The sequence below is a fragment of the Gloeocapsopsis crepidinum LEGE 06123 genome (assembly GCF_015207655.1).
GTDB classification, from domain to species: Bacteria; Cyanobacteriota; Cyanobacteriia; order Cyanobacteriales; family Chroococcidiopsidaceae; genus Gloeocapsopsis; species Gloeocapsopsis crepidinum.
The window spans coordinates 1-57671 of record NZ_JADEWN010000012.1; the positions used below are offsets into that span (position 1 = coordinate 1).

At 42.3% G+C, this 57671-nt stretch carries 59 protein-coding genes and 1 riboswitch (1 of these 60 running past the window's edge); of the genes, 35 read left to right on the forward strand and 24 right to left on the reverse strand.

Annotated features, from left to right (window positions below; genetic code table 11):
- Positions 1–166 precede the first annotated feature (166 nt).
- Both lnt and gyrA read right to left on the reverse strand, forming a co-directional pair.
- Positions 167–1684 carry an apolipoprotein N-acyltransferase gene (gene lnt / locus IQ230_RS06870; RefSeq protein WP_228054658.1) on the reverse strand — a complete coding sequence of 506 codons (1518 nt, stop codon included), beginning with the start codon at positions 1682–1684 and terminating at the stop codon, positions 167–169.
- Positions 1685–1792: 108 nt separating this feature from the next.
- Complete coding sequence (gene gyrA, locus IQ230_RS06875; protein ID WP_193931303.1) at positions 1793–4378, reverse strand: DNA topoisomerase (ATP-hydrolyzing) subunit A; 2586 nt, start codon at positions 4376–4378, stop codon at positions 1793–1795.
- A gap of 391 nt (positions 4379–4769) precedes the next feature.
- On the opposite strand from gyrA, the gene IQ230_RS06880 reads away from it, so the two are divergent.
- From IQ230_RS06880 to IQ230_RS06905, 6 genes are all read left to right on the forward strand, one after another.
- Complete coding sequence (locus IQ230_RS06880) at positions 4770–4958, forward strand: hypothetical protein (protein ID WP_193931304.1); 189 nt, start codon at positions 4770–4772, stop codon at positions 4956–4958.
- Between the two features lie 44 nt (positions 4959–5002).
- Positions 5003–5926 carry a histone deacetylase family protein gene (locus tag IQ230_RS06885; protein WP_193931305.1) on the forward strand — a complete coding sequence of 308 codons (924 nt, stop codon included), beginning with the start codon at positions 5003–5005 and terminating at the stop codon, positions 5924–5926.
- A 234-nt stretch (positions 5927–6160) separates the two neighbouring features.
- Positions 6161–6325 carry a hypothetical protein gene (locus tag IQ230_RS06890; protein WP_193931306.1) on the forward strand — a complete coding sequence of 55 codons (165 nt, stop codon included), beginning with the start codon at positions 6161–6163 and terminating at the stop codon, positions 6323–6325.
- Between the two features lie 87 nt (positions 6326–6412).
- A complete protein-coding gene (locus IQ230_RS06895) occupies positions 6413–6805 on the forward strand; it encodes a hypothetical protein (protein WP_193931307.1) in 393 nt (130 codons plus the stop codon).
- A gap of 71 nt (positions 6806–6876) precedes the next feature.
- Entirely contained in the window at positions 6877–8229 is a 1353-nt protein-coding gene (locus tag IQ230_RS06900; RefSeq protein WP_193931308.1) for a UDP-N-acetylmuramoyl-tripeptide--D-alanyl-D-alanine ligase, read from the forward strand.
- Between the two features lie 31 nt (positions 8230–8260).
- Positions 8261–8815 carry a GNAT family N-acetyltransferase gene (locus IQ230_RS06905; RefSeq protein WP_407646626.1) on the forward strand — a complete coding sequence of 185 codons (555 nt, stop codon included), beginning with the start codon at positions 8261–8263 and terminating at the stop codon, positions 8813–8815.
- On the opposite strand, the gene mutL is transcribed toward IQ230_RS06905, so the two are convergent.
- A complete protein-coding gene (gene mutL, locus IQ230_RS06910) occupies positions 8812–10524 on the reverse strand; it encodes a DNA mismatch repair endonuclease MutL (RefSeq protein WP_193931309.1) in 1713 nt (570 codons plus the stop codon). The genes IQ230_RS06905 and mutL overlap by 4 nt on opposite strands.
- Positions 10525–11078: 554 nt before the next feature.
- On the opposite strand from mutL, the gene IQ230_RS06915 reads away from it, so the two are divergent.
- The gene (locus tag IQ230_RS06915; RefSeq protein ID WP_193931310.1) at positions 11079–11525 is read left to right on the forward strand and encodes a rhodanese-like domain-containing protein; all 447 of its coding nucleotides are present in this window, start codon (positions 11079–11081) and stop codon (positions 11523–11525) included.
- Positions 11526–11677: 152 nt separating this feature from the next.
- Here IQ230_RS06915 and IQ230_RS06920 read toward each other — a convergent pair whose 3' ends face one another.
- From IQ230_RS06920 to IQ230_RS06930, 3 genes are all read right to left on the reverse strand, one after another.
- On the reverse strand, positions 11678–13174 hold the full coding sequence (locus IQ230_RS06920) for a thioredoxin-like domain-containing protein (RefSeq protein WP_193931311.1): 1497 nt from the start codon (positions 13172–13174) through the stop codon (positions 11678–11680).
- A 183-nt stretch (positions 13175–13357) separates the two neighbouring features.
- Entirely contained in the window at positions 13358–13741 is a 384-nt protein-coding gene (locus tag IQ230_RS06925) for a hypothetical protein (RefSeq protein ID WP_193931312.1), read from the reverse strand.
- A gap of 317 nt (positions 13742–14058) precedes the next feature.
- Positions 14059–15645 carry a hypothetical protein gene (locus IQ230_RS06930; RefSeq protein WP_193931313.1) on the reverse strand — a complete coding sequence of 529 codons (1587 nt, stop codon included), beginning with the start codon at positions 15643–15645 and terminating at the stop codon, positions 14059–14061.
- Positions 15646–16207: 562 nt separating this feature from the next.
- Here IQ230_RS06930 and psaA point away from each other — a divergent pair.
- From psaA to IQ230_RS06950, 4 genes are all read left to right on the forward strand, one after another.
- Complete coding sequence (psaA, locus tag IQ230_RS06935) at positions 16208–18466, forward strand: photosystem I core protein PsaA (protein ID WP_099701754.1); 2259 nt, start codon at positions 16208–16210, stop codon at positions 18464–18466.
- Positions 18467–18542: 76 nt separating this feature from the next.
- Entirely contained in the window at positions 18543–20756 is a 2214-nt protein-coding gene (psaB, locus tag IQ230_RS06940; protein ID WP_193931314.1) for a photosystem I core protein PsaB, read from the forward strand.
- Positions 20757–20944: 188 nt separating this feature from the next.
- On the forward strand, positions 20945–22690 hold the full coding sequence (locus IQ230_RS06945) for an ABC transporter ATP-binding protein (protein ID WP_193931315.1): 1746 nt from the start codon (positions 20945–20947) through the stop codon (positions 22688–22690).
- A gap of 41 nt (positions 22691–22731) precedes the next feature.
- A riboswitch (cobalamin riboswitch) is annotated at positions 22732–22910 on the forward strand.
- 98 nt (positions 22911–23008) lie between these two features.
- The gene (locus IQ230_RS06950) at positions 23009–23659 is read left to right on the forward strand and encodes a HupE/UreJ family protein (protein WP_193931316.1); all 651 of its coding nucleotides are present in this window, start codon (positions 23009–23011) and stop codon (positions 23657–23659) included.
- Here IQ230_RS06950 and IQ230_RS27330 read toward each other — a convergent pair.
- The 9 genes from IQ230_RS27330 to IQ230_RS06990 all read right to left on the reverse strand — a co-directional run bounded on the left by IQ230_RS27330 (position 23648) and on the right by IQ230_RS06990 (position 31544).
- Complete coding sequence (locus tag IQ230_RS27330; RefSeq protein ID WP_265576198.1) at positions 23648–23782, reverse strand: hypothetical protein; 135 nt, start codon at positions 23780–23782, stop codon at positions 23648–23650. The genes IQ230_RS06950 and IQ230_RS27330 overlap by 12 nt on opposite strands.
- 311 nt (positions 23783–24093) lie before the next feature.
- Positions 24094–24915 carry a DUF4351 domain-containing protein gene (locus IQ230_RS06955; protein ID WP_193931317.1) on the reverse strand — a complete coding sequence of 274 codons (822 nt, stop codon included), beginning with the start codon at positions 24913–24915 and terminating at the stop codon, positions 24094–24096.
- Between the two features lie 192 nt (positions 24916–25107).
- The gene (locus tag IQ230_RS06960; RefSeq protein ID WP_193931318.1) at positions 25108–26079 is read right to left on the reverse strand and encodes a helix-turn-helix transcriptional regulator; all 972 of its coding nucleotides are present in this window, start codon (positions 26077–26079) and stop codon (positions 25108–25110) included.
- Positions 26080–26173: 94 nt separating this feature from the next.
- Positions 26174–26758, reverse strand: coding sequence for a hypothetical protein (locus IQ230_RS06965; protein ID WP_193931319.1), 585 nt, complete (start codon positions 26756–26758; stop codon positions 26174–26176).
- On the reverse strand, positions 26730–27971 hold the full coding sequence (locus tag IQ230_RS06970) for an urease accessory protein UreH domain-containing protein (protein ID WP_193931320.1): 1242 nt from the start codon (positions 27969–27971) through the stop codon (positions 26730–26732). Before IQ230_RS06970 ends, IQ230_RS06965 begins: the two co-directional genes overlap by 29 nt.
- A gap of 4 nt (positions 27972–27975) precedes the next feature.
- Entirely contained in the window at positions 27976–28464 is a 489-nt protein-coding gene (locus tag IQ230_RS06975; protein WP_193931321.1) for a hypothetical protein, read from the reverse strand.
- A gap of 196 nt (positions 28465–28660) precedes the next feature.
- Positions 28661–30004: a UDP-N-acetylmuramoyl-L-alanine--D-glutamate ligase gene (murD, locus tag IQ230_RS06980; protein WP_193931322.1), complete on the reverse strand. Its 1344-nt coding sequence runs from the start codon at positions 30002–30004 to the stop codon at positions 28661–28663.
- Positions 30005–30058: 54 nt separating this feature from the next.
- Positions 30059–30676: a TenA family protein gene (locus tag IQ230_RS06985; protein WP_193931323.1), complete on the reverse strand. Its 618-nt coding sequence runs from the start codon at positions 30674–30676 to the stop codon at positions 30059–30061.
- 106 nt (positions 30677–30782) lie between these two features.
- The gene (locus IQ230_RS06990) at positions 30783–31544 is read right to left on the reverse strand and encodes a pentapeptide repeat-containing protein (RefSeq protein WP_193931324.1); all 762 of its coding nucleotides are present in this window, start codon (positions 31542–31544) and stop codon (positions 30783–30785) included.
- A 419-nt stretch (positions 31545–31963) separates the two neighbouring features.
- Between IQ230_RS06990 and hemC the strand changes: the two genes are divergently transcribed.
- From hemC to IQ230_RS07005, 3 genes are all read left to right on the forward strand, one after another.
- Positions 31964–32944 (forward strand): hydroxymethylbilane synthase, encoded by a 981-nt coding sequence (gene hemC, locus IQ230_RS06995; protein ID WP_193931325.1) that lies wholly within the window; start codon positions 31964–31966, stop codon positions 32942–32944.
- 216 nt (positions 32945–33160) lie between these two features.
- Positions 33161–34609, forward strand: coding sequence for a glycogen synthase GlgA (glgA, locus tag IQ230_RS07000; RefSeq protein WP_193931326.1), 1449 nt, complete (start codon positions 33161–33163; stop codon positions 34607–34609).
- A gap of 11 nt (positions 34610–34620) precedes the next feature.
- Positions 34621–34800, forward strand: coding sequence for a hypothetical protein (locus IQ230_RS07005; RefSeq protein WP_193931327.1), 180 nt, complete (start codon positions 34621–34623; stop codon positions 34798–34800).
- 25 nt (positions 34801–34825) lie between these two features.
- Here IQ230_RS07005 and IQ230_RS07010 read toward each other — a convergent pair whose 3' ends face one another.
- The 6 genes from IQ230_RS07010 to IQ230_RS07035 all read right to left on the reverse strand — a co-directional run bounded on the left by IQ230_RS07010 (position 34826) and on the right by IQ230_RS07035 (position 39041).
- Positions 34826–36184 carry a TrpB-like pyridoxal phosphate-dependent enzyme gene (locus IQ230_RS07010; RefSeq protein WP_193931328.1) on the reverse strand — a complete coding sequence of 453 codons (1359 nt, stop codon included), beginning with the start codon at positions 36182–36184 and terminating at the stop codon, positions 34826–34828.
- A 137-nt stretch (positions 36185–36321) separates the two neighbouring features.
- Entirely contained in the window at positions 36322–36636 is a 315-nt protein-coding gene (locus tag IQ230_RS07015; protein ID WP_193931329.1) for a HigA family addiction module antitoxin, read from the reverse strand.
- Between the two features lie 63 nt (positions 36637–36699).
- A complete protein-coding gene (locus IQ230_RS07020; protein ID WP_407646623.1) occupies positions 36700–36954 on the reverse strand; it encodes a type II toxin-antitoxin system RelE/ParE family toxin in 255 nt (84 codons plus the stop codon).
- Between the two features lie 58 nt (positions 36955–37012).
- The gene (locus tag IQ230_RS07025; RefSeq protein ID WP_193931330.1) at positions 37013–37555 is read right to left on the reverse strand and encodes an MOSC domain-containing protein; all 543 of its coding nucleotides are present in this window, start codon (positions 37553–37555) and stop codon (positions 37013–37015) included.
- Between the two features lie 106 nt (positions 37556–37661).
- Positions 37662–38222 (reverse strand): Uma2 family endonuclease, encoded by a 561-nt coding sequence (locus IQ230_RS07030; RefSeq protein ID WP_193931331.1) that lies wholly within the window; start codon positions 38220–38222, stop codon positions 37662–37664.
- A gap of 30 nt (positions 38223–38252) precedes the next feature.
- Positions 38253–39041 (reverse strand): SAM hydrolase/SAM-dependent halogenase family protein, encoded by a 789-nt coding sequence (locus tag IQ230_RS07035; RefSeq protein WP_193931332.1) that lies wholly within the window; start codon positions 39039–39041, stop codon positions 38253–38255.
- Between the two features lie 473 nt (positions 39042–39514).
- On the opposite strand from IQ230_RS07035, the gene IQ230_RS07040 reads away from it, so the two are divergent.
- The 7 genes from IQ230_RS07040 (at position 39515) to IQ230_RS07070 (ending at position 45546) form a co-directional block, all read left to right on the forward strand.
- Positions 39515–39736: a Calvin cycle protein CP12 gene (locus IQ230_RS07040; RefSeq protein WP_193931333.1), complete on the forward strand. Its 222-nt coding sequence runs from the start codon at positions 39515–39517 to the stop codon at positions 39734–39736.
- A gap of 201 nt (positions 39737–39937) precedes the next feature.
- Positions 39938–40534, forward strand: a complete 597-nt coding sequence (locus IQ230_RS07045; protein WP_193931334.1) for a DUF3177 family protein — start codon at positions 39938–39940, stop codon at positions 40532–40534.
- A 189-nt stretch (positions 40535–40723) separates the two neighbouring features.
- Positions 40724–41023: a DUF7734 family protein gene (locus IQ230_RS07050; RefSeq protein ID WP_193931376.1), complete on the forward strand. Its 300-nt coding sequence runs from the start codon at positions 40724–40726 to the stop codon at positions 41021–41023.
- Between the two features lie 620 nt (positions 41024–41643).
- Complete coding sequence (gene glmM, locus IQ230_RS07055) at positions 41644–43110, forward strand: phosphoglucosamine mutase (RefSeq protein WP_193931335.1); 1467 nt, start codon at positions 41644–41646, stop codon at positions 43108–43110.
- 129 nt (positions 43111–43239) lie between these two features.
- A complete protein-coding gene (locus IQ230_RS07060; protein ID WP_193931336.1) occupies positions 43240–43878 on the forward strand; it encodes a peroxiredoxin in 639 nt (212 codons plus the stop codon).
- A 310-nt stretch (positions 43879–44188) separates the two neighbouring features.
- On the forward strand, positions 44189–45163 hold the full coding sequence (locus tag IQ230_RS07065) for a cysteine synthase A (protein ID WP_193931337.1): 975 nt from the start codon (positions 44189–44191) through the stop codon (positions 45161–45163).
- 65 nt (positions 45164–45228) lie between these two features.
- Positions 45229–45546: a (2Fe-2S) ferredoxin domain-containing protein gene (locus tag IQ230_RS07070; protein ID WP_193931338.1), complete on the forward strand. Its 318-nt coding sequence runs from the start codon at positions 45229–45231 to the stop codon at positions 45544–45546.
- On the opposite strand, the gene ygfZ is transcribed toward IQ230_RS07070, so the two are convergent.
- Both ygfZ and IQ230_RS07080 read right to left on the reverse strand, forming a co-directional pair.
- On the reverse strand, positions 45531–46595 hold the full coding sequence (ygfZ, locus tag IQ230_RS07075; protein WP_193931339.1) for a CAF17-like 4Fe-4S cluster assembly/insertion protein YgfZ: 1065 nt from the start codon (positions 46593–46595) through the stop codon (positions 45531–45533). The two genes, IQ230_RS07070 and ygfZ, sit on opposite strands and share 16 nt — an antisense overlap.
- Before the next feature lie 28 nt (positions 46596–46623).
- The gene (locus tag IQ230_RS07080) at positions 46624–47127 is read right to left on the reverse strand and encodes a hypothetical protein (protein ID WP_193931340.1); all 504 of its coding nucleotides are present in this window, start codon (positions 47125–47127) and stop codon (positions 46624–46626) included.
- A 542-nt stretch (positions 47128–47669) separates the two neighbouring features.
- On the opposite strand from IQ230_RS07080, the gene IQ230_RS07085 reads away from it, so the two are divergent.
- Entirely contained in the window at positions 47670–49976 is a 2307-nt protein-coding gene (locus IQ230_RS07085; protein ID WP_193931341.1) for an NACHT domain-containing protein, read from the forward strand.
- A gap of 64 nt (positions 49977–50040) precedes the next feature.
- Here the strand turns inward: IQ230_RS07085 and ndhN are convergent, their stop codons facing one another.
- The gene (gene ndhN, locus IQ230_RS07090; protein ID WP_099701394.1) at positions 50041–50529 is read right to left on the reverse strand and encodes an NAD(P)H-quinone oxidoreductase subunit N; all 489 of its coding nucleotides are present in this window, start codon (positions 50527–50529) and stop codon (positions 50041–50043) included.
- A gap of 865 nt (positions 50530–51394) precedes the next feature.
- Here ndhN and rplC point away from each other — a divergent pair.
- From rplC to rplE, 13 genes are all read left to right on the forward strand, one after another.
- Positions 51395–52033 carry a 50S ribosomal protein L3 gene (gene rplC, locus IQ230_RS07095; protein WP_193931342.1) on the forward strand — a complete coding sequence of 213 codons (639 nt, stop codon included), beginning with the start codon at positions 51395–51397 and terminating at the stop codon, positions 52031–52033.
- Between the two features lie 83 nt (positions 52034–52116).
- A complete protein-coding gene (gene rplD / locus IQ230_RS07100; RefSeq protein WP_099701396.1) occupies positions 52117–52749 on the forward strand; it encodes a 50S ribosomal protein L4 in 633 nt (210 codons plus the stop codon).
- On the forward strand, positions 52742–53056 hold the full coding sequence (locus IQ230_RS07105; protein ID WP_193931343.1) for a 50S ribosomal protein L23: 315 nt from the start codon (positions 52742–52744) through the stop codon (positions 53054–53056). Before rplD ends, IQ230_RS07105 begins: the two co-directional genes overlap by 8 nt.
- Positions 53057–53125: 69 nt before the next feature.
- Positions 53126–53989 carry a 50S ribosomal protein L2 gene (gene rplB, locus IQ230_RS07110; protein ID WP_193931344.1) on the forward strand — a complete coding sequence of 288 codons (864 nt, stop codon included), beginning with the start codon at positions 53126–53128 and terminating at the stop codon, positions 53987–53989.
- 29 nt (positions 53990–54018) lie between these two features.
- Positions 54019–54297, forward strand: a complete 279-nt coding sequence (gene rpsS, locus IQ230_RS07115; protein ID WP_099701399.1) for a 30S ribosomal protein S19 — start codon at positions 54019–54021, stop codon at positions 54295–54297.
- Between the two features lie 43 nt (positions 54298–54340).
- Positions 54341–54709, forward strand: a complete 369-nt coding sequence (gene rplV / locus IQ230_RS07120) for a 50S ribosomal protein L22 (protein WP_099701400.1) — start codon at positions 54341–54343, stop codon at positions 54707–54709.
- Positions 54710–54727: 18 nt separating this feature from the next.
- Positions 54728–55480, forward strand: coding sequence for a 30S ribosomal protein S3 (gene rpsC / locus IQ230_RS07125; protein WP_099701401.1), 753 nt, complete (start codon positions 54728–54730; stop codon positions 55478–55480).
- A gap of 43 nt (positions 55481–55523) precedes the next feature.
- The gene (gene rplP, locus IQ230_RS07130) at positions 55524–55943 is read left to right on the forward strand and encodes a 50S ribosomal protein L16 (protein ID WP_193931345.1); all 420 of its coding nucleotides are present in this window, start codon (positions 55524–55526) and stop codon (positions 55941–55943) included.
- 3 nt (positions 55944–55946) lie between these two features.
- Positions 55947–56174, forward strand: a complete 228-nt coding sequence (gene rpmC, locus IQ230_RS07135; RefSeq protein ID WP_193931346.1) for a 50S ribosomal protein L29 — start codon at positions 55947–55949, stop codon at positions 56172–56174.
- 6 nt (positions 56175–56180) lie between these two features.
- The gene (gene rpsQ / locus IQ230_RS07140; protein WP_099701404.1) at positions 56181–56432 is read left to right on the forward strand and encodes a 30S ribosomal protein S17; all 252 of its coding nucleotides are present in this window, start codon (positions 56181–56183) and stop codon (positions 56430–56432) included.
- Between the two features lie 18 nt (positions 56433–56450).
- On the forward strand, positions 56451–56819 hold the full coding sequence (gene rplN, locus IQ230_RS07145) for a 50S ribosomal protein L14 (RefSeq protein WP_099701405.1): 369 nt from the start codon (positions 56451–56453) through the stop codon (positions 56817–56819).
- Positions 56819–57175, forward strand: coding sequence for a 50S ribosomal protein L24 (gene rplX, locus IQ230_RS07150; protein ID WP_228054655.1), 357 nt, complete (start codon positions 56819–56821; stop codon positions 57173–57175). The genes rplN and rplX overlap by 1 nt, the downstream gene beginning before the upstream one ends.
- Positions 57176–57220: 45 nt before the next feature.
- Positions 57221–57671, forward strand: partial view of a 50S ribosomal protein L5 gene (gene rplE / locus IQ230_RS07155; protein ID WP_193931347.1) — the 5' portion only. 95 nt of this gene lie beyond the right edge of the window; only the first 451 of its 546 coding nucleotides appear in the window; it begins with the start codon at positions 57221–57223; the stop codon falls past the right edge of the window.

Sequence of the window (57671 nt, forward strand, 5' to 3'; positions counted from 1 at the left end):
CCCCAACTACTGCATTCAGGGTTGATCTTCTCATTGCCACTGCACTCGATTTAATTAATCCCGTGCATTTGAAAAACTGGTTTACTCACTGTTGCTACTGTGCCTCATAAAACTGCAATAGGCTGTAAGATGTGGGGTAGATAACTTGCTCGCCTATACTTAACGACTATCTTGCATTTGAATTAGGGTAACTTACATATACTTCAGCCAATTTAAATACTACAGCTAATCCTAATAGTAAAGGTGTCAGCCAATCTCCCCAACGAACGTATAAAGTTTGTGTAGTACGCCGATAGATTGTTTCTGCGTGTAATTCGTAAGTGTTTATGTCAGATATCCACAATGTTCTACCGTGCGGATCGACAATACCTGAGTAACCTGTGTTTGTTGCGCGTACTGCCCAACGCTCTGTTTCTATTGCTCGCATGGTATCTTGAGCATGGTGTTGTGCTGGCATTGAAGGGCTGTAATGTGCGTTGTTTGCAGCACTGAGGATAAATTGTCCGCCTGCTGCTGCTTGATAGCGTACTTGTTCAGGGAACGCAGAACTATAACAAATTACGGCGATCGCACGTCCAAAAGGTGTGTCAAAGATTTGATCTGGCAAACCTGGTACTTGTCTAGCTTCTAGGGGAGACAACCGTTGAATAAATCCTCCTAAAACTTGCTCAAATGGAATGTATTCCCCAATCGGTACTAATTTGACTTTATCGTAACGACTGAATTCGCCTTTTTCAGTAAGAGTAAATATGCTGTTGGTGTAACTTTGTCCTTGTTCGCCAAATGCACCAATCCAAGCGGTTACGCCTTTTTCTCGTACAGCCGAGTAGAAAGAGGTACGCAGCACTTCACTCCACATAAAAGGTAAAGCCCCTTCAGGTGTCAGAACTGCCTCAACTCCTTGATCGACTAGCGTAAGATAGCCTTCAGTGTAACCTGCGATCGCTCGTCGCAGTCCTTCAGGATAAAGTTTGATCGTATTAGGAATATTACCTTGAATAATTCCTACTCTCAAAGCAGTCTCTGGTTGTTGTACCAAAGGGCGATTATATAAACCAAACCCAACAAGATGTAACGTCACAAAAAGTATGCAGCCACTGGCAAATACTCTTATTGCAGCCCTCTGATCCTTGATCCCCGACCCCCAACCTCCGATCCCTGATCCCTCATATTTCATCCATGCTTCGGCTAATAAGGCGTTGACTGCAACGATTGCGGCTGTGACGGTGAGGGAACCAGAAAGTTGTCCTAGATGGAGAATGACTAAGTTATGAGGGCTTTGAGTGTAGGACAGTGAAGTCCAGTATAAAGGTCCTAAACTCCATAAACTTTCTAAACCACACCACAATGCAACGCCAATAAGAATGCGGGCGATGCCTGACCTTTGACTGAAAACAGTCATTCCGACTGCCCAACTTGTCACTAAGACTGCACCCCAAAGTGTAATCGCAGCCCAGCAAAATAGTGCGATCGCAATACTTGCAAGCCACGGTACTCCCATCCACATCATGGGGTGAACGCCAGCGATCCAAGCTAAAGCGATACCGTGATAACCAATTCCCCACAGTAATGCTGATAGTAATTTCGTTTTTCGTGGTGCAGGAGAGGCGACTAATACCCATAAAGGAACTAACGCGATCCATGCTAAAAACCACGCTTCGACAGGGGCGACAGTTAACCCCATCAGAATACCGCTAGCTAAAGCAAGAAAACCAAAGGCGGGTAATCCCCATCTTTGGTGTTGTTTACTTAATCTCGTTTTCACAATCGGCATTTTGCTAGTTTTTAGCCCTTAGTTATCCGACTCAGTTGCCTCACTAACATCAGGAGGAACTAAAGCAACAGCGGCGATCGCATCGTCTTCGTCTAAACGTTGAACGCGCACACCAGTGGCGGAACGCGATTGTGGAGATATTGCTTTTACAGCTTGACGAATGATAATTCCGCGAGTTGTCACAATCATCAGTTCGTCAACTTCGTTTACGATCCGCAATGCAGCAAGTTGATCTTTAAAGCCTTTGCGTGATTTAAACTTAGTCGCAATCTTGCCTTTTGTTGCCCGATTGTACAGTTTAAACTGCGTGACTGGTACGCGTTTACCGTAACCGCCAGTTGTAATGATTAATACCCACGGTCCTTGCGTGCTATTTTCAAGTAATTCGGCATTTTCTTCTGTTTCATCCTCAATCTCGATATCTTCTTCAGTATCCGCAGTAACGCTGTCATTGATGTTTGCCAATACCGAACTAGGAAGAATATCCATACCGATAAGTTCGTCTCCCTCGCGCAGTTTCATCGCTTTTACGCCACGAGTTGCTCTACCAAGAGGACGTAATTGCTCGCGATCAGTTCTAAAATGGATTGCCATACCATAGCGAGAACCGATAATGATACTATCTTCTGCCCGCGCCCGTCTTACCCAACGTAGCTGATCGCCTTCTTCTAAGGAAATTGCAATTAGACCATTTGCCCGAATGTTACTAAAGGCACTGAGTTCAGTTTTTTTGATGTAACCACCCCGCGTCAGCATGACAAGATATTCATCACTACTAAATTCACTGACTGGAACAACCGAAGTAATTTTTTCTCCCTTGGGAATCGGTAGCATTTGCACAATTGGCGTACCGCGACTTGTGCGCGAACCAATAGGAATTTGGTAAGCTTTGAGGCAATAAACAACACCGCGATCGCTAAAGAATAAAACACTATCGTGGTCGCAACATGTTAAGAAATGCTCAATGCCGTCATCTTCTTTCATGCGGGTTGCGGCTTTGCCACGAGTTGCCCGACTTTGTGCCTCGAAGGCATTCACTGGCATTCTCTTGATGTAACCTTGCTCAGTAACAAGAATCAAAGCTTTCTCGTTTGCAATTAAGTCAGTATCGCCAATCTCACCTTCATCAGGTTCAATGACTGTACGGCGCGGCGTTGCATGAGCTGCTTTAATGTGAGTAACTTCGTTTTCAATAATTTCTAAAACACGTTCGCGGCGTGCCAAAATATCGCGCAAATCAGCGATCTGTATTTGTAATTCCTCGTGTTCTTGGCGAATTTTCTCAGCTTCTAATGCTGTGAGGCGTCGCAATTGCATTTGTAAGATTGCATCTGCTTGTGCATCAGATAAACCATACCTTTCGATAAGTTCGTGGCGTGCAGTTGGTGCATCTGCCGCATGGCGAATTAATTCAATAATTCCATCCAAGTTGGCAAGAGCAATTAATAAACCTTGCAGTAAATGATCGCGTTCTTCGGCTTTGCGCAGTTCGTAGCGCGTTCTGCGACTAATTGCTTCAATGCGAAAGTCTAAGAAGACATTGAGAAATTGCTTGATAGTGAGTAATTGCGGTTCGCCATTCACTAGAGCCAGCATATTAGCTCCAAAGTTGGCTTGTAAAGGCGTTTGCTTATACAAGTTATTAAGGACAACACGGGGGTAAGCTGTACCTTTCAACTCAATAACAACTCGCATACCATCGCGATCGCTTTCGTCTCGGATATCAGCGATACCTTCTAACCGCTTTTCGTTAACCATTTCCGCAATGCGTTCGATCAGGGCGGCTTTATTGGTTTGATATGGCAGTTCAGTAATGATAATTGCTTCGCGATCGGGTCGTCCGCGTTGTTCAATTGTTTCTAGATTAGCAACACCGCGCATGGTAATTGAACCGCGCCCTGTCGTATAAGCTTCGCGAATTCCACTTGTGCCTAATACCTGTCCTCCTGTAGGAAAATCAGGTCCAGGAATGTATTGCATTAACTGGTTATCAGTAATTTCTGGATTGTGAATCAGTGCAACTAATCCATCAATTAATTCACCCAAGTTATGTGGAGGAATGTTTGTCGCCATCCCCACCGCAATCCCTGAAGCACCATTGAGTAAAAGTTGTGGAACTCGTGCCGGTAGAACAATCGGTTCTTGTTGCGAACCATCAAAGTTATCGGTAAAGTCTACGGTTTCTGATTCAATATCTCGAAGGAGAGCATCACCTGTAAAGGCTTGCAAACGACATTCTGTGTATCGCATTGCTGCTGGTGGATCGTTGTCTACGGAACCAAAGTTTCCGTGTCCATTGATCAATGGCAATCGCATTGAGAAATCCTGTGCCATCCGTACCAGCGCGTCATACACCGATCCATCACCGTGAGGATGGTATTTACCTAGAACTTCCCCGACAACACGGGCACATTTCCGAAACGGGCGATCTGCGGTTAAACCCAATTCATGCATTGCATAAAGAATGCGGCGATGCACAGGTTTCAGACCATCCCTGGCATCCGGCAGCGCCCGACCTACAATGACGCTCATAGCGTACTCTAAATAGGATCGGGACATCTCATTACGCAGATCAGTTGGGATAATCCTATCCTGACTTGTCATATGGTGAAAAACTCCAAAAATCTTAGATTTTTAGTCGTTAAAGTGGAAAAACGCCAAATTACTCCACTTTCCTGCTAAATATTCGTTAAATAATGATACAATTCTAGCATATTTTCTCCATGACTGGAGGAAGCACAAAGCTATGCAGCTTGGCAAATGAATTCGCTGCTAGATAAACAAAGTCCACAGATTTAGAGTCGTGGAGTGTTGAGTTATAAAACTTTTTTTTAATTCAAAACTCTTGAAACTTCGTTTGGGTAGTTCTGAAGAAAGTCGAAGGGCATCTGTGACTCATGCAGAAGATTTAGAGCATAAGAATTTAAGTCTCAAGGTAGTGTGTAGACTTGAAAAAAGCAGTTTAAGCTGTGGCAAGTTAACTTAGAAAGCTCCTATGACAGAAAACGAACGCCCAGAAGATCTACTATCACCAGAAGTGCTAGATAAGATCAAGCACCCACCAGCAATTGATGATGTCATGCAACAATTGCCAACAGAAGAAGTCACTGGTAATCCAGCAATGACACCACCAATGCATGATACGCCGATGGATGATAGAAGCGACTTGAAACGAGATGAGTAAGGCTACAATTTAGATTCAGTAGTCCATGCTGTTTTGTTTGTAATATGCTGCCAGTGATCTATTCGGATGAGTTTTTGGAACACAAAACTGGACGGTTTCACCCAGAAACACCTAAGCGATTAAGCGCGATCGCAACAGCACTACAACAATCAGAGTTTGCCCACCATCTAGAGTGGCGATCGCCTACGCCGGTAAATGAATCTCCAGCATTAGCATTTGTAGAACGTATTCATACACCAAAGTACATCGAACTTGTTCGCTATATAGCAAACACTGGTGGCGGTTATTTAGAAGCAGATACACTCGTTTCGCCACGCAGCTATGACGTTGCCTTGTTAGCAGTCAGTGCGTGGCTAGATGGTGTCACAAGTGTTTTAGCGACTCATAATCCAGCTTTTGTTCTCACACGTCCTCCAGGACATCATGCTGAAAGCGATCGTGGTATGGGTTTTTGTCTTTTTTCCAACGCGGCGATCGCTGCACACTATGCTTTAGATCAACCTGATATTAACCGAGTTGCTATTCTTGATTGGGACGTACATCATGGTAACGGCACTCAAGCGATCGTCGAAAATCATCCTCAGATAGCTTTTTGCTCACTTCATCAGTCTCCTTGCTACCCTGGAACTGGACAAGCATCTGAGCAAGGTAAATATAATAATGTTCTCAATTTACCTGTGTCTCCTGGTAGTACAATGGCAGTCTATCAACCTTTGTTTGAAGAGAAAGTTGTTCCTTTCTTGTCCAACTTTCAACCAGACTTATTAATTGTTAGTGCAGGATATGACGCCAATGCGGCTGATCCTTTAGCAGAAATCGCACTACAGCCTCACGATTACGGCAAGTTTACTGAATATTGTCTACAGCTGACTCCCAAAGTCGTTTTTGGCTTGGAGGGTGGCTACGACTTCGCAGCACTTTCTCAATCAGTTGTCGCTACGTTGGAAAAATGCTTGATTAGTGTTTAACTCGATTTGTAGCAAGACTATGCACGGCTTTCAAATATAAACGGTAATTCGATATACATTTGAGGTGAACTTATCGAAAAAAACATTTTCTTTGAAAAGAAAAGCTTTTAGCCGTATAATTACAGGTGTAACAAATTGTTAAGTAGGTAGATATAGTAATTTCTCTGTGGAATTTAACCGCAATAGCGTGGAGAAATAAGAAAGATCTACCCTCTAAAGTTGAGTGTAAGAATAATGGCAACGTATATTTTGTTCGAGAATGCCCTAGAAATGCTAAAAAACGCATACCTTGCATCTACGCTTGGATTAATTGCAGTTTCTGGGATTGGTTTAGTAGCGATCGCGCTTGTAGAGAAAGACACACCAGCTTCTAAAACACAGCAACATCATCACGTCTAAACATTTCATCCATCCTAGGGTACATTTTCCTCCTTCTTTGGATATACTTATCTGAACTAGATTTCTGCCATAGAAGGAACCTTGGGTATGACCTGCGTAGAGTTGGAAAGAGAAATTGCCAAAATAGTCATGGCGATGATGACTCGGAACATCCAAATTGGACATGATTTAATCAGTCATCTCAACTCCCAACTTTCTACAGAAGCAGCAGCAGGAGTCATAATTATCTGCATTGAACGTGTACTATGGTTTGATCCAAGTTCGGTAATTTGGACAATAGATTATCTTTTACCTGTTGGCATCCGACAAGAAATTCAGAAAACCTTTCTTGTCCATTTCTATAAGCACTTAATTTTTCAAGGTTTTCTTCCTGGTAAAGACTTCAGTATTGATGCAAACAGTCATTTACTATTGAACTCGCAAGCCAAATCTGCAATCTTTAGTAACTCAAAACTGGAAAACAACACCAAAAGTGCTTAGTGACAGAATCGCTGTAAAGTGAGAAATAGGGAAATCTCCCAGAATTTTGATCTCTTCGCTCCTCTTAACCTATGCCTTGTTGTGGCACGTTAAATCAACTTATCCGAGTTTTAGCTGCTAAATCAGTTTTATCCGATACTGAGTTAACTTTCCAGTTTACGGGTGTTAATACAGATACTCGCATTATCAAACCAGGTGATATTTTTGTTGCACTACGAGGGGAAAAGTTTGACGGTCACGCATTTGTAACAGCAGCTTTAGACAAAGGTGCGATCGCCGCTATTGTTGATTCTAAATTTCAAGCGCCAAACGAATCACTACCACTACTGCAAGTAGAAGATACTTTGGAAGCTTATCAAAAAATTGCGCATTGGTGGCGCCAGCAATTTTCAATTCCCGTCATTGCAATTACAGGTTCTGTCGGCAAAACGACAACCAAAGAGTTGATTGCTGCAGTTTTAGCAACTCAAGGTCATGTTCTCAAAACACAGGCAAACTATAACAATGAAATTGGCGTCCCTAAAACCTTACTGGAATTGAGTTCTGAACACAACTACGCAGTTATTGAAATGGCAATGCGTGCGAAAGGAGAAATTGCCTTACTAACACAAATAGCTTGTCCGACAATCGGCGTGATTACAAATGTAGGAACTGCACATATCGAAAGATTAGGTTCTGAACAAGCGATCGCTGAAGCTAAATGTGAATTATTAGCTGAAATGTCAAATTCAGCGATGGCGATCCTCAATCATGACAATTCTCGTCTTATAACAACTGCTGCGACGGTTTGGCAAGGTCAAACTCTTACCTATGGTTTAGGGGGCGGAGATATACGCGGTGAGGTAATTGATCGTCAAATATTAGTAGATGGCAGGTATTTGGCTTTACCACTACCAGGACGACACAACGCTGCTAATTTTCTAGCTGCTTTAGCTGTTGCCAAGGTTTTACAAATTGATTGGTCAAACTTAACTAATTTAGTTGTCGATATGCCAAGTGGGCGATCGCAGCGCCATGAATTACCCAATGATGTGGTAATCTTAGATGAAAGTTATAATGCTGCACCAGAAGCTATGAAAGCAGCACTGTATCTATTAGCGGAAACACCAGGAAAGCGACGGATTGCGGTGTTGGGTGCAATGAAAGAATTGGGAGAGCGATCGCTGCAATTGCACCAAGAAGTAGGTGATTTAGTACGTCAACTTAATATTGATTCACTCATAGTTTTAGTTGACAGTGGTGATGCAGAGGCGATCGCAACAAGTGCAGCAGGTGTTTCTACTGAACGTTTTTCTAGCCACGAAGATATCGTAAAACACTTGAGAGAGGTTGTCAAAGAAGGCGATCGTATTCTTATTAAAGCTGCACATTCGGTAGGACTCGATCGTGTCGTTAACGATTTTCGTAACAAGTCAAATTTGTAAGTGATAAGATATCCATTTTTCTACTTAATTAATAGAAATCTGTAATTTATCCCCTGGTAAATCAATTCTTATTCAACAAACTGCTGCCTTATTATTTGATAGTTTTAAGGAACATTGGGGGACTGCGTGGGCAAACTTGGATATTGCTTTACAAGAAGTGCAAGAATCTCTAGAACCAGATAGAATTAGTCGTATTGCAGTTGATGACAATGGCACAGTTTTAGGATGGATTGGTGGAATTAGTCAATACAACGGTAATGTATGGGAACTTCATCCTTTAGTTGTCCATAGCAATTTTCGTCGTCAAGGAATCGGAAGGGCGCTTGTTTTAGATTTAGAGGATAGAGTGAGAGAACGTGGTGGAATTACATTGTGGGTGGGGACAGATGACGAAGATCATATGACATCTCTTTCAGGCGTTAGTCTGTATCCTAATGTATGGGAACATATCGCTAAAATCAGAAACTTACGCAATCATCCTTACGAGTTTTATCAAAAGTTAGGTTTTGTCATTGTTGGCGTAATGCCTGATGCAAATGGCGTGGGAAAGCCTGATATTTATATGGCAAAAAGTTTAAGAAACTAAATACCGTGACTTTTACCAATGACCCAGTGACGACGGAAAAAACGAGATAAAGCTGACTCTTCTAAAGATAAATAAATAGGGCGTCCATGCGGACAAGTACGCGGATTACGGGTACGTTGCCATTGATTTAAAAGCGTTTGCATTTCTTCTAAATTCAATTCTGTACCATTACGAATGGCACTACGACAGGCGACAGCTACTTGTGCAGTTTGTAAGTCTCCACCCAAGCTAAGTTCTAATAATGCCTCGGCACAATCTTTTCGCGTTTGTAACATTGCTGGAATATTGCGGATCGCCCACATTTGTTCGCCAAAAGTCTCTATTTCTATACCGATACGTTCAAGTTGCGATCGCTGTGTCGGTGAAAGATTATTTAAAATAACTGGTGGTTCTAAAGGAACAAGTTGCCAGTTATCAACTAATTGTTCGTACAAAACGCGTTCGTGCGCAATGTGTTGTTCGACTAACCATAATCCTCCTGGGTGTTCTGCCACGATATAAGTATTGTTAACTTGAGCAACAGCTTTAAGGATGTAAGTAGTAGGATTGCTGTTCTGAACGTCCTCAACATCCGATTGTATTTGACGATTGAAACTGTAACTGCTGGTAGATTCTGCAGCTTTAATCAGTTTACCAACTCTAGAATTATGTAAAGATTCAGGAATCGTTGCAGGATTAATGCGTAATGCTTGTTCAATGGCTTGCGCAACTTTTTCTTGCCAATAATCAAGATGATGTAAATAAATTTCTGCTTTTGCAGGGTGACGATTCCAATTAATTTGATTAGGAGAAACTTGTAAATGTAAAAAACATACTGGATAGCGATCGCGTGGTAGGGTTCGTGCAGTAGCAGTCAGTATTGTTTGCTCAATCTCTGGTAATTTTACTCTGCGTCCATTTACTGCAACTTTGATCCAGTCAGGGCGATGACGATGACAGCGGTCTGGTAAACCTAAAACTAAGTTCAGAAAAGCATGTGTAGCAATCTCATCTTTACAGTTGAATAAATTATCAGGATGAGGAACTTCAATTTTTAGTTCTTGCAAGTCGCTTAAATGCACTTGGCGGAGAATTTGTGGTAAGACATATTGAGATGATTTTCCAGCACTGAGAGTAAACCATTCGCGGTCATCGTGCCAAACTTGCCAAGTAACCTGGGGATGACACAACGCAATTTGCTGAATTGTCGTTTGTACTGCTTTCAACTGCTGTGCGATCGCGGGTAATCCTTCGCGGTAGTTTGGTAAATTACCAAATAGATCTGATACAGTCACAACTGTTCCAGGGGCGATCGCTGCTGTTGTCACTTCTACAATTTCTCCTCCTGTCGCATAAACAACACGCCATCCCTCAGATGTTAGGGCAGGGCGACTTAAGATTTCTAACTGTGCTAGTTGTGTCAAACTATGTAATGCTTCACCGCGAAATCCTAAGCTGCTAATTTTCCATAAGTCATCAGAATTACGAATTTTACTAGTACTATGTGCGATCGCTGCTTGCTGCAAATCGGTTAATTTCATCCCGCAGCCATTATCTGACACTCGTACCCGCCACTGTTGTGTCCACAAAGCGACGACAATTCGTGTTGCACCTGCATCAAGAGAGTTTTCTACTAATTCTCGTACAACAGCTGCTATTGAGTCTATTACCTCACCAGCAGCAATTAAATTAATAACTTCTTCAGGTAGAGTGTGAATACTGGATAGCATAGAATCCAGTTTTTTATGAGTTAACAAGAGTATTTAATTAAATGTTAGATGTTTTCTTTTAACGTCAGCCATGAATTTTTAAATACTGAAATTAGCCTGTTCTAATTTACTGAATAAACTGATTTCATTTGTAATACAATCTGAGCTAGAGTTGAATAGACGGAGCTAACTTTGCTTAGAGAGTATCTCATTTTTATTACTGTTTTCTTTTACAGTAACAACAAATCAAGTAAAACTTATGCGCTCAGTCAAATCAAGCAATGCACAAAATCAATAGTCAATTAAGTATTTACATAAAAATTAACATACATAGCCTCGAATAATTCATAAGTATCCGCTTTTCATTCTTCTCTCTATGCCTCTGTGGTAGCCTGCGGCAAGCTACTACGCGTCTATGTTTCAAAAAAATTTATAGCCCGAATGCGATCGCCATAGGTTTTAAAAATTCCAACTATTCCTAAAGAAAGATATTATAAACGTTCATTCTAAAGAAGGATCGTATAGGTTGTATTACTTGATAAATTGCGAAAGAGCAGATAAGAGAGGATTAATGTATGAATAACCCTTTAGGCGGTATCATTCCAGACCAACCACCTATTGATCCCCAGTCTAACGTGCACGAACTTAAATCGCGTTTAGAATGGGGCGAGCCAGCATTCACGATTTTAGATATACGCGATCGCAACACATACAACGACGGTCACATTATGGGCGCTATGTCCATGCCAATGGAAGAGTTAGTGGATCGCGCTCAAAGTTCACTAGCTAAAAGTCGTGATGTTTATATCTACGGTGAAACTGACGAACAAACTACCCAAGCTGCACAACAGCTTCGTTCATCCGGATTTGAACACATATCAGAACTGAAAGGCGGACTTCCAGCATGGAAGGCAGTAGGTGGTCCCACAGAAGGTATTTTGGAATCCAGAACTCCAGCAGGCGCAGATGACTATAATGTTGTTTCTCGCATGCAAAACCAAGCAGAAACTCAACAAAAGTAAGTCTTTGTGAATGTAAACTTATTCTGCAGAACTGACACTTATCATAATAGCCACATTAACTAATTCTTTGGATTAGAAACACTCCTATCTCAGTAAGTATGTTTGAGGTAGGAGATTTAGTTTTTAATTTTCAATTATTGGTTTTTTAAAATTCAAGGGAAACAAAAATCTGGAGCGCATAATTGTGGGAAATTTACAATATTAACTTCCCATGTATTAATGTCTGCACGCCGGATGATGTGATTATTAGTATCAGCAATGAAGAGGAATGAATCGATACCGCTTAACCCAGAAGGTTCTGAAAACTTAAAACTCTTTGTTTCATCTTCGCGATCGCCTGTACCACCTCCTAATACAGTTTCACAAATACCTGTACAAGTATCGACTCGCTTGATTTTATTGTTATAAGTATCTGCTATCCAAAGATAATCTTGAAAGTAATCTACTCGTAAACAGTGTTGTAAGCGTACTTCTGCACCGCTACCATCAACATCACCAAAACCAAATAGCTCGCCGCTACCGCAGATTGTTCTTACTTGTTGTTCTGCTAAATTGATACCACGAATAGAACTAACTTCACTATCTGCAATGAATAACTCTTTTCCATCAGTCGTAATTCCGCTAGGTTGAGCAAAAGCCGATTTAGTAAGACACCCATTAATACAAGCTTCTGCACCTCTACCAGCATAAGTTGCGATCGTCAATATTTCTAGTTGTAATTCCCAAATTTGGTGTGCACCTGCCATTGCAATAAATAAAGAGTTACCTCTTAGTTGCACATCCCAAGGGGAGTTTAACTCCGTTGTTAATCCAGCACCTCCAAAAGGTTGACTATTCTGGTTTTGTTTGCCTGTACCAGCAATTGTTTTGACGACTTGACGTTGCAAATCAATCTGGCGTATCGCATGATTTTCGGTATCAGCTAAATACAGTAACTGTTTTTTTGCGTCAAATGCCATTCCTTGAGGACTGGAAAACTGTGCTTCGCCAAAACAACCATCCATTAATCCTGATTGACCTGTTCCAATCAAATGCTGAACTTCTCCATCTAAAGAACTAATAACAAGCCGATGATGACCCGAATCAGTAATAAATAAGCCTACTGTTGTGGCTAAAACCTTTCCAGGAAAAGCTAAGGGAGTTATCAGTGGTTGGCGTTGTTTCTCTAGCAGCAAACTGAGATTTTGAGCAGAAAATGTCCCCTTTCCTTGATGTTTATGAATCAACTGCTCTACTATTTGCTCTAAATCATCGCGATGACCTTCACCAGAAACATAGCTAACAATGTAACCTTCAGGATCGATTACTATTAAGGTTGGCCAAGCCCGTACAGCATATTGTTCCCAAACTCCAAAGCCACTATCGATAAGTACTGGATGCTCAATGTCATAGCGTAAGATTGCTTGACGAATATTCTCGACTTCCTTCTCGTTGTCAAACTTAGCCGAATGAATTCCAATAACCGTTAGCTGATCTTGAAATTTTTGTTCTAAGTATTTTAAATCTGGTAAAACATGTAAGCAATTAATACAGCAGTATGTCCAAAAGTCTAAAATAACAACTTGACCGCGTAGTTGCTGTAGTGATAAAGGACGATCTATATTTAGCCAAGCTTGATTAGAGGGAAGTTCCGGCGCTCTCACTCGCATACTTAAAGGTGCTTTTTGGGTTTATCTTAAGTTATATTGCTAACTGCAAATCGCTATTTCATATAAATAACCTGGAATTGACTGTACAAAATACACAGTATCAACTCCAGGTTACACTAGCCCTCAAAGTAGATATTGCTTTCACAAAATACAGAAGCGCTAGAAAGCTTTTACCTATCTTGCTTAGTTTCTCTCAGCTTTGCTTTGAGCTTCTTCCATAGCAGCTTTCTTATCTGCCTCATTTGGGTTAAATGTAACACCTGTTTGACGTGCTTTAAGTTCCAAGGTTTCAGGAATGTTTTCTCCAAGCTTTTTCAGATTCTTTAAACCTGTATCACCAATAGGACGTTCTGCGCTATCACCAAAATCTTCAGCTTTTTCTTTAATGCGCTTTACTGTATCACGTGTAACAGGATTCTCGTCTACTGACCCAGCAGATGCAGCCTGTGCTTGTGAAAATACACTTTCATTGAAGGCTGGAGCAACCAAAAATGTAATTGCTACCAATACAACTGTGATAACACGACGTAATCCGCTGCTCTTCACCCAATCTATCATTGATTTCATTTCTCTCTCCATTAGTTTTGGATTCTAACTTTCTAACTCTTTACTTTTTTTGAGATAACATCTTCTCCCTAGGGTTAGAAAGTTTTGATCTTCAAACTCATGGTTTTCAGGAATTACGCAGTTGAATGTCTTGCGCCTCCTTAGACCCGTGAACAAGCGTTTTTCTTTATTTTCTCTTCAGAATTGGGAAGTCAGGCGAAAGGTGCGGGGTTCCCCTAGTTATAGGAACTAGCGTAGATTGAGAGGGCAAAAGGGGTTTACTCTAAACTGTAAAAAGCTGCTTGCTCAACCTCGACAGCTTTCAAGTTAGAACTAACTTAAGGCAGAACATTCTCTTGTAGACCTAACTTGAGTTCAAGTTCATCGTCTGCTGCATCTTCTTCCTGTGCTGATTCGACTGTTTCTGGCTGTGGTACAGGTAAATCAATCACTTCCGATTGTGGTGGTTCAGACGATGGCAGAATCACTGAACGACGGCGAAAACGATTAAAAAAACCCTCTGGCTGCTTTTCCAAGGGTTTTATACCTTCTAGTGCTGGTGTTGGCGCTGACGGTGATATATCTGACGGAACTGCTTCAGGTGATGACGTTAATGGTTCAACATCAGAAGAATTTTGCGGTTCTGGAGGTTCAACAGGAATAGTTTGTTTCGGTGCAGGAATTAGAAGTTCTTCAGGAACTGCTTCTGTGTCTGGAATCTCACTTTCTTCAGGTACTTCTGGTATTAAAGGTGTCACGCTTGGTGCAGGTTCAACTTCACGACGCCGAAAGCGATTAAACAAGTTATTTGGTTTAGTTTGTTCAGGTTTCTCTAAATCAGTTTCGAGTTCTTGTTCAGGTTGATTAACTTCTATTTTGTCTAATAGAGGTTGTTCTGGTTTAATTTCTTCTACAGAAGGTAGTTCAGGAACTGGACTAGGTGATGGTGTGGGAGTTGGTTCAATGATTGGAGATTTATAGACATAATTCTGTTCTACAATACCTCGTGCTTCAGCTACCGACAGTTGTCCTGTTACAAGTTTTCCTAAGCTATCTTTTGCAGGCGGCTCATAAGTGATTAACCGAATTGTGTTATTGAAAACGTTGGCTAAAGAGTTGCCTTGTTCGTCAATAAACTCTAACTGAACCCAATTTTTACCAGGTTGGAAACCTCGTAAATAAAGTGGTTGCCAACGCTCAAGAATAAAGCTATCACCGTTAATTGTACAGCGGATACGCCAATCAGTAATGTCATTTTGTTGATGTTCTTGAGCAACTAAGTGTAGGGGTGCATTAGTCAAGTAGAAATCGAGAAGAACGGGTTCAGCACTGAATGTTCCTTGAGGAGCGTTATAGGTTAATAGTGGTTTATTAGATGCAGGACTATTGTTATTATCTTTCGCGAAGATATGAAAAGTTGTTTGGGTATAAGCACCTTCATTTTTAAAGCTTTCATCCCAAGGGTAAGTGGCAAAAACTCGCAAAGTATGCGTTCCAGGAGTTAAATCAGAAAAAACCAACGGTTCAGTTAGATTGTAAACATTTGTATAAGGTTGGTTGTCTAAAATAACGTTGAGATGAGGACCTAAATCGAGTTCCTGGTTTTTGAAAATAGGGAAATCTTGAACCTGTAAGCGGATATTAACTGTAGTATCTTGAAAAACTTCGTCTGGCTGTGGACTCAATATTGTTACTTGCGGACGATGAATTTCTAAGCTCTGGTGTAGTTGCTGAATTACTTCTGGTGGAGAGACTTCAGCAATCTTAGTAGGACGTGGTACAGAATTGAGTTGTGTATCATTGCGATTACGTGTTTCTTCAACTGAGCGATCGCTACAACCAATCAAGCCAGCGATAATAAGCCCTGTGACTAAAAATGAAACAATCGCTTTGATAAATTTTCGCCACCAATTTATGCCAAACACCTAATCGAACTCCTCGTAAGTTAAGTATTAAAAATAAAATCTTTCTGCGCTTAGTGCTTAAATACCATCTCCATTTGATTTTAAGTGCTAGTGACTACTATGCCAGTACACAGAAGCGTACGATCAAATAGGTAGCAAATATCTATCAAATAGAGAAAAATAAATACTACTCAAAACTTGATGAGCAAAAGCTCTGAGCTTAATGAATTCATATTTATTTTTGCTACTTATCACTATTAATCTGACGCTAGTCTAAATGATAAATTTTACGAATCTTTGAGGTTTGTAAATTATATGAAGATACTCTTGACTTTTTTTCCATTGGTTTGAACTTACATAGTAGAACGGACTTACTCTCTAGACTTTTTGAATTATTGTTAAAAAACTTCCAACACTCTGGTAATCATGACCCTATAATTCATCAGAAAGCACTTTCCACGGGCGACCTTCATGACTGGTTCAGCCTAGCTCCCTAAATTTTAGGAAGATTGGGCGACTCAGTCAGAAGACAGCTAGTGGTGTTCCACAAGTTCTGTTTCCTTGTCTAGAGAGGAGAGTCTAAATGACGATGAGTCCTCCGGAGCGAGAGGAAAAAAAGGCAAGGGTTATCGTCGATAACGACCCGGTACCAACCTCATTTGAAAGATGGGGGCAACCAGGTCATTTTGACCGCACCTTAGCTAAAGGTCCCAAAACCACTACTTGGATTTGGAACCTACACGCCCTCGCCCATGATTTTGATACTCATACCAGCGACCTAGAAGACATCTCGCGCAAAATCTTTGCAGCGCACTTCGGTCAGTTGGCTGTGATCTTCCTCTGGTTGAGCGGCATGGAGTTTCATGGCGCTCGCTTTTCAAACTACGAAGCTTGGCTGAGCGATCCAATTGGTATTAAGCCAAGTGCGCAAGTTGTTTGGCCAATTGTTGGTCAAGACATTCTTAATGCTGATGTTGGTGGTGGTTTCCACGGCATTCAAATTACCTCTGGCTTATTCCAAGTTTGGCGTGCTGCTGGTTTTACAAACTCCTTCCAGTTGTACGTAACTGCAATTGGTGGTCTAGTGGCAGCAGCTTTAATGCTCTTTGCTGGCTGGTTCCACTACCATAAGCGCGCTCCTAAACTGGAATGGTTCCAGAACACAGAGTCGATGCTGAACCACCATTTGGCAGGGTTACTGGGCTTAGGTTGTTTATCTTGGGCTGGACACCAGATCCACGTAGCTTTACCAGTTAATAAGCTATTGGATGCTGGAGTAGCACCAAAGGATATTCCCCTACCTCATGAATTTATTCTGAATAGTAGCTTGATGGCAGAGTTGTATCCTAGTTTTGCCAAAGGATTAACACCCTTCTGGACGTTAAATTGGGGACAATATGCTGACTTCCTCACTTTCAAGGGTGGTTTAAACCCAGTAACAGGTGGTTTGTGGTTGACCGATACAGCGCACCATCACTTAGCTTTGGCTGTGCTGTTCATCGTTGCAGGTCATATGTACCGCACAAACTGGGGCATTGGTCACAGCATTAAAGAGATTCTAGAGAACCATAAAGGTCCGTTCACAGGTGACGGGCATAAAGGTCTCTACGAAAACATGACCACATCCTGGCATGCGCAGCTAGGAACAAACCTGGCGATGCTCGGTTCGCTGACAATTATCGTGGCGCATCATATGTACGCGATGCCTCCGTATCCGTACTTAGCAACTGACTACGCCACTGCGCTATCAATCTTCACTCACCATATGTGGATTGGCGGCTTCTTGATTGTTGGTGGAGCAGCCCACGCTACGATTTTCATGGTGCGTGACTACGATCCAGCAGTAAATCAAAACAACGTACTGGATCGGGTGATTCGTCACCGCGATGCGATTATTTCCCACCTGAACTGGGTATGTATGTTCCTGGGCTTCCACAGCTTTGGTCTATATATCCATAACGATACAATGCAAGCTCTGGGTCGTCCGCAAGACATGTTCTCGGACACAGCCATTCAGTTGCAACCCGTGTTTGCACAATTTGTTCAAAATATCCACACCTTAGCACCTGGTTCTACAGCACCTAATGCTCTCGAACCTGTGAGCTATGCTTTCGGTGGTGGTGTGGTTGCTGTAGGTGGCAAAATTGCCATGATGCCGATCGCATTGGGTACGGCGGACTTTATGATCCACCACATCCATGCCTTCCAAATTCACGTTACAGTATTGATCCTACTGAAGGGCTTCCTATTTGCTCGCAACTCGCGTTTGATTCCAGATAAAGCGAACCTAGGTTTCCGCTTCCCCTGCGACGGTCCAGGTCGCGGTGGTACCTGTCAAGTATCAGGTTGGGATCACGTATTCTTAGGATTGTTCTGGATGTTCAACACCATTGCGATCGCGGTTTACCACTTTAGTTGGAAGATGCAATCGGATGTGTGGGGAACCATTGACTCAGACGGTACGATAGCGCATATCACTGGTGGTAACTTTGCCATGAGTGCAAATACCATCAACGGTTGGTTGCGTGACTATCAATGGGCACAAGCAGCTCAAGTGATTCAGTCTTATGGTTCGGCACTCTCTGCATATGGTTTGCTGTTCCTGGGCGCTCACTTTGTTTGGGCTTTTAGCTTGATGTTCCTCTTCAGTGGACGCGGCTATTGGCAAGAACTCATCGAGTCCATCGTTTGGGCACACAATAAACTAAAGGTTGCACCAACAATTCAACCCCGCGCACTAAGTATTATTCAAGGTCGTGCGGTTGGAGTAGCTCACTACTTGTTAGGAGCAATTGTGACAATCTGGGCGTTCTTCGAGGCGCGCATAATTTCAGTAGGTTAGCATTTAGCCATCAGTGACTCAGCGTTTAGAGCGATGTGTTAGCTGATGGCTTAAGGTCAGAGGATTCACTAAACCTATGGCAACGAAATTTCCAAAATTTAGCCAGGATCTCGCGCAGGACCCAACAACACGGCGTCTGTGGTACGGGATTGCTACAGCGCATGATTTTGAGACCCACGACGGAATGACCGAAGAGAATCTGTATCAGAAACTCTTTGCAACTCACTTCGGTCATGTGGCAATCATTTTCTTGTGGACCTCCAGCCTCCTGTTCCACGTAGCCTGGCAAGGTAACTTTGAACAGTGGATCAAAGATCCACTCAATATCCGTCCGATTGCCCACGCAATTTGGGACCCTCACTTTGGTAAAGCTGCAGTTGATGCATTTACCCAAGCAGGTGCAACATACCCCGTTAACATTGCTTACTCTGGTGTTTATCACTGGTGGTACACGATCGGGATGCGGACAAACAACGATCTTTACAGCGGTGCAGTCTTTCTGCTGATTCTCGCTGGAGTGTTTTTGTTCGCAGGTTGGTTACACTTGCAACCAAAGTTCCGTCCTAGCTTGTCTTGGTTTAAGAGTGCGGAGCCTCGCCTCAACCACCACTTAGCAGGTTTGTTTGGCGTTAGCTCGCTTGCTTGGACTGGTCACTTGGTTCACGTTGCTATCCCCGAATCGCGCGGACAGCACGTTGGTTGGGATAACTTCTTAACAACACTTCCTCATCCTGAGGGCTTAAGACCATTCTTTACTGGTAACTGGGGTGTTTACGCTGCTAATGCTGACACTGCCAACCACGTTTTCGGTACATCACAAGGTGCAGGAACGGCAATTCTGACCTTCTTAGGTGGATTCCATCCCCAAACTCAGTCGCTGTGGCTGACTGATATGGCACATCACCATTTAGCGATCGCTGTGATTTTCATCATTGCGGGTCACATGTACCGGACAAACTTTGGAATTGGTCACAGCATCAAAGAGATGCTCAACGCCAAGAACTTCTTTGGTACTAAAACCGAAGGTCAGTTCAACCTGCCACACCAAGGGTTGTACGACACAATTAACAACTCACTACACTTCCAGTTGTCCTTAGCACTTGCTGCATTGGGAACCATCACTTCTTTGGTAGCCCAGCATATGTATGCAATGCCCCCATATGCTTTTATGGGTCAGGACTTCACTACGCAAGCTGCGCTGTATACTCATCACCAGTACATTGCTGTATTTCTGATGGTAGGCGCGTTTGCTCACGCAGGTATTTTCTGGGTAAGAGACTACGATGCTGAGCAAAACAAAGGCAACGTACTTGATCGCGTACTACAGCACAAAGAAGCGATTATCTCGCACTTAAGCTGGGTATCGCTCTTCCTAGGTTTCCATACCTTAGGTTTGTACGTTCATAACGACGTTGTTGTTGCTTTTGGTACTCCTGAGAAGCAGATTTTGATTGAGCCAGTATTTGCTCAATTCATTCAAGCTTCCCACGGTAAAGTACTCTACGGCTTGAACACCTTACTATCTAATCCAGATAGTGTTGCTTCCACAGCTGGTGCAGCTTGGCTACCAGGTTGGTTAGATGCTATTAACAACACGACCAACTCGCTATTCTTAACGATTGGTCCTGGTGACTTCTTAGTACACCATGCCTTTGCACTAGGTATTCACACCACAGTTCTTGTTTTGGTTAAAGGTGCTTTAGATGCTCGTGGTTCTAAACTCATGCCAGACAAGAAAGACTTTGGTTATGCGTTTCCTTGCGATGGTCCAGGTCGTGGCGGTACTTGCGACATCTCAGCTTGGGATGCCTTCTATCTCGCCTTATTCTGGGCTTTAAATACAGTAGGATGGGTTACGTTCTACTGGCACTGGAAACACCTGGGTATCTGGCAAGGCAACGTAGCACAGTTTAATGAGTCTTCTACGTATCTCATGGGCTGGCTGCGAGATTATCTCTGGTTGTACTCAGCACAGTTGATTAACGGTTACAACCCATACGGTATGAACAACCTAGCCGTTTGGTCTTGGATGTTCTTGTTCGGACACCTCGTTTGGGCAACCGGCTTCATGTTCTTGATCTCTTGGAGAGGCTACTGGCAAGAGTTGATTGAAACTCTTGTTTGGGCACACGAACGGACTCCACTCGCAAGCTTGGTTCGTTGGAAAGACAAGCCAGTTGCTATGTCCATCGTCCAAGGTCGTTTAGTGGGTTTAGCTCACTTCACCGTTGGTTATGTCTTAACATACGCAGCGTTTGTTATTGCCTCAACGGCTGGTAAGTTTGGTTAACTAGCTTTCTAGAAGATTAACCACATTCCCTCACGATTACAGTGGGGGATTTTTTTTGGCAGAATACGAGTGCGAAATCTGGAGGAGTCAGCAAAATAGCTCCTGTGCAGCTTGTTACCAGCAGTAGTTCTGATCCCTTCGCTGTGTTTATGCTAGTTCTAGAATGAAAAAGTTATTTATATGCTTTAATGGCAAAATCTAGGCTCGCTCAACTTGGTTCTTATCTACGTCCCCATTGGCGAACGTGTACAGTGGGGATTTTGGCTTTATTAGTTGTTAATGCTTTAGGCGTTTATATCCCGCTACTGATTCGTAACATTATTGACACGCTTCAAGTTACATTCAGTTTCGGGCAAGTTATCCAGTATGTCGTACTTATTGTTGTTCTGAGTTCCGTCATGTGGGTAATCCGCATGGTGTCACGGGTTGCCCTATTTGGTGTCGGTCGTCAAGTTGAGTTTGACCTCAAACAGAAAATCTTTGAACACTTATTAAAACTTGAACCATCATATTTTGCGGCAAATACTGCGGGCGATCTCATTAACCGAGCAACAAGTGATGTTGATAATATCCGACGGTTATTAGGATTTGCTGTTCTAAGCATAGCTAATACAATATTTGCTTACGCTTTAACACTTCCAGTTATGCTGGCGCTTAGCGTGCAACTAACGCTAGCAGCGATCGTCGTCTACCCAATCATGATGTTTCTGGTGCAGTTGTTTAGCGATCGCCTCCGCAAAGAACAACAACAGGTACAAGAAGAACTCTCAACTGTTAGCGAACTGATTCAAGAAGACATGAGTGGCATTGCCCTGATCAAAATTTACGCTCAGGAGCAAAACGAACGCCGTGCTTTTCGTCACAAAAATCAGCAGTTACTCAACGCAAATCTAAAATTAGCAAAGACACGCAATACTCTGTTCCCACTCGTAAGTGGACTTGCCTACGTTAGCTTACTCATCCTCTTGTGGTTAGGTTCAGGACAGCTAATTGCTGGTACTCTCTCTGTGGGTGATTTTATTGCTCTGATACTATACGTCGAGCGACTTGTTTTTCCAACTGCCCTATTAGGATTTACAATTACAGCTTATCAACGTGGCGAAGTCAGTATTGATCGCATTGAGTCCATTTTGACCGTATCACCAAAAATTCAAGACACCAATGAGGCGATCTCAATACCTCAACAAGTCCGAGGTGAACTAGTTGCCAGAAACTTAAGCTTTACCTATCCTGGTTCGACAACACCAGCATTAAAAGAAGTGAGCTTTAAGATTGCACCAGGAGAAACTGTGGCGGTTGTAGGACCAATTGGTGCAGGAAAATCAACGCTAGCAAATGCTTTGCCACGACTACTTGACATTGAACGAGGACAACTCTTTTTGGATGGCAACGATATTACTCAAATCAAACTACAGGATTTGCGCAGTGCGATCGCTTATGTCCCTCAAGATAGTTTTTTATTCAGCACCACGATCAAAAATAATATCCGCTACGGCGATCCTTTAAGCGAACAAACTGAAGTCGAACATAGTGCAAAACAAGCTCAAATTCATCCAGAAATTCTCAACTTTCCTCAACAGTATAAAACCATAGTTGGCGAACGCGGGATTACACTTTCTGGCGGACAACGACAACGTACTGCTTTAGCAAGGGCTTTATTAGTCGATGCACCTGTATTGATCCTCGACGATGCTTTATCTAGCGTAGACAACCAAACTGCAACCGAAATTCTCAACAACCTCTCACACGGAACACAACGCAAAACGGTTGTCTTTATCTCACACCAAATGTCCGCTGCAGCAACTGCCGATCGCATCTTTGTCATGGATCAGGGTCGAATTGTGCAAACAGGGACACACGCTGAACTTTTGCAACAGCCAGGACTATACCGTACACTGTGGAATCAGCATCAGATGAAAGAATTACTGCAATAAAGCTTCTCAAAACTAAATCAGTTGCGGCTGCTTAACAGTGATACAATTATCTTCCCATCGGTTCGGTTAAAAACCAGAGGTAACGGGGAAAGTCCGGTGTAAATCCGGTGCTGTCCCGCAACTGTGAAAGAAGTTATGAGTGAGTCAATCTAACTTCATAACTGAGAACCCAAAACTCAAAATCTAAAGTCAGAATGCCCGCCGAAGGGAGTCTACACCAAGCTGCGATCGCCCAGAAAACAGAACATTTTGTTTTGAGTTTATTTCTGAAGAAATCAGCTAGGCATTAATCACGGATTTATCTGCGAGGTACAGAGTATGTCCAGTCAGAATTTTGCGCCATTTCGGCAACTGAATCCTTTTATTTTGAGTGCTAGTCTAGGAATTCTATTTTTAAGCACAGCACAACAGGCTCTAGCACACCATGCATTAGGAAGTGAAACTCCGACTAATTTTTTTGAGGGATTTATCTCAGGGTTAGCGCATCCAGTCATTGGTTTAGACCATTTGGCGTTTGTTGTTGCCATTGGTTTAATCGCCGCAGGACAAATAAACGGTACTATCATTCCAGCAGGATTTGTTTTAGCCGCACTTGTAGGAACCGGAATTCATGTACTCAACTTCGATCTACCAGCAGCAGAAATTGCAATCGCCCTATCAGTAGTTACCTTTGGCGTCATGCTAGCAATTCCGCGTAAACCTAATTGGATTGTCTTGACTTGTTTGGGTGCGATCGCTGGTTTATTTCACGGCTATGCTTACGGAGAAGCAATTATCGGTGCAGGAATGATACCTTTAGTTGCTTACTTACTAGGATTTAGCTTAATTCAGTATGGTGTAGCAATGTTAGCGCGTGCTGTAGGTAATCTGATCATTCATAAAATACCAAATCGACAAATCATGCGACTTTGTGGCTTAGCGATCGCTGCGATTGGTATTGTTTTTATGACTAATTTGTTATTTGGGTAAAATGCTTGATGCGGTGGGATTGAGTATCTTATCAACTGTTTGAGCGATCGCCAGCTGCATCAAGGTTGATAATGGCAAAACCAGCAGTTTAAAGTGTAAAAAACCATATCGCACGCTAACCATAGCTCACACCAATAGATAATTCTTCTCAAGAAGCCTGAAAAACAAAATACAGGCTGAGAAAACTTACCACCATACAGTAGAGCGGCAATTTTTATCCCTAGAGCGTCGATTTACAGTATCCTACACAAATGCAAGTGCGAACGAATTCACTACTAAACAAACAAAGTCCTCAGTGGACTTATACCAAATCAAAAATTAATTGCTACAAATGCACCCCACCACCTACAGCACTTCCCCTTACCAAGCTGACAGGTGTAGGTATTTTCTGGCTAAAAGAAAGATAAATTGAAATTTTGAGTTTTTGCTAAATTTTAATTTTTGGGTTGATTTAACCATGCTTCTAAATCAGCTAAACTTGTCAAATCAAACAAAGCTTCTCCCAAAGTTTCTAATTGATTGGTAGATAAACTTCGTATACGTTCTGTCAAAGATGAATCGATATCACCAAAACGACGATTTACGAGACGCAAAGTGTACGTGAAGGCTTCCCTTTGTTCTCCCTTCTGCAAAATATCTTGATAAATCACTGATTCCTGCATAGTCTCCTCGCTCAATAACTGACGAATCAAACCTTTCTCAAATCGCAACCCAGCTAAAATCTCTGTATAAGCAGCAATATTCTGCCTTGTCTCTCTATCGGCAATTTTAGCAAGACTTTGAGCCACCTGAGATAATAACCCTGGGGGTGAATCTGTTTGTGTCAATGGTGCTAACGCTAATAATGCCGGATTCTCTAAAAATAATGTTGCCTCTTGCTCCCACATTCTGACAACACGATAGCGATGATTTGTCATCTCATTGACATAAGTTTCGGTAAAAGCAATGTCTTGAGTTGTCTGTTGCAAGAAAATCACTACCTGGGTAATGGGAAGATCGTATTTTCTGACTAATCTGACAAAATAATCCAACATTCGTAAGGGAATGGGAGTTAAGGATTTTTGTGTTGTTTGAAATTCCAAATGCAAAATCCGATTTTCTGTTTGTAAGAAGGTTACAGAATCGGCGCGAATTGGTTCGATGCTTAATTCTGTTTTTAAAACTTTGATTGTTTGCGGTTCCTCAGTTAACAGCCACCGCGCAAAATCTGTGGGATATTTTTCGGCTAAGATTTTGCCAACGTTGTCAAAAGCCACTCATTCTACTGAAATTGTTTCCGTTGTTAGTTTATCAGTATTGAGGAATGGCAATCTATTTACTCAACCATCTTCCGATTCCTCTTCATCGTTTATGCTTTCCCCCTAGTCCTGTTGACCATTTCTATAGTACCCATCCCTGTAAAAAACCTACACCTGTCAGCGGTGGAGGGGTTCAAAATCCTATTGTACTTAACCTAAAATCTGTTTTTTGCCAGCCCGACAATCTTTCGGTGTGATCCCAAACTTGCGCTTAAATGCCGCTGTAAAGTGTCCTAAATGCGAATATCCTACTGCATGGGCAACTTCTGATATCCGTGTTTCCTTGCAACGTAACATGATCTGTGCCTGCTCCATGCGATGGTGGTGTAAGTAACCAAACACCGTTGTTCCAAAAAGTTCTCGGAAACCTTGTTGCAGTTTGCGATCGCTTAATCCCACTAATTGCGCTAGTTCCGTTAATGAAGGAGGATAGTTTAAGCGCTGGTGTAAAATTTCTTTAGCGTGGTGAAGTTGCTCAATTGTGTTTGGATGAAGTTGCGATCGCTGTCCATTATCTGCCAAAATTGGCTCTAGCTGCATCGCTAATAATTCAAACACTTTAGATTGAAGATAGAGGCGCTGGGCTGTTCCTTGAAAAGGAGCATTCAAAATTTGTCGAACGGCGGCTTGCATTGTCCAAGTCACATCTGGAAAAAATGATACCTTCCACTCGTTCTCTTTAATAAATAGCTTGACAATTTGCTCTGGTTCTCCAGCCATGAAACCTTTAAGTAATTCTGGCAATAGATGCACATTAATCGCAGTTATCGGCTGTAATTTCTGTATTTTTTGTACATACGCAGGTGAAATTCCACTTCCAGACAAGTAGCTGCATTTTCCACCACTAGCTGGATAAACGTTGTTATAAGTGAATAACCCAGATGAAAGTATCAGAAATTGTATTAGATGATCGTGAACAGGTACCCGAACTTCTATGTCATCATGCAATTCATAGTTAAAAATTTCCAGCCATAGCCCTGGTAGTAGTTCTATTTCTCGGCAATATCCCTGACCTATACGAGGAGACACGATAAATATCTCACCATCAGGGTGATGTTCGCTGCTTTGAGCAGGTTCATACATCAATTCACCGAAGTTGGCTGCGGAAAGGATGAGAGTCATTAGAGAACTGGGTAACGTTGGGCTTGCTGCCAGCAATTATCAATAATCTTACCGCGATCCTTCTTTCTATTAGCCTTTAAATTGAAATACCAAATCACTTTATCGATGTCTTTTTAGCGATCAAAACTGCCAAAATTAACCCTAATACGACGAGTGTAGATGCGATCGCTGGTATTATCCATTGATTTTCTGTTGGCTGTGGTTGTGATGGTAACTGCGCTACAGTTGGTGATGGAGAAGGCGCGACTCCTGGTGCAACATTAACGTCATAACTTAATTCAAAAGCTTGAAAACTTCCTGCAACTTTGGGAGAACCAGTGAACTGCAATCGATAAGCGCCAGATTGCGGAAAAACGATTTCAGCAGCAGGAATATTCTGAAAGCGTTCTGCTGAGATGGATTTTAAAGGTGGTTCTAGTAGCGGCTGAGATGACGATGATTCTGAATAAACGGCTAACTTGCAATCGCACTCAGCTAAAGGAATAATTTGTCCTCCCTTACGAGTCAGCGCAAACCAAGTCAGTGAAGATTCTCCAGCACGCGGATTATCATTTGGTTCGATATGTAAAGTTGCACCAACATCCGCAGCAGTTTGAACTTTGTGAGCGAAAACAGGTGATGCGATCGCCAGCGAAACTACTACAGCAAAACTACTGATTGTGGCGTAGCGGGGGAGCATAAAACTTCTCCAATGATAATATTGACCAAAACCAACGCGATCGCACTAACAATACTCCTAGTGTTAGCAAGCCTAAACCAGCGACAAATAGATAATTACGCCACGTCTGTTGCAAAGTTCCTAAATAATGCGATCCAATCAGCACGACATGAATTGCGCATAAAACTAAAGCTGGAACACTTAACAAGTGAAGTTGTCGCCAGTGCTTACCCAAAGTTTTTTGCAGACGATCAAAACTCGTAAAAGCTGCTGGAGTTATTAATAGTAAAGCCATTATTCCACAAGCGATCGCAAATTGATGCTGTGGCAACATAAAAAATACGGCTTGCCAATTCCAACCCAAGGTATGCTGAATTGTGTGACCAACATGAACAAGTGCTAACACAAACGCTCCTACCCCCAAAGTCCGACGATATTTTAGGGGTTGCGCCCACACACGCCGTATCGGACGCGCAATCAACGCCAGCATCAAACACAACAATGCACCATGACCTGTAATATAAATTAACCCGTGACCATCACCCGTGCGCACCAGTGTCAACACGCCGATAAAAATCGTCAACCAACCTGCTAAACGATACAACTGACTGCGCTGATTTGTACCAATAACCGCAGTCGAGACACCCACACCTAACATCGTAGGTACTGTACCCAAACCAAAAGCAAACAGGATTGCCGCCCCACGCCAAAAACTTCCAGTTTCGGCAGCTTTAATTTGCGCCGCATACAAAAAACCACATGGCATTAAACCCCAAACAATCCCCAAAGCCGCTGGCGTCCACCATTTAGTATGAAACGACAGCCTTACCATCGCTGCACTTAAGCGATTATGCAAATTTCCCTGAGTTAACGGATGCAGAAACGGCAGACGCGGTAAAAATTGCGGTTTAACCTGAACAATGCCAAACCAGATCAGCATCAACCCTGTCAAAATGGCAATTCCTTGACGTAGCCAACTACCATCCCCCGCCATTTGTCCGCCAGCAATTAGAACAGAACCTAAAGCCCCAATTCCGGCACCCACCAAGGTGTAACTTAGCAATCTACCCAAATTTAGTAAGAGATGAAATGTAAACTGTTGCTGCCAAGGGGGAAAAGTTTGCTGCTGCGTCAATGACAATGAAAACGCTGTCGTCAACGGCACACACATTCCTACACAGTGCCCAAAACTCCCCAGAAATCCCAGGGTTATCATTAACAACAGGTCAACCATTAAATCATTTTTGCGATTGAGTCACTCCAGGAACATTAACAACTTCAGTATCAGAAATTCGCTTGCCATTATGAGCTAGAGCCATGTGGTTATTAGCATTTAAACTGACTGTAATTTCGTTTCTTCCTGGTTGTAAATTTTCCAAATAGTACCAAGAGCTATATAAGCGTGTAAGTTTTTGGTTATTAACATAAATGTGTCCGTGACCTTCTCCAGGTACAGCTACTGTATTAACTCTTTCTGGTGCAAATTTAAAATTAGTTACTTTAACTTCTAAGTTATAGCCTTTCATGGTATCTTTATGCACTACTAAGTCAACTGTTGGTACAGCTTGTCTTGAAGGAATTTCCATGATTTGATCGTGGTTATCCGCATGATTATGGCTACTGGGGCTATGAGATATAACACTTTGCGGTTCTATATTTTGGATATTATTACTAATACTAGTGAAATCAAATAATGTAGCTAATGTAATTAAAAAGTTGGAAATCATTTTTGAGAGAAAAACTCAACTAATTAGCCTAGAATAAGGTACTTAGACTGATACCAATTATCTAAATTCTGACAACAAATCCAAATCAAAAAAACTAGATAGGAATTGAAGCATCTTGATAATAAATTAGTATTAATTCAACACTTATAACAATTGCTCAACTTTGTCAAAAGACAAGCTGTCATACTTGTTGGGATTAAACTAAAGCAAGGCAAAGTTCACGAAAGCGATCGCCTCTTTGTTCAAAATTTTGAAATTGGTCAAAACTAGCACACGCAGGCGACAGCAATACAACACGCGCATTCGTTTGTGGAGCTAATTCAGCAGATCTTGAGACAGCCCTTTCCATAGTTTCGACGATTTCGTATTTAGAATATCCTACAGTTTTCAATCGTTGAGCAAAAGTAGGTGCAGCATCGCCAATCAACAAAACTGCCGCAGCTTTTTCTTGAATTGTTTGTAGCCAACTTGTATCATCACCAGCTTTCGCTTCACCACCAGCAATCAAAATCACAGGGCTAGCTACCGCAGATAAACCAACTTGTGCCGCATCATAATTAGTTGCTTTACTGTCATTAATAAAATCAACTCCGGCAACTGTACAAATGTGTTCCAAACGATGCGGAACACCAGGAAAATTAGCAATAGCTTGAGCGATCGCTTCTTTATCAATTCCCGCTAACCGTGCGGCTGCTACTGACATCAAAAGGTTTTGGTGATTGTGTTCTCCCACCATGCGTAACGCTGAAACTGGTACAATGCGATCGCCTTGAAACACAACCCAACCATCTTCTATATAAGTTCCTTGGGTATTTCCAATTAAATGCGCCTTTCCTTTAACACTCGTCCAATAGGCATCTTGCCAATTTGCGCCAACTTCTCTTAAATACGCATCATCACCATTGAATACTTGTAACTCACTTTGACGCAAAAGACGCGCTTTAATATTGTAGTAATTCTCCAAAGTGTAATGACGACTGAGGTGATCCGGTGTAAACGTTGTCCAAACCCCAATGCGAGGCGCGATTGAAGACGAAGACTCAATTTGATAGCTACTAATTTCTGCAACTACCCAGTCAAGCGGTTTAGCTGATTCTAAAGCTAATTCACACGCAGCATAACCGATATTGCCACACGCGGGAGCATTCCAACCTGCGGTTTGAAAGATTGCTGCAATTAATGCCGTCGTTGTTGTTTTGCCATTTGTCCCTGTAATTACTACCCAAGGACACGATTGTAGGTTACGCCAAGCTAATTCCATTTCACCAATTGTTTCAATACCTTGCTCGCGCGCTGCAACTAATGCTGGAATATCCCAAGGAACCCCAGGACTGACAACCACAAGTTGGGTTGAACCATCAGCGTCGGGATGCCAAGAATAACCAACTTTAACCGTAATTTCTTCACGTTCCAGTCGCGGTTGTTCTGGTGAAGCAGCAGAACTGCGATCGCTTAATGTTACCTCCCAACCTTGCCGTTTTAACAATCGTGCAGCGGCAATACCGGATTTTCCTAATCCGATGACATGAGCATTCGGCATAAATTGAATGGTAATCCAAACTCAAGCAACCTTATCTTACAGTTTCTGTTGCACTCATTCTTCCCATGCAGCTTGAAAAAAATCGCGTTCGCACAACATAGCATAGCGGTATGTTGAGTGTACTAAAGGTGTCATGCTGGTATAGCGATCGCATAAACTTTCTAACTGCACAGCAAGTTGCTTAAACTCAGCACTACTATAAGTCCGAATCCATTCACTATAAGAATGTTCTGCAATGCCATTTTGAGCTAGCTGCTGTCCTAAAAAACCGTATAAAACCATACAAGGCGACATTGCTACCGCAATCAACCCAACATCGCTACCCCAAGCAGTTGCCAATAAAAAATCTGTATAACGCCGTGTTGCAGGTTGTGGTTCTACATTGCGCAAGTCAACATCCCAAGCTGTTGCATAACTTTCGTGCAAACGCAGTTCTTCTAACACGCCATTCGCGAGATTATGAAAAATACTGAATCCTTCCCAATCAGGTGCTTTTGCGGCTGCAATACTATAAGCACGGGCAAAAGCTTCTAAGAAAAAAGCATCTTGTCCTCCATAAAACGCAAATTTATGTCGTGCCAGCGTACCATTAGCAATACCTTGGACAAACGGATGTTCTAGACAAGCTTGAGCTAAATCCTGGTTTGCTTGCCACAATTGAGCAGATATCATAAAAAATATTAGGTAATAAACGTAACTGAAAAGCTGGTAACTGGTAATCGGTCATTGGTAATTGGTCATTGGAAAGTATACCTATTACCTATTACCAAACAACCACTTAAAACAAAAATCTCAATAAAACAGAACCTACTGCTCCTAAAAAGTTCATAAAATTTGGTTTACTTTTTGGTAGAGATTCACTCGGAGGATTTTCTAACTCGGTAATGAAGATTTGTGTTGTTTGTAACCCATCGTTATTAGCTTGCGCCGCAAAAAGTTTTTCGGCTTGTTTAGCATCTTGAAGCGCACCAGGGCGATCGTAAAGTTGGTAACGCGCCACACCCCTTGCCAGATACGCCGCAGCATAATCAGGTTTAATACTTAATGCTTGATTGAAGTAAGCGATCGCACCTTCTGGATCTCCTTTCTTACCTTGCACGACACCCCAACCATAAAAATCTTCTGCATTCCCTATTTGCGGTGGTATCCCTACTGCACCTTGCAAATTAGCACCACCCAACTGCGCACCAGTTAAATTAGCATTTACTAAAAAAGTATCTCGTAAGTCAGCCGCACTTAAATCCGAACCACTCAAAATAGCACCACTTAAATTAGCGCCAAATAAACTTGTACCAACAAGATTTGCCCCAACCAGGTTTGCACCGCTAAGATTAGCACGGCTGAGATTAGCACCACTTAAATTAGCGCCACTCAAATTTGCACCCGCTAGATTAGCCAAAACCAAGCCAGCACCCTTCAAGTCACAGTTTTGGCACTCTTTTGTTGATAAAAGTTGTTGAATTTGCTCGGTATTAGCTGATGCAGGAAGTGTGACAGAAATTGCGAGCAGTGTAGTAATTGCTATAGGAGAAGCTTTCATCAAAATTGGGATGGCAGAGATTAACTATGCGGCTTGAGAGTTATCAAACACGCAACAACTGTAGAGTAATTTTTCTAAGCTTAATGTATCAGTTAAAAAATTGGTGTAAAAACCGTGCAAATGCGGAGACAAAGGTGCTAAATCAATTGCAATAGCCCAGTTTTTCTACTTATATTATTTTAAATTAGGATACCTAGCAACTAAAGTTGCAGCTTGGCAGACAAATTCCAGATGGTGCATAGACTAATTGAGCAGAGTTACTTTAGGTACAGAAGAGAATAAAGAATTACAAATGTTCCGAATTGGTATTGCCTTTCTTGGTCAAGCACTGCGGTAGTCTAGATCAAGTGATTTAATTCTATGCTGCTACAACGCAACGCGCTGTCAGACATTTAAATTTTGAATTTTGAACTGCTTATATGTCCCCCAACGCTTCTCCCACAGTTTCAACTTCTACTCGCACAATCCGTATTGGTTCGCGTAAAAGTCAACTTGCGCTAGTACAGACTTATTGGGTGCAAGAACAACTACAAAAAGCCTTTCCCGATCGCACCTTTGAAGTTCACACGATGTCTACTCAAGGTGACAAAATTTTGGATGTAGCTCTTGCTAAAATTGGTGATAAAGGATTATTTACCAAAGAACTCGAAGTCGGAATGCTACAGCATGAAATTGATTTTGCGGTGCATTCGCTCAAAGACTTGCCGACGAACTTGCCTGAAGGCTTAATGCTAGGGGTTGTCACTGAACGTGAAGATCCCGCTGATGCATTAGTTGTACATGAAAAGCATAAAGATAAACAAATCGATACATTACCCGCAGGCGCAGTTGTTGGAACTTCTTCTTTACGACGTTTAGCACAGTTGCGCCATCACTTCCCGCATCTAACTTTTAAAGATATCCGAGGCAACTTAAATACTCGTTTAGCCAAACTCGATGCAGGCGAATATGACGCAATTATTTTAGCCGTAGCAGGGTTACGACGTTTAGGAATGGGCGATCGCATTCACCAAATTTTACCCGCAGAAGTTTCGCTACACGCTGTTGGACAAGGTGCGCTAGGCATTGAATGTCGTATTGATGATACTGAAGTGTTGTCCTTAATTAAGGCAATTGAACACGTACCCACACGCGATCGCACATTAGCCGAACGAGCCTTTCTCCGCTCTCTCGAAGGCGGTTGTCAAGTCCCTATCGGTGTCAACACTCAACTCGACGGCGATACTTTAACACTAACAGGTATAGTTGCAAGTGTAGACGGCACAAAGTTTGTCAAAGACACCGTAACAGGTAGCGCCAGCACTGCCGAACAACTAGGAACTGAATTAGCCCAACGCCTTCGTCAACAAGGTGCACAAGAAATCTTAGAAGAGATCTTCCAAACCGTGCAACGCGGATGAAGAAAGCAGGGGAGACTAGGAGTTATGAGTTCTCAGTGTTGAGTGTTGAGTTAAACAGGAGTATTCAGCTAATCGTACGAAGGTTGTGTATTCTTCAATTCAAAATTCAAAACTCAAAACTAACCACTCGCCCCACACTCCTCACCCCTTACATTTATTACCCTTGCCCGTTATCATGATCTCGACGCAATACAAATAGGGGACATAGAAATTAAAATGCGAATTCTGTTTGTTGCCGCAGAAGCAGCCCCCATCGCCAAAGTCGGTGGAATGGGAGACGTTGTTGGTGCTTTACCCAAAGTGTTAAGAGCAATGGGGCATGATGTTCGGATATTTATGCCATACTATGGCTTCTTGCCCGACAAAATGGAGATTCCTAAAGATCCAGTTTGGCATGGTAATGCGATGTTTCAGTCATTCGCAGTTTACGAATCTGTCCTTCCTGGTACCGATGTCCCCTTGTACCTATTTGGACATCCAACGTTTTCACCCCGTCGCATTTATTCTGGAGAAGATGAAGACTGGAGGTTTACATTCTTTGCTAACGGTGCAGCGGAATTTGCTTGGAACTATTGGAAGCCTGAAATTATTCACTGTCACGACTGGCATACTGGGATGATTCCTGTGTGGATGCATCAATCTCCAGATATCTCGACAGTGTTTACTATTCATAACTTAGCGTATCAAGGACCGTGGCGCTGGTACTTAGAAAAAATTACTTGGTGTCCGTGGTATATGCAAGGACACAACACGATGGCAGCTGCCGTACAATATGCCGATCGCGTCACGACAGTTTCTCCTACCTACGCGCAGCAGATTCAGACAGTTGAGTATGGTGAAACGTTAGAAGGCTTGTTGTCGTTTATTAGTGGTAAGCTATCTGGCATCATCAATGGCATTGATACCGAAGTTTACGATCCAGTCACCGATAAATACATTGCTCAAACATTTACCACTGATACATTAGACCAGCGCAAGGCAAATAAAGTCGCAATACAAGAAGAAGTCGGTTTAGAAGTTAATTCGGGTGCTTTTTTAATTGGTATCGTTACGCGGTTAGTCGAACAAAAAGGTATCGATTTGATTTTACAAACGCTCGATCGGTTCTTGGCTTATACTGATACTCAGATTGTCCTACTAGGAACAGGCGATCGCTATTACGAAAGTCAATTGTGGCAAATGGCGTCACGTTTTCCTGGTCGGATGGCAACCTATTTACTCTATAACGATGCTCTAGCACGACGCATTTACGCTGGTAGTGATGCGTTCTTGATGCCAAGTCGTTTTGAACCTTGCGGTATTAGCCAGATGCTTGCGCTTCGTTATGGCTGTGTGCCAATTGTGCGCCGTACAGGTGGCTTAGTTGATACCGTATCGCACCACGATCCTATTAACCATGCAGGTACAGGCTATTGCTTTGACCGTTACGAACCTCTAGACCTTTATACGTGTATGGTACGAGCTTGGGAAAGCTTCCGCTATAAAGAATACTGGCAAGCCCTACAACAACGTGGAATGAGCCAAGATTTCAGTTGGACAACATCTGCAAAAGATTACATCAAGTTGTATAAATCAATGCTTGGTTTGCCAGAGGAGGAAGTCATTGAACCAGATACTAAAGATTCTGACTCCAAAGAAGAATTAGCTTCTGTTGCTGCGGAATAAAAGCTTGGCGAATGAATTCGCTGCTAGAAAAACTAAGTCCACCTGCGTGGACTTATCAACAAAACTCGCACTTAAGAGTGTCCACTCGTCAGGCTTTGATTTGGAGTTGGGGAACCTCCGCACCGCAGTGGTTCCCGCGCGTGAGAGCAACTGGCGTGGATTTAGGGGCTAGAGAGGCTACAGTTACTTAACGATTTAACCTGGATTAGCTAATGGCTAATTAAACACAGGCAATCCTGCTAGCGCCATCGCGACTTCTTCAGCATTGTATTCCGTATCGCGGAGTAACCCAGCTTGGTAATCCATATAAGCTTGCATATCAAAATGACCGTGACCGCAGAGATTGAATAAAATAGTTTTACTCGTTCCTTCCTCTTTACAGCGCAACGCTTCATCAATCGCAGCTTTTACCGCATGATTCGCTTCAGGTGCAGGAAGAATACCCTCAACCCTTGCAAATGTAAGCCCCGCAGCAAAACAACTAAGTTGTGGTTCTGCACGAGTTTCAATTAGTCCTAATTCGACAACATGACTCAGTAAGGGAGCCATGCCATGATACCGCAATCCGCCAGCATGAACGCCTTCGGGCATAAAAGAATTACCTAAGGTGTGCATTTTTACCAAGGGAGTTAGATGCGCTGTGTCGCCAAAATCATAGGTGTATTTACCCTTGGTGAGTGTCGGACAAGCTGCTGGTTCGACTGCAACAAATCTGATATTATTTTGCTCGCCGCGTAGCTTTGCCCCGATAAATGGAAAAGCGATTCCTGCAAAGTTACTTCCACCACCCGTACAGCCGACAACAATATCAGGATAGTCTCCAGCTTGTTCTAACTGGGCGATCGCTTCATACCCAATAACAGTTTGATGAAGTAGTACGTGATTCAGGACGCTACCTAAAGCATATTTTGTTTGCCGATCCTGTACAGCTTCCACAGCTTCACTAATCGCAATCCCCAAACTACCGTTGCTTTCAGGATACTGCGCGAGAATTTTTCTACCTGCTGCTGTTTCTTCACTAGGACTTGCAATGACTTTGGCACCATAAGCCTCCATCAACGCCCGCCGATAAGGTTTTTGTTGGTAGCTGACTTTCACCATATACACCACTACCTCTAACCCAAATAACGCCCCAGCAAAAGCCAGCGACGATCCCCACTGTCCTGCACCGGTTTCGGTTGTTAAACGTTTGACTCCGGCTTGTTTGTTGTAGTATGCCTGCGCGACTGCTGTATTCGGTTTATGGCTACCCGTAGGGCTAACACCTTCGTATTTGTAATAAATTTTGGCAGGAGTATCGAGGGCTTGTTCTAAACGTCGGGCGCGATAAAGTGGTGTTGGTCGCCATTGACGATAAATCGATTGCACTTGTTCAGGAATCTCGATCCAACGTTCTTGACTCACTTCCTGCACGATTAACTCCATCGGAAACAGAGGTTCAAGATCGCTAGGAGTAATTGGCTGCCCTGTTCCAGGATGTAAAACAGGTGGCATTGAAGTCGGTAAATCAGCTTGAATGTTGTACCAAGCTGTCGGCATTTGGTCTTCTGTAAGCGTATATTTAATTGTTTCCATTAGTGGTTTTGTGGTAAGAAGCCACACATTATATCGGAAACGCACTTAATAATCTAAGAAGGTTTCACATTTGGTGAAGCGCGATCGCACTTTGGCATTTTAAGAGAAGCTTGAGCAAAAGCTGTGGTTTCTAGCCGCTAAGCTGATGTTTTAAATTCACTAACCGTAGCTATAGATTCTAATATTTTAGATTCTTTTTTTTGAGCATCGTACAAGTTACAAGCTGTTTGGAGATTAAGCCAGAACTCTACAGAAGTACCAAAAAATTTAGCAAGTCTTAGCGCTGTACTTTCTGATATACCTCGCTTTTCATTGACAATTTCATTGATTCTTTGATAAGACATCTTCAGCTGATTTGCCAATTCTTGTTGGGTGATGCCCATAGGGATAAGAAACTCTTCTTTGAGAATTTCTCCTGGATGGGTAGGTGGGCGGTTTGCAGGAATACGCATAAGTTGTTCTCTCGTTTTGCCAATTAGTGATAATCTACTATTTCAACTTCCTCAGCGCCTTGTTCAGTCCAAACAAAGCAGATGCGGTACTGGATCATTAATTCTGATACTATGCTGTCCAAGGCGATCGCCACTCAGGGATTCTAAGTAGTTTTTTGGCAGAACCCTTAAATCATTCAGATTCGCAGCAGCATCTATTGCATCTAGTTTCCACCTTGCTACTGCTAACAAATTTTGAGGGCAGACTTTTCTAGCTTTCTTTGTGTCTAACCCGTCAAACACATCCTTTGTGCCTTCGTCTTTAAAGCTTAATATCATGTATTACATTAACACGGATACCATGCTAACGCAGTGAGCTAAGCTTCTACAATCCGTATCAAACCCGTTCAAGAGACTGGTGTGGTTTTTGTGGCAGTTCAACTTGGATTGTGTCGCCAGGTATTACCACGCCACCGATGACAACAATGCCCATGACTCCGGCTTTACGAATAAGTTTGCCATGTTCGTTGCGTCCTAGAACCGCAGCCATTAATCCCGCCTGAAATTGCTCTAACTGCGCGCAAGGATTTCGCAAACCCGTCAATTGAACCACTGCTGTATTACCCAAGTACAGCCGTGTATCCACTGGTAAAGCAAGCAGATTGATACCGCGTGTCGTAATATTCTCTCCCATTTGTCCGGCTGATACAACAAAGCCAGCAGCTTGCAATTCGTCGTGTAGTTCAGCATGAATTAAGTGAACTTGGCGTAAATTAGGTTGAGTTGGATCAACTGCCACTCGCGATCGATGCTTGATCGTCTTGCCCATGTGTGAATCACCTTCGACACCAAACCCTGCTAGCAGCTGAATACTTTCCTGATTTTGCTTGCTGAAAGTATGTGTTGCACTGCGGCTGACTGCTAACACTACACCATCCATTTCTACACAACCTCATTGGTTCTTGATCGCAGCTTATACTCGATCTCTTTTTTTTGTAATTTCCTTCCCTAGCGGAGTGTGTTCTAATATTACTGCGTTGGATTACTCACAGTAACCAATCAAACAATGCTTTCACCGATAAACTAAAATCTTGGGCAAATGCTGGCATAGGTAGATGAATCTCTGGTTTATCAAAAACATCTGTCGGTTGATCAGATCGATAAACAAACACCGATCGCTCTTGAGGATCGATTAACCAACCCATCTGCGTGTTATGTTTCAGACAGTGCAAAAGATTCTTTGTGACTTTCGTTTGACTTTGATCTGGTGACAAAATTTCAATTACCCAATCTGGTGCGATCGCAAACACACTAGCAACTCCACCATCTTCCTTGCGTGGAATTCGATTCCAGGTAAACACTGCAATATCTGGAACAATCGAGCGATCGCCAAAAGTACAACGCAGTTCAGAAAATGCTCTAGCAACACGTCGCGGCTTGAGTGCTGCATTAATTGCAGTTGACAACTCAGTTTGAATCGCGCTATGTTCTCCCTGCGGCATTGGCTTTTGAACAACTTGCCTATTAATATATTCGCTAGCAGGTTCTGTTTCTGGCAGTTGAAGGAACTCTGCTAGTGTCAAAGCTTTATTTGGTGTTTGTACCATACAGATCACCTGCGATTGCCACCACACCTCCTAGCTTAATTGAGTCACAACTTGATTTACTTTTGGTCTACCAAAACGTTCCCACGCATTCCCACCGCGTAAGAATAACTCCATCCATCGTACTGGCTTACCGTCATTTCCTTGCCAACCGGAACTCCCTGGTGCAAAAGCTAAAGTACCTTCAGGAACTCTAAAACTGCCATCAGAATAGACCGCGTCACTTACAACATCGCCGACGCGAATGATAACTTTATCTTCTGGATTGAGATTGACACTAGACGCAGGAATTGTAGTTTTAATATTACCGTAGCCATCAATCCACGCAACGCGATCGCTTGGTGCATCAGGAATTTGCTCAGAACTTATCTCATCTCCCAAAAGGCTGAAATCATTTTGAGCGATCGCTGCTGCGGCTTGCGGAAAGACGTCTCGCGAACGAAACTGCGATCCTCCACGCGAAACCTTGACTATTTGAACAACTTGTGAATGATTCTTGATAAAAGATAGTGTATATCCAGCATTAACACCGACAACTTTCACCCCATTTTCTAGCAAGGCATAAGTTAACCCTTCCCCTTCATTGTCTAATCTTGGTTCAGACTTGTCTTGACGAGGTGCGCAATTATGATAAACTAAACGTTCTTGTGGACCAGGATTAAGACCAAGTTGCGCTACCCAAAACCCAGTAGCTAAGGTGCTAAAGGGAGGAACAGACAATAAGCTAACTTGCGCTTTGGGTAAAGCTAACAATAAACGTTGAGTTACTTCAGCAAAAGCTGGATCGCCGTTTCCGTAATCTGCAATTAAGCTAATGAGCATAACGCCAGTTCATAGAGGCATGATTAGTCTAGACGATATTGCCTCATGTTTAAACTTATTTTCTAGAGTTCTTTAGCTTTGGTGACAATCAAGGCGTTCTACTTAGCAAAAATCAGAGCTATTACTTGAGAAGAGCTACAACCTAAGATAGAGCTTGTTAGCAATTTCTCGCTCAAGCGATCGCAATTATCCCTAATCTCTATCTCTTAAATTCTTTCTTTCGCTGGATCGTTGCTGAAATATTAAGACTTAAAATCGATTTACAAAACACGTCTTCATGGCTTGGTATCAATGAATGGTAGTACTCTATTACTACCGTTGCTGATCCCTGTTTATAGAGTTATCCTCTATAAGGCGATCAATCTTTATTGAAGTGCAACGCTCGGGTTGTACGTTAGAAGTCCATAACGCACAAAACATAGAGCATTGTAAGTTTTCTATACTATTAAAAGACGACAGAAACAACAAAATCTATGAGCAACATCCAAGAACAAATCGAACAAGAAAGAGAGCAAGCACGTTCTATCTGTGACACCAGTGGTGCTAGTTCTGGTGAATGCGCTGCAGCCTGGGATGCTGTAGAAGAACTACAAGCAGAAGCCTCTCATCAGAAGCAAACTAAACCCAAAAATTCTCTTGAACAATACTGTGATGAGAACCCAGAAGCTGCTGAATGCCGCATTTATGATGAATAAATCATTAATCAAGCGTAGTTCTGTACAACGTGCATAATGTACAATTCACAAGGACACTTGACAAAGTGTCCCTTTTTATTATTTTTCTGAAATTAGATATCATAGCTATCTAATTGAAGATTAAAAAAACTGATTTGCTAAATCATTGTTTCTTATTACTGCATCGCAAAAGAATTTTTTACTGCCTAAATCATCTGAGTTATGCAAAATGAAGTTTGGTTACGTCCCCTAGTTTGGATGGACTATCGTTTAGCCGTACTATTTACAGTTCTTGTTCCTTTGATATTGCTTGTATGGGCATTTGTCCAAAAAGCTGAAGCAATCCAACGCCTATTAACTATTTATTGGCGTGTATCAAGCCTCCTCGCAATCACTGTTTACCTCCTAATTGCAGCAATACCAGTAGGATATATCTCAGGGACAATCGCTCGAGTTCTAATTCCTATTGCACTCTGGTTTTGGATAGATCTTAATGAAGAAATTGACGATCAACCAAGAGGAATATTAAAACTCACATTTAATTCTTGGCGCTGGGCTATGACTATATACAGTGTATTAGGAGCGATCGCTAGCATACCCTTTCTTCAATGTGCCTTTTCTAGAGAAGCCTTAGCTACTCCTTTGTGTACAATACTAAGAGAGCCACCTTTACTTTTCAGAGAATACTTTCATGCTAATTCCACGCCTCAATTCCTGGGCTTTTTAGGCGTAGTTGGTTTAATCTTTTACGTTATTTGCTTAAGCTATTTTGTGCTATTTAAACTAGGTAAACAAGGACGTTCTGCTTTACCGCAATAATGAGGGTTGAAGTTACTTCAAGCAGTGCAGAGGTGAAGAGAGTATTCTTGATTTTGGGAAACTAGGAGACTAGAAGTTATCAGTTCTAAATGAGAAGATTCAACTCAAAACTAGCCATTAACTACTCTTTTACTCGCTCCTAGTCCCTCACTTGTGAATTTTTCTAGCACGCAACACTTTCAAGTCATGATGAATGATTCTGTAGAAAAGCGCTTAGAACAATATACTGCAAAGCGACCTCAAGAAGTATTGATTGTAACAGCAGACATCTTTGGAGAAATAGACCAGATTGCAATATTTAAAGGTTTTTCTAGTTCATTAATGCGTGCAACAGCATTTGATCCAGAAATACCAGTGCTACCAGATGATGCCAAAATTCTTGCCATTGATAGAGTAGCAAGTCCCTATAATCCTCAATCACCAAATTATATCCAGCAAGGACTTACGTGGAACAGCATTCAATCACTTTTGTCAGAAGTTGGAGTTTAAAGTCTTAGATTAGTAACTAGCATTAATTTATTAGTATCTAAGTTAATTAAACGCAGGGTAGCCGTCCTTGCTGTGAAGCGTGGGTAGATAAGATACTTCTATTAATTGATCGTACTTAGCACCAACTAAGGAAACAACAATTTAATACTGGAACAGTGCTAAATTATTTGTAAGAATTTCTTTTCATATTTTTTTTGCGTCACGTCATGATTTGCACGGCGGTATTTCCTTGGCGTGCTTTGTGGTTTCCCAGACAATCTTCCAACTTAAATAAGACTGCCACAGATACTTAACTGTTTCTTCATACGTATATCTATTTACGTATTTTTCTCAGTTTGCCCTTGACGAAATCTTTGACTGCAAAAGTATAATTTATAACATATATTACTGAATTACGAAATACCTTACATCGTAGGTTGTAGTGTCTATAAACTAAACCATCACAGAATTGTAAAGTATCTATAAAGAAATTGCGGATTATACTGAGGTGAAACAAATATTCATACAATAAATTCTTTATATCTATTTAATAAAGCGGCAATAACATTAAAACAATATTAAGCATCAGATTAGAAAATGATATTCTCCTAGCGTGAACTAGTTGTGTGAGGGGTAAAACTATGGTCTCGTCTCCTATTAGCATTCAAAGTGTCACAGACACAGCATCTACTCAGTTAGCATCACTGCAAACAGCAGCAGACTATCAATCATCAGCGATCGCTCTCCCAAATTCTCCTTTATTTGGTACAGATGGTATCCGTGGAAAAGTTGGAGATTTACTCACTGCATCCTTAGCGTTGCAAGTGGGGTTTTGGGCTGGAGTTGTGCTGCGTCAAAATTCTCAGAACTTAGGATCAGTCATTGTCGGGCAGGATTCGCGTAACTCAAGCGATATGCTAGCGATGGCAGTTGCCTCTGGGTTAGCGTCTTCTGGGCTAGAAGTGTGGCATTTGGGTTTGTGTCCCACGCCTTGTGTTGCCTACTTGACGAGTATCACCGATGCTGTGGGTGGAGTCATGATTTCTGCTAGCCACAATCCACCAGCAGACAACGGCATTAAGTTTTTTGGTAGAGATGGCGCAAAATTACCTCAATCTTGGCAAACTGAAATCGAAGCAGGAGTACGCAGCCAGACGAACCTTTGCATCGGTCAAAATGCTTGGGGACGTTCTTATCTGCGTTCAGACTTAGTACAAAATTACACAGAATCACTCAAAAAACCTTTGCTACAAAATCGCGACTTTGCTGGAATGCGTATTGTACTGGATCTAGCATGGGGCGCTGCAGTAAACCTTGCACCTGCAGTATTTCAAGATTTAGGTGCTGAAGTCATTTGTTTACACGATCGCGCTGATGGCGATCGCATCAATGTCGAGTGTGGTTCTACTTGCTTAACATCTTTACAAGCCGCTGTGCGAGAACATCGTGCTACGCTGGGCTTTGCATTTGATGGTGATGCAGATCGAGTTCTTGCTGTAGATGACAAAGGTAGACCTGTTGATGGAGATTACATTCTTTATCTGTGGGGTAAAGCTTTACAAACAAGGCAACAACTCCCAGAGAACTTGATCATTTCCACAGTGATGGCAAATCTTGGCTTTGAGCGTGCTTGGGAAAAGATTGGTGGTAGAATGATTCGTACTCCAGTGGGCGATCAGTATGTGCAAGCAGAAATGGTAAGGACTGGAGGAATGTTAGGTGGTGAGCAGTCAGGACACATTCTCTGTCGTCACTACAGTATTACAGGTGATGGATTGTTAACAGCTTTGCATATTGCGGCTTTAGTTCAGTATGCAGGAGTACCGCTGTCAGAAATGGTCAGTCAAAGCTTTGCGACTTATCCTCAGTTGTTACGCAATGTTCGTGTAGAAGACCGCGATCGCCGCATGAGTTGGAATCAGTGTACAGCGATACAGCAAGCGATCGCACGAGCCGAAGCTGCAATGGGCAACCAAGGACGAATTCTTGTCCGTGCCTCTGGTACTGAACCAGTGATTCGCGTCATGGTCGAAGCTGCTAGTGCCGATTTAACTCAATATTGGACAGAAAACCTAGTACTTGCAGTTCAACAATACCTCAATAACTAAATCTGTAGACTGAATTACCAAACCTAAAATTTTGTTGAAAACCGCTAAACTCCGACCGGAGAACTGGGGTTTTATGTCATGATCGCAAAGTAAACGAGTTAAAGACTTTCAGAGCATAGGAAACGAGTTATGGCTCTTCGACTAGGTGACACAGTACCAAACTTTAAGCAGGCTTCTACCGCAGGAGAAATCGATTTTTACGAGTGGGCAGGCGATAGCTGGGTGATTTTATTTTCTCACCCTAAAGACTTTACCCCAGTTTGCACCACAGAACTTGGTGAAGTTGCTCGTCTCAAACCAGAGTTTGACAAACGCAATGTCAAAGCACTAGCCCTTAGTGTTGATGATGTAGATTCTCACAAAGGTTGGGTTGGAGATATTGAAGAAACTCAAAGCGTTGGTCTGAATTACCCCATCTTGGCAGATCCCGACAAAAAGGTTTCTGACCTGTATGACATGATTCACCCCAATGCCAACGATACTCTGACAGTACGCTCAGTGTTCATCATTGACCCAAACAAAAAACTGCGTCTCAACTTTACTTACCCTGCCAGTACTGGACGCAATTTTGATGAAATTTTACGCGTCATAGATTCACTGCAACTTACAGATAACTACAGCGTGGCTACCCCAGCAAACTGGAAAGATGGCGATGACTGCGTTATCGTTCCTTCTATCAAAGACCCAGAAGAAATCAAGCAAAAATTCCCCAAAGGTCATACCGAACTTAAACCTTACTTACGGATGACTCCTCAACCCAATAAATAATTTAATCTTGTGAGTGATTCTGGTGGGCTTGTACCCACCTTTTTTTTAAGGTTTATAGACTTCCTGCATGAATCACAGATGCCCTACGACTAAAGTCGGGGCTATCCAGGCAAAGTGTACCTTCGTACACTTAAACAAAACTTTTACTAATGAGTCCACCTCAGCAAATTTTAGTTTAGATGGCAGCGAATGAATTCGCACTCGTATTTATGCTAACGGCTAATAGCTAATTGCCAATCGCTATGCAAAAAGGCAGTATGAGAAAATAGACTGTGAGTAGTAATGTCAGAAAGACTGGAATTAAATCGCAGTGGATATTAAAAATGGTTTTGTAGATACCGTTGGTAACACACCATTAATTCGGTTAAAGCGCTTCAGTGAAGAAACAGGGTGTGAGATCCTTGGTAAAGCAGAGTTTCTCAATCCTGGTGGTTCTGTCAAAGATCGAGCAGCACTTTACATTATCAAAGATGCAGAAGAAAAAGGATTGCTCAAACCTGGTGGTACTGTCGTAGAAGGAACTGCTGGCAATACTGGTATTGGTTTAGCCCATATATGCAACGCCAAAGGCTACAAATGTCTAATTGTGATTCCTGAAACCCAATCACAAGAGAAAATGGATGCTTTGAGAACTTTGGGTGCCCAAGTGCGTCCAGTACCAGCCGTGCCCTACAAAGATCCAAATAATTACGTCAAACTCTCTGGTAGAATTGCCTCAGAGATGGAAAATGCTATCTGGGCAAATCAGTTTGATAATTTAGCAAACCGTCAAGCTCATTACGAAACTACAGGATTTGAGATTTGGCAGCAAACCGATGGTCAGGTCGATGCTTGGATAACTTCTACTGGCACTGGTGGGACTTTAGCTGGTGTTGCAATGTTCCTCAAAGAGAAAAACCCAGCAGTTAAAACTGTTTTAGCCGATCCTATGGGCAGTGCGCTATACAGTTACATTAAAACTGGTGAAACTAAAAGTGAAGGTAGTTCGATTACCGAGGGCATTGGGAACAGTCGTGTAACTGCCAATATGGAAGGTGCGCCGATTGACGACGCTATTAGAATTGAAGATCCTGAGTGTATCCGTGTTGTTTATCGATTACTGCGTGAAGAAGGAATCTTTGTCGGCGGTTCTTCTGGAATTAATGTGGCAGCAGCAGTCACCCTTGCTAAACAAATGGGTCCAGGACACACGATTGTGACAATTCTCTGTGATAGTGGAGGGCGTTATCAATCACGACTTTTTAACCAAGAATGGCTGGCAACAAAAGGGCTATCGCCCAATTGAATTAGCCGCCCAAGCATAACAATCACATCGTTATCCCTTTCCCTCATGACAACGCTTGAGTATTGATGTCGAACACATTTTTTAACAGGCGATCGCACTCTCAACAAGACAATCTTTCCAGATGCGTCATGGTGTGCCAAAATCGCACTTGTCGTAAACAAGGCGCGGCAAAAGTACTTGCTGCTTTTCAATCTCATCCAGTTGCAGGGATTGATATTGTCAGCAGTAACTGCCTAGGACAGTGCGGTAATGGTCCTATGGTACTAGTGTTACCAGAACAAATTTGGTATAGTCGCGTTCAACCTGCTGAAGTACCAGCAGTAGTAAAAAGACATCTTCTTGGCGGATGTCCTGTAGCAGCAATGCTTTACTCACCTCGATAGTATTCATGAGTAAGAAAGGGAACATCCACTACTTCTCCGACAATATCTCCTACTTTTACCTCTAAACCAAGTCCGCCTGCTTTGTTGCGGATGTAACCTAATCCAAAGTAACCTTTCTCAGTAGCAGTACAACTAGTAAGCTTGCCAACTTTTTCGTCTCCTACTGTAATGACACTTCCAGGTTCTACCTGCGAATCGAGACGAATACCCCACAGATGTTGTTTGACTCCTTTGTATGTGTTGAGACGGGCAATAGTTTCTTGTCCGATGTAGCATCCTTTATCGAAGGAAATAGAGTGCCATAATCCTGCTTCTAAAGGGTTGTAGTCTTCGGTAAGTTCTTTTTCTGGTGTTGGGCGACCTTGGAGAATGCGTAGCTGTTCCCAAACGCGATCGCCTATCGGTTTTACTTCTGCTTGCATAATGCTGTTCCATACATTTGCCGCAGCTTCAACAGGAATAATCAATGTGTACCCTGGTAACGCCAAACCACTACCGACTGCAATGCGCACTTCACTTTCTGCAAACTTCACAACTTGATGATGTGCATACGGCTGATTGATAATTGCACTTGCTCCCAATTGCTCTAAAACTGCATCACTTTTTGGTCCAATCAAACTAAATGTCGCTGTTGCATCTGTGATATCTGTTAACTGCACTTTATCAGCAAAAAAGATATAGCGATCTAACCAGTCAATCAGAAACTCGCGGCGATTGGGTGAAACAAGTAACAAAACTGCATCTTCACCAACATAAGCTGTGACTAAATCAATTGTCCGCGCAGTAGAAGTGATAAAAACAGTATCGCAGCCTTGTCCTGGTTTGAGTTGCTGAAAATTATTAGTACTTTGGTTATGCAAAAACCGCAGGCGTTCTTCATCACTGACTTGAATTCGTCCCCAGTGTGAGCGATCGCATAAAACAACCTCCTCTTGAGAAGCCTGCAGTGCAGCTGCATCATCGCCAAAACTTACTGGAACATCACGATCTTGCGTGCTTTCAGCAAACTTTGCTCCAGTATGAAGCTGAATATTTCGCAGTTGCTGCATAAAATTTACCTTTCTACTATTAGCTTATTTATACATCTGGCAGGTTAGCAAACAACTGCGCAACTAACTCTCCTGCTTTTTCATCTAACTGTTGCCAGTCGATATCGCCAGTTTCATCAATCAGACTCGTATCAATTTTAATGTCGTTTGAATGTGTTGTACCTGATGGGTCGTAGCTACAAAAGCAAATTTGATAACACAGTTCCCATAAATTCACCTCAACTTCTGGTACACCCTGATGATGTAAGCACAAGTGATATTCTGGCTGTGGTGTTGGTAAATGAATTAATCTTTGTTCTATCTCTGTCACTTGGTCTGGAGAAGCAGTATCCAAGTAGTGTACGAGTTGTGTTACAGTTCCTTTTACTTCTTCTGTTGTGCCTTCAGGCCAAACCATAACGTCTTTGTATGTTCCCCGCCATTTCGACGCTTCAAGTTGCTTACCAATATGATCAATAACTCGAATGAACGCTGGTTGCATTAATATTTCAGCTTGCTGCCAAGCCAGAGGATCTGTAATTTTGGGTAGCATAAGATGATTCTGTAGGACTAAATGCAATAAAGCACAAGAGCTTTTCTGTATTCTTACAAAAATTTTGTTGGCTTTGCGATCGCCTTATACTGGTATAAATTAGTATTTGATACTACTGAAGAACGTTTATAAGTATCGATAGTATAAACTCGCTCTTCATTATTCATGTTTTAGCATGTATTTTTAGCTACCACCACTTTTAATACTAGTAAAGTTTCCTAATAAACTGCATGGCAAAAAAACTATGTCCTACGATAGGATACAAGGTTAGAAAATGCCATATAATAATTTTTAAGTATAGAGTTAAGTAAAAAATCTAAAGTATTTAAAATACTCGTTTTTAATTACTATATTAATTATTAAAAATAGGTCAAATTTTAATAATCTCGTTTACGTAGTAGTTAATAAATTGTTCTTAATAAGAAATTGCCTAAACGGCAGTAGTATATTAGATTAGACAGCCCTGACTTTATTAATACCTTTCCTTTCAAAAAAATATATAAAGCAAAATTTCTTATTTTTGTGCAGATTTCAAACATTTTATGAAAACGCGAGCAAGTCGTTCACTAAAAGCTACAGTAGAGGGAATCAAGCAAGCCAATAAAGCTGTACTGAAATTTGCGACAAAAACAGAGTTAGCAGTAGAACTAGAAGTTTCTCGTGCCACTGTACAAAATTTTTTTGCAGGAAAACCAGTTGCTAGAGAAAATTTCCATAAAATCTGTGAAAAGCTAGGGCTATCTTGGCAAGAAATAGCAGAACTTCCAGAACAATATCTATTGTCAGAAAGCAAAGCAAATATATCCTGTCAAAACTTTTCAAGCTCTATTTCAAGAAACATACAGCAAAACATCCAAACTGTTATTCAGCAAAAATGCGGTAGCTTTAGAGTTTTAGATATGTCACAGCCTAGAACTCTACAGGAAGTTTATACTAATCTTAATATTTTAGAGAACATTAGCAATCGTAGTTGGCTAGAGATTGAGCAACTTCATCAAAATCTTAATTTAATAGATGATAACAAAATAGTCTCGAGCAATAGTAAACTACAGCATTTTTCAGCATTACAAGCTGTCAAACAATATTCCAAACTAATTCTTTTAGGGAAACCAGGTTCTGGCAAAACAACACTTCTCAAACACATTGCAATAGAATCTGTTTCAGAGAACTTACCAATTCTAAAAATTCCTATCTTTATTACACTCAAAAATTTTGCAGAAAGCCGATATAAACTCAGCTTATTTACATATATTAAACAAGAGCTAGCTAGCTATGGCATTAATAAATTATTTGCTACTCAAATATTAAATCAAGGTCAAGCACTAATTTTATTAGACGGACTAGATGAAGTATGTCAAAAAGATATTTATTGCGTCTTGCAGCAAATTAGCGGAATTAGTACTAAATATCACACTAATCAGTTTATTTTGACCTGTCGTATAGGATCAACAGAGTACAATTTAGAACACTTTACCGAAGTAGAACTTGCTGATTTTAATCAACACCAAATTAGTAGTTTCGTACAAAAATGGTTTGCAGGGACAGCGGCTGGTAAAGGTAAACATTTTCTTCTCAAATTACAACAAAACTCACGCTTGCAAGAACTTGCGACAAACCCCTTACTATTAATGTTACTTTGTTTGGTGTTTGCAGAAGCCGGACATTTTCCTACCAATCGAATCAAGTTGTATCAAGAAGCATTGGATATTTTACTTAAGAAATGGGACGCTAAGCGCTATGTTGAGCGTGATGAAGTTTACAAACAGCTATCAGTATCGCGAAAGCATGAATTATTAAGCTACATTGCACGAAATACATTTGAGAAAGGAGAATACTTCTTTAAACAGCAGGATCTAGAACGGTATATTGCAGAATATATCTATAACTTCCCAGATGTATGTGCATGTGGGCAGAGTTTATCGTTCAAACCCGAAGCTATACTTAAAGCAATAGAAGCCCAGCATGGTTTACTTGTAGAACGTGCTAAAGGGATTTACTCTTTCTCCCATCTGACATTTCAGGAATATTTTACTGCAAAAAATATTGTTTGTAACGCAGAAGCCCAAGGTGATAAAGCATTAACGCAACTTGCGAATTATATTACTGATAAGCGCTGGCAGGAAATATTTATACTATGTGTAGGAATGTTGCCACAGGCAGACTATTTATTACTGCTAGCAAAGAAATACATTGATTGCTTATTAGCCGATGACATCCAATTGCAACAATTTTTGAGGTGGCTAGGTGCTAAGTCATACGATACATCAAGTTCTTGTTCTTTTTTGAACTTGCGAGCCTTTTATTTTGACCTAGAACTTAGTCGGACTTGTGAAATTACAGAAGGCAAATTAGAGTTATCTAAAGCTTGTAATCCCGAATTTACTCGTTATATCAACTCCGAATTATCTCTCGATCTAGCTCTAGACCGTGTTCTTACAATTGACTATATTTTGAAACAAACCACTCAACCCGCATTAGTTTATCATCGCGTTTTAGATCGAGCAATTGTGCGTGCTAGTCTTATTGCGCCTGAATTAAGACAAGTACTACAAGCACTTAAGCAACATACAATAAATTATTGTCAGAGTAATGACAGCTTTATTAAGTGGTGGATAGCTGCTGGTCAAGATGAAATAACATTATTGAGAAACGCGGTCATTCAGCAGCGCGACTTTGCTTACGATTGGCATTTTAATCCTCATCAACAAAACTTGTTGAAGCAATATTATGATTCCACTATACTATTGCTCAACTGCTTAAATTCTAACTGCGTTTCCATTGAAGTTCGACAGAGAATAGCAAATTCCATATTGCTACCTTCAGCAAAGCTATCTCAAGTTGCAGTATAAAGTTAAGAGAAGAATCCCCTTACTTTATACTTAAGAATTGCGATCGCACTCTACGTCCAGCAGGCTATGCACTTTGATAGCTACTTGGTAGTGTATCTTTTAGTGGTGTCCATCGAAAATAGCGATCGCCACCTCTTTCTAGCACAACTTTTACTCGTGGTTCTAAGCTTGCTAAATTTGCTAAGTATTCAATCTCTTGACTAGCAAGCAAATGTCCTTCAATCATCCACAGAACTAATCCTTTTGATTTCGGTGGTAGTTGTTCTAGATGATACGTAACTATCGGTGGTGCGTAGTAAACGTTTCCTACTGCGGCGCCTTTGCCAACACTTTTTTTGCCTAAGTGTGGGGGACGTATTCCGTGAACTCTAGTCAAATATGCTGCTACATCACCCAAAGAGCGAGCTGTAATGTGTAAGGTAGTATATCCTGCTGCTCGCAGTCGGCGTTGATAGCGACCTTCAAAACCTCCCTCCAGTGGTACATAAACTCCAAGTGCACCAGACTTTTCTAAGTCTTTGATAAATTTATTGCCAGTAATAATTAGTGCCATAAGTTTTTTGTTCTCATTGAAACGTCAACGCCTGCTATTGTGATATGTCAACCATCAGTTGATGGTTACTGCTATGACTTGCCAGCTTGTCTAGCAAGACTGTTCCTTGCTCGTGTATTATCTCTAATTTTAAGTATCTATGCTTATCTATAAGAATTCTCATTATTTTTTGGATTAATAAAAACAAATCATATTTTTGACTCTCAGTTTTATCGCACAAATCTAGGAGAACTCTATAGCACTTCAATTCTCAGCAAGATTCAAAGTAGACAAAAAAATCATATTGGTTTATGATATTAGATTGTGACCAAAATGCCTCAGTCGTGAGCTAACAACTTTATTGCTAGGGTTGTCGGCAGCGTAAACTATTTGGCAGCACGGACGTGTTGATTGCTAGGTTTAAAGGGTAGCGTTATAATTTTTTATGGCGTTATGCTATTAAACTTTGCTCTCCAAATAGAGCAGACGGCAAAGCTAATTGTATTGGCTAGCGCCCAAAGTTGCATGAGGCACATACGCTGGAAGCTTGGGTATTTCCAAGCAGCTATTTAATTGAACCAAGGTTCAATAGGCGAGTAGTAAAGCAGAAGTAGACAGCAATGTGTTAACACCTGCGGTACGGTCTAAAGCTCATCAGCATAGATACTAAACGGCTTGCCGTTTAAGTCTAGGTGAGGTCATTAACTGCAAGAGCGATCGCTCTAAATCTGAAGTGTATATCCATGCGTAGGCATTAAACCAAAAGTGACTTCTTTTTTGCTCCTAGTTTGAGTAGTAAGGAAGGAACCTTCTAGTGAAACCGGTTGCAGCGAATCAGCGTTATCCGGTGCTAATTCAACCTTGAAAAAAGGAGAAACCAGTTACTGTGGCTGTAGGTATCCTCGGCACAAAGCTGGGCATGACCCAAGTGTTTGACGAGGCAGGAAAAGCAATTCCTGTAACTGTAGTTCAAGCCGGTCCATGCACAGTTACGCAAATCAAAACGAAAGAAACAGATGGCTATACTGCCATCCAAGTTGGTTACAAAGAAGTGAAGCCCAAAGCATTAAACAAACCGCTTCTGGGTCATCTTGCTAAATCATCTGCTCCATCTTTGCGTCACTTACGTGAGTATCACTTAGATAATCCAAGTGAATACGATCTAGGTCAAGAAATCAAAGCAGATATCTTCGCTTCTGGGCAGATGGTCAATGTCATTGGGACTAGCATTGGTCGTGGTTTTGCCGGTTATCAAAGACGGCATAACTTTGGTCGCGGACCAATGTCTCATGGTTCTAAAAACCATCGATTACCTGGTTCAATTGGTGCAGGGACAACTCCAGGGCGTGTTTATCCTGGTAAAAAGATGGCAGGTCGTTTGGGCGGAAAGCGCGTGACAATTCCTCAATTGACAGTAGTACAGGTAGATTCAGAGCGTAACCTACTCCTGATCAAAGGCGCAGTTCCAGGCAAGCCTGGTGCTTTATTAAACATTGTGCCAGCACGACGAGGTAGTCAAACGTAGGGCGAAGCTATATAAATTGCCACTACAGGTGATTGGGGTAAATCTTTATACCCAACACCGAGCTACAAAGAAAGGATAAACAAATGGTAGATTGTGTAGTAAAAAACTGGCAAGGAGAAGAGGTAGGACAAGCAACACTCGATTTGCGCGTTGCTAAAGAAGATAGTGCTGCTCATATTGTCCACCGAGCCTTGGTACGGCAGATAACCAACGCCAGACAAGGGACAGCAAGTACTAAAACTCGTGCAGAGGTTCGGGGCGGTGGTCGCAAACCTTGGCGGCAAAAAGGAACGGGTCGCGCGCGTGCTGGCTCAATCCGTTCTCCACTGTGGCGGGGTGGTGGTGTCATCTTTGGACCAAAGCCGAGAGATTATGAAATTAAGATGAATCGCAAAGAGCGGCGGTTAGCTTTGCGTACAGCTTTGACAAGTCGGGCTGCGGATATGGTAGTGGTAGAAGATTTTGCGAGTGAGCTACCAAGACCAAAAACGAAAGACCTCTTAGCAGCGATCGCACGTTGGGGAATTGACCCAGAAACAAAGGTTCTGTTAATTTTGCCTGAGCTTGTAGAAACTGTTTATCTCTCAGCACGAAACGTTGCTCAAGTCAAGTTAATTGCTGCCGATCGGTTGAATGTTTACGATCTATTAAATGCTGACCGGATCGTGACTACAGTAGCTGCCATTGAAAAGATTCAGGAGGTCTACGGTGCCTAAGATAGATCGGCGATCGCTACCTGATTTAGTACGTCGTCCCATACTAACTGAAAAAGCCACTCGGCTAATGGAGGAAAACAAATTCACATTTGAAGTGATTCCCCAAGCCACCAAGCCAGACATCAAAGCAGCGATCGAAGACTTGTTTCAAGTCAAAGTTATTCAAGTAAACACTCAGCAACAACCACGCAAGCAACGTCGAGTAGGGAGATTTATTGGCTTTAAATCTCAATACAAAAAAGCGATTGTCACGGTAGCGACTGGGGAAGAAGACAAAATTAGAAAAGTCCTGTTCCCAGATGTTTAGTGCGTTGTCAGTTGTTATATAAACACTTCAATCAACAACTCGAACTTTTAAACACAACAAACGAAACTTATGGGTACACGTTCTTATCGTCCATATACACCCAGTACGCGCCAGCGTATTGTCTCTGACTTTAATGAAATTACTAAAACTGAACCAGAGCGATCGCTAACAACCTCAGTTCACCGTCCTAAAGGTCGGAACAATCGTGGTGTCATTACCAGTCGTCGCCGAGGTGGCGGACACAAGCGTTTATATCGGACGATCGACTTTAAACGCAATAAACATAATATTCCTGCCAAAGTAGCCGCGATCGAATACGATCCCAACCGCAATGCTCGCATCGCTCTGCTGTATTACCAAGATGGAGAAAAACGGTACATTATTCAACCTAATGGCTTGAAAGTGGGACAAACCGTAATTTCCGGTCCAGATGCACCTTTTGAAGATGGTAATGCTCTCCCACTCAGCAGAATTCCTCTAGGAACAACAGTTCACAATGTTGAACTCTATCCTGGTCGTGGTGCTCAAATTGTTCGTGCTGCCGGTGCTAGTGCGCAAGTAGTTGCGAAAGAGGGTAACTACGTTACACTCAAGCTTCCTTCGGGCGAAGTCCGGCTTGTGCGCCGCGAATGCTACGCCACAATTGGGCAAGTTGGCAACATTGATGTACGCAACCTTAGCTCAGGAAAAGCAGGACGAAATCGTTGGAAAGGACGCCGACCTAAGGTCAGAGGTAGTGTAATGAACCCAGTCGATCACCCACATGGTGGTGGTGAGGGTAGAGCACCAATTGGTAGATCAGGACCTGTGACGCCTTGGGGTAAGCCAACTCTAGGAGCTAAAACACGTAAGCCAAAGAAAGCGAGCAATGCTCTCATCATTCGTCGTCGTCGCAAGTCTTCCAAACGCGGTCGCGGTGGCAGAGAATCATAAATCTAAAATCCAACATCCAACATTGAGCTATGGGTCGTTCTTTAAAAAAAGGTCCTTTTGTTGCTGATAGTTTGCTCAGCAAAATCGAAAAGCTAAATACAAAAGGCGAAAAACAAGTCATCAAAACCTGGTCGCGAGCATCTACTATCTTGCCCCAGATGGTTGGTCACACAATCGCTGTCCACAATGGACGGCAACACGTGCCGGTCTTCATCAACGAGCAAATGGTAGGGCACAAACTAGGTGAATTCGCTCCGACACGTACCTTTCGCGGTCATGCCAAAAGCGATAAAAAAGCAGGGAGATAAATAGCTGATAGCTGTGAGCTAACAGCTAAAGGAGAAATGTGTTATGGCTAGTGATACTACAGAAGTAAAAGCAAGCGCCCGTTACATCCGGATGTCTCCCTACAAAGTACGTCGCGTTCTCGATCAAATTCGCGGGCGATCGTACCGAGAAGCGTTGATTATTCTGGAATTTATGCCCTACAGAGCCTGCGATCCAATCCTCAAAGTGCTCAGAAGTGCAGTTGCTAATGCTGAACATAATGCTGGCTTAGACCCAGCAGAGCTAAAAATTACTCAAGCGTATGCAGATCAAGGACCAGTGCTTAAGCGTTTTCAACCAAGAGCACAAGGTCGAGCTTACCAAATTCGCAAGCCTACGTGTCACATTACAGTGGCAGTTGCGACAGACACAGCGTTAGCAGCAGAAAGTTAGTCACAAGAGGAAGTATTTGTGGGACAAAAAATTCATCCAATCGGGTTTCGCCTAGGAGTTACCCAAGAACATCAATCGCAGTGGTTTGCTGAACCAGGGCGTTATCCTGAAATTCTTAAAGAAGATCATAAACTACGCAATTACGTCGAGCAAAAGCTGGGCAGATTAGCGCAAAATAATAACGCAGGAATTTCTGAAGTACGGATTGAGCGTAAGGCAGATCAAATCGACCTTGAAGTCCGCACAGCTCGTCCTGGAGTCGTCGTCGGTCGTGGTGGTACTGGAATTGAATCACTGCGCACAGGATTACAAGAATTACTCGGTGGAAACCGTCAAATTCGGATCAATGTTGTTGAAGTACAGCAAGTTGATGCTGACGCTTATCTCATTGCTGAGTATATTGCACAGCAGCTAGAACGCCGCGTTTCCTTCCGTCGCGTTGTTCGGCAAACGATTCAACGCGCTCAAAAAGCTGGTATTCAAGGTATCCGGATTCAAGTCAGCGGTCGGCTCAATGGTGCAGAAATTGCTCGTACTGAGTGGACTCGTGAAGGCAGAGTACCGCTACATACATTAAGAGCGGACATTGACTATGCCTATACGACGGCACGAACCATCTATGGAATTTTGGGAATTAAAGTGTGGATCTTTAAGGGAGAGATTATTCCTGGACAAGAGCAAACACCAACACCGACAACAACTCAACCGCGCCGTCGCCAACCACAACAGCGCCGTCGTCAGCAGTTTGAAGACCGTTCCAACGAAGAATAACAGCCGTTAGCAAGAATGCTAATTGCTTTAAAGGTACCCAATCATGCTAAGTCCTAGAAGAACAAAATTCCGCAAACAACAGCGCGGACGAATGGAAGGAATCGCCACCAGAGGTAATAATCTCAATTTTGGTGATTTTGGTCTCCAAGCTTTAGAACCCGCTTGGATCACTTCGCGTCAAATCGAAGCTTCACGTCGGGCAATGACTCGCTATATTCGTCGTGGTGGCAAAATTTGGATTCGCATATTTCCTGATAAACCTGTAACGATGCGCCCAGCAGAAACGCGGATGGGTTCAGGTAAAGGTTCTCCTGAATATTGGGTGGCAGTTGTCAAGCCAGGACGAATTTTGTTTGAAATTGCCGGCGTACCCGAAGCAACAGCACGGGAAGCAATGCGTTTAGCAATGTATAAGCTACCAATTAAAACCAAGTTTGTTGTGCGTTCAGAGGAGGAGGTTTAGAGTATGCCACTTCCTAAAATTTCCGAAGCAAGAAATTTAAGTGATGAAGAAATAGTTGCCCAGATTGTGGCGCTAAAGAAGCAATTATTTCAACTACGCCTTCAGAAAGCCACGCGACAGTTGGAAAAACCACATCAGTTTAAGCACGCTAGACACCAACTAGCACAATTACTCACTGTGGAACACGAAAGAAAAGCAGCAGCACAATCTCAGTCTGGTGCAGAAGAATAGGTAACTATGGCAATTAAAGAACGAGTTGGAGTTGTAGTAAGCGACAAAATGGCAAAAACCGTGGTGGTTGCCGTTGAAAACCGCGCTTCTCATCCCAAATATGGAAAAATCGTCGTCCAAACGCGACGCTATAAAGCTCACGACGAAGCAAATGAATGTAAAGAAGGCGATCGCGTCCGCATTCAAGAAAGTAGACCTCTCAGCCGCACGAAACGCTGGGTGGTTAAAGAAATCCTTAGTAGTGCCACTACTAGCTAGACAATCGGGAGATTAGCTGTGATTCAACCCCAGTCTTACCTTAATGTTGCTGATAACAGCGGTGCGCGAAAATTGATGTGCATTCGCGTTATGGGTGCAGGTAATCGCCGTTATGGCGGTGTAGGCGATGTAATTATCGCTGTAGTCAAAGATGCCATTCCCAATATGGCAGTTAAAAAATCAGATGTTGTGCGTGCAGTGATTGTCCGGACACGCAAAGGATTGCGTCGCGATAGTGGCATGAGTATTCGTTTTGATGACAATGCAGCAGTCATTATTAATGCCGATGGTAATCCTCGCGGTACTCGTGTTTTTGGACCAGTTGCCCGCGAACTGCGCGACAAAAACTATACGAAAATTGTTTCCCTGGCTCCGGAGGTGCTGTAATGGCTGCACAGAAGAATGGATCTGCACCGATTCGCTACAAAATGCACGTCAAAACCGGAGATACCGTACAAGTGATCTCAGGTAGCGACAAGGGCAAAGTCGGTGAAGTCCTCAAGACGTTTCCTAAATTAAGCAAAGTGATCGTTCAAGGCGTGAATGTCAAAACCAAGCACGTCAAACCCACACAAGAGGGCGAATCCGGTCGCATTGTAACTTCAGAAGCACCGATTCATAGCTCTAATGTCATGCTCTACTCGACAAAGCAAAACGTTGCTAGTCGCGTTTGCTACACCTTTAACGAGCAAGGTCGGAAAGTCCGAATGCTCAAAAAAACTGGTGAAATCCTTGATAAATAGCTTAATTTTCCTGACCAAGACCAGGAAGTAGTAGAAGTAAAAACTATGACAGCACGACTCAAAAGCTTATACCAAGAACAGATAGTCCCGCAGTTGATGGAGCAGTTTCAGTATACAAATATCCATCAAGTGCCAAAGTTGACAAAAGTAACAGTAAATCGAGGTTTGGGCGAAGCCGCACAAAACGCGAAAGCGCTTGAATCGTCTATTAACGAGATTGCCACAATTACAGGTCAAAAACCCGTTGTTACGCGTGCCAAAAAAGCGATCGCTGGCTTTAAAATTCGCCAAGGTATGCCAGTTGGCTTGATGGTGACATTGCGTGGCGAACGGATGTATGCCTTTGTAGACAGACTTGTTAACTTGGCATTACCTCGTATTCGTGACTTTCGTGGTATCAGCCCTAAAAGCTTTGACGGACGCGGTAACTATACCCTTGGTGTTCGCGAACAACTGATTTTCCCAGAAGTTGATTACGACAGCATCGATCAAATTC

Coding starts and splice junctions, on each gene's coding strand:
- lnt (WP_228054658.1), bottom strand. CDS start 1,684: ATGGGGTTAACTGTCGCCCCTGTCGAAGCGTGGTTTTTAGCATGGATC.
- gyrA (WP_193931303.1), bottom strand. CDS start 4,378: ATGACAAGTCAGGATAGGATTATCCCAACTGATCTGCGTAATGAGATG.
- IQ230_RS06880 (WP_193931304.1), top strand. CDS start 4,770: ATGACAGAAAACGAACGCCCAGAAGATCTACTATCACCAGAAGTGCTA.
- IQ230_RS06885 (WP_193931305.1), top strand. CDS start 5,003: ATGCTGCCAGTGATCTATTCGGATGAGTTTTTGGAACACAAAACTGGA.
- IQ230_RS06890 (WP_193931306.1), top strand. CDS start 6,161: ATGGCAACGTATATTTTGTTCGAGAATGCCCTAGAAATGCTAAAAAAC.
- IQ230_RS06895 (WP_193931307.1), top strand. CDS start 6,413: ATGACCTGCGTAGAGTTGGAAAGAGAAATTGCCAAAATAGTCATGGCG.
- IQ230_RS06900 (WP_193931308.1), top strand. CDS start 6,877: ATGCCTTGTTGTGGCACGTTAAATCAACTTATCCGAGTTTTAGCTGCT.
- mutL (WP_193931309.1), bottom strand. CDS start 10,524: ATGCTATCCAGTATTCACACTCTACCTGAAGAAGTTATTAATTTAATT.
- IQ230_RS06915 (WP_193931310.1), top strand. CDS start 11,079: ATGAATAACCCTTTAGGCGGTATCATTCCAGACCAACCACCTATTGAT.
- IQ230_RS06920 (WP_193931311.1), bottom strand. CDS start 13,174: ATGCGAGTGAGAGCGCCGGAACTTCCCTCTAATCAAGCTTGGCTAAAT.
- IQ230_RS06925 (WP_193931312.1), bottom strand. CDS start 13,741: ATGAAATCAATGATAGATTGGGTGAAGAGCAGCGGATTACGTCGTGTT.
- psaA (WP_099701754.1), top strand. CDS start 16,208: ATGACGATGAGTCCTCCGGAGCGAGAGGAAAAAAAGGCAAGGGTTATC.
- psaB (WP_193931314.1), top strand. CDS start 18,543: ATGGCAACGAAATTTCCAAAATTTAGCCAGGATCTCGCGCAGGACCCA.
- IQ230_RS06945 (WP_193931315.1), top strand. CDS start 20,945: ATGGCAAAATCTAGGCTCGCTCAACTTGGTTCTTATCTACGTCCCCAT.
- IQ230_RS06950 (WP_193931316.1), top strand. CDS start 23,009: ATGTCCAGTCAGAATTTTGCGCCATTTCGGCAACTGAATCCTTTTATT.
- IQ230_RS27330 (WP_265576198.1), bottom strand. CDS start 23,782: ATGGTTAGCGTGCGATATGGTTTTTTACACTTTAAACTGCTGGTTTTG.
- IQ230_RS06960 (WP_193931318.1), bottom strand. CDS start 26,079: ATGACTCTCATCCTTTCCGCAGCCAACTTCGGTGAATTGATGTATGAA.
- IQ230_RS06965 (WP_193931319.1), bottom strand. CDS start 26,758: ATGCTCCCCCGCTACGCCACAATCAGTAGTTTTGCTGTAGTAGTTTCG.
- IQ230_RS06970 (WP_193931320.1), bottom strand. CDS start 27,971: ATGGTTGACCTGTTGTTAATGATAACCCTGGGATTTCTGGGGAGTTTT.
- IQ230_RS06975 (WP_193931321.1), bottom strand. CDS start 28,464: ATGATTTCCAACTTTTTAATTACATTAGCTACATTATTTGATTTCACT.
- murD (WP_193931322.1), bottom strand. CDS start 30,004: ATGCCGAATGCTCATGTCATCGGATTAGGAAAATCCGGTATTGCCGCT.
- IQ230_RS06985 (WP_193931323.1), bottom strand. CDS start 30,676: ATGATATCTGCTCAATTGTGGCAAGCAAACCAGGATTTAGCTCAAGCT.
- IQ230_RS06990 (WP_193931324.1), bottom strand. CDS start 31,544: ATGAAAGCTTCTCCTATAGCAATTACTACACTGCTCGCAATTTCTGTC.
- hemC (WP_193931325.1), top strand. CDS start 31,964: ATGTCCCCCAACGCTTCTCCCACAGTTTCAACTTCTACTCGCACAATC.
- glgA (WP_193931326.1), top strand. CDS start 33,161: ATGCGAATTCTGTTTGTTGCCGCAGAAGCAGCCCCCATCGCCAAAGTC.
- IQ230_RS07005 (WP_193931327.1), top strand. CDS start 34,621: ATGAATTCGCTGCTAGAAAAACTAAGTCCACCTGCGTGGACTTATCAA.
- IQ230_RS07010 (WP_193931328.1), bottom strand. CDS start 36,184: ATGGAAACAATTAAATATACGCTTACAGAAGACCAAATGCCGACAGCT.
- IQ230_RS07015 (WP_193931329.1), bottom strand. CDS start 36,636: ATGCGTATTCCTGCAAACCGCCCACCTACCCATCCAGGAGAAATTCTC.
- IQ230_RS07020 (WP_407646623.1), bottom strand. CDS start 36,954: ATGATATTAAGCTTTAAAGACGAAGGCACAAAGGATGTGTTTGACGGG.
- IQ230_RS07025 (WP_193931330.1), bottom strand. CDS start 37,555: ATGGATGGTGTAGTGTTAGCAGTCAGCCGCAGTGCAACACATACTTTC.
- IQ230_RS07030 (WP_193931331.1), bottom strand. CDS start 38,222: ATGGTACAAACACCAAATAAAGCTTTGACACTAGCAGAGTTCCTTCAA.
- IQ230_RS07035 (WP_193931332.1), bottom strand. CDS start 39,041: ATGCTCATTAGCTTAATTGCAGATTACGGAAACGGCGATCCAGCTTTT.
- IQ230_RS07040 (WP_193931333.1), top strand. CDS start 39,515: ATGAGCAACATCCAAGAACAAATCGAACAAGAAAGAGAGCAAGCACGT.
- IQ230_RS07045 (WP_193931334.1), top strand. CDS start 39,938: ATGCAAAATGAAGTTTGGTTACGTCCCCTAGTTTGGATGGACTATCGT.
- IQ230_RS07050 (WP_193931376.1), top strand. CDS start 40,724: ATGAATGATTCTGTAGAAAAGCGCTTAGAACAATATACTGCAAAGCGA.
- glmM (WP_193931335.1), top strand. CDS start 41,644: ATGGTCTCGTCTCCTATTAGCATTCAAAGTGTCACAGACACAGCATCT.
- IQ230_RS07060 (WP_193931336.1), top strand. CDS start 43,240: ATGGCTCTTCGACTAGGTGACACAGTACCAAACTTTAAGCAGGCTTCT.
- IQ230_RS07070 (WP_193931338.1), top strand. CDS start 45,229: ATGTCGAACACATTTTTTAACAGGCGATCGCACTCTCAACAAGACAAT.
- ygfZ (WP_193931339.1), bottom strand. CDS start 46,595: ATGCAGCAACTGCGAAATATTCAGCTTCATACTGGAGCAAAGTTTGCT.
- IQ230_RS07080 (WP_193931340.1), bottom strand. CDS start 47,127: ATGCTACCCAAAATTACAGATCCTCTGGCTTGGCAGCAAGCTGAAATA.
- IQ230_RS07085 (WP_193931341.1), top strand. CDS start 47,670: ATGAAAACGCGAGCAAGTCGTTCACTAAAAGCTACAGTAGAGGGAATC.
- ndhN (WP_099701394.1), bottom strand. CDS start 50,529: ATGGCACTAATTATTACTGGCAATAAATTTATCAAAGACTTAGAAAAG.
- rplD (WP_099701396.1), top strand. CDS start 52,117: ATGGTAGATTGTGTAGTAAAAAACTGGCAAGGAGAAGAGGTAGGACAA.
- rplB (WP_193931344.1), top strand. CDS start 53,126: ATGGGTACACGTTCTTATCGTCCATATACACCCAGTACGCGCCAGCGT.
- rpsS (WP_099701399.1), top strand. CDS start 54,019: ATGGGTCGTTCTTTAAAAAAAGGTCCTTTTGTTGCTGATAGTTTGCTC.
- rplV (WP_099701400.1), top strand. CDS start 54,341: ATGGCTAGTGATACTACAGAAGTAAAAGCAAGCGCCCGTTACATCCGG.
- rplP (WP_193931345.1), top strand. CDS start 55,524: ATGCTAAGTCCTAGAAGAACAAAATTCCGCAAACAACAGCGCGGACGA.
- rpmC (WP_193931346.1), top strand. CDS start 55,947: ATGCCACTTCCTAAAATTTCCGAAGCAAGAAATTTAAGTGATGAAGAA.
- rpsQ (WP_099701404.1), top strand. CDS start 56,181: ATGGCAATTAAAGAACGAGTTGGAGTTGTAGTAAGCGACAAAATGGCA.
- rplX (WP_228054655.1), top strand. CDS start 56,819: ATGGCTGCACAGAAGAATGGATCTGCACCGATTCGCTACAAAATGCAC.